Annotated in this window: 51 protein-coding genes and 2 tRNA genes (1 of these 53 running past the window's edge); 27 read left to right on the top strand and 26 right to left on the bottom strand. The window is 32.9% G+C overall.

All coding sequences use genetic code 11. The annotated features are described in order from the left end of the window. The 4 genes in view from ybeY to C3729_RS04220 are tightly spaced (at most 35 nt apart) and all read right to left on the bottom strand, a layout consistent with a single transcriptional unit that may run on beyond the window. Positions 1 to 30, bottom strand: partial view of an rRNA maturation RNase YbeY gene (gene ybeY, locus C3729_RS04235; RefSeq protein ID WP_104793013.1) — the 5' end (the start) only. Its footprint begins 381 nt before the window's first position; the window shows 30 of its 411 coding nt (coding positions 1-30); its start codon is at positions 28 to 30; the stop codon falls past the left edge of the window. 12 nt (positions 31 to 42) lie between these two features. Further along, positions 43 to 2199, bottom strand: a complete 2157-nt coding sequence (locus tag C3729_RS04230) for a patatin-like phospholipase family protein (protein ID WP_104793012.1) — start codon at positions 2197 to 2199, stop codon at positions 43 to 45. 35 nt (positions 2200 to 2234) lie between these two features. Next, positions 2235 to 4682, bottom strand: coding sequence for a bifunctional UDP-N-acetylmuramoyl-tripeptide:D-alanyl-D-alanine ligase/alanine racemase (locus tag C3729_RS04225; protein ID WP_104793011.1), 2448 nt, complete (start codon positions 4680 to 4682; stop codon positions 2235 to 2237). Further along, positions 4682 to 5266: a thymidine kinase gene (locus tag C3729_RS04220; RefSeq protein WP_104793010.1), complete on the bottom strand. Its 585-nt coding sequence runs from the start codon at positions 5264 to 5266 to the stop codon at positions 4682 to 4684. Before C3729_RS04220 ends, C3729_RS04225 begins: the two co-directional genes overlap by 1 nt. 59 nt (positions 5267 to 5325) lie before the next feature. On the opposite strand from C3729_RS04220, the gene C3729_RS04215 reads away from it, so the two are divergent. The 8 genes from C3729_RS04215 (at position 5326) to C3729_RS04180 (ending at position 11589) form a co-directional block, all read left to right on the top strand. Continuing rightward, entirely contained in the window at positions 5326 to 6333 is a 1008-nt protein-coding gene (locus C3729_RS04215) for a hypothetical protein (protein WP_133159938.1), read from the top strand. A 79-nt stretch (positions 6334 to 6412) separates the two neighbouring features. Continuing rightward, positions 6413 to 7780 carry a UDP-N-acetylmuramate--L-alanine ligase gene (locus C3729_RS04210; RefSeq protein ID WP_104793008.1) on the top strand — a complete coding sequence of 456 codons (1368 nt, stop codon included), beginning with the start codon at positions 6413 to 6415 and terminating at the stop codon, positions 7778 to 7780. 9 nt (positions 7781 to 7789) lie between these two features. Next, the gene (locus tag C3729_RS04205) at positions 7790 to 8344 is read left to right on the top strand and encodes a type II secretion system protein GspG (protein WP_104793007.1); all 555 of its coding nucleotides are present in this window, start codon (positions 7790 to 7792) and stop codon (positions 8342 to 8344) included. A 1-nt stretch (position 8345) separates the two neighbouring features. Further along, entirely contained in the window at positions 8346 to 9020 is a 675-nt protein-coding gene (gene rsmI / locus C3729_RS04200; RefSeq protein ID WP_104793006.1) for a 16S rRNA (cytidine(1402)-2'-O)-methyltransferase, read from the top strand. Between the two features lie 92 nt (positions 9021 to 9112). Then, the gene (locus C3729_RS04195; protein ID WP_104793005.1) at positions 9113 to 9691 is read left to right on the top strand and encodes a YdeI/OmpD-associated family protein; all 579 of its coding nucleotides are present in this window, start codon (positions 9113 to 9115) and stop codon (positions 9689 to 9691) included. 3 nt (positions 9692 to 9694) lie between these two features. After that, the gene (locus C3729_RS04190; protein WP_104793004.1) at positions 9695 to 10084 is read left to right on the top strand and encodes a DUF1398 domain-containing protein; all 390 of its coding nucleotides are present in this window, start codon (positions 9695 to 9697) and stop codon (positions 10082 to 10084) included. 75 nt (positions 10085 to 10159) lie between these two features. Further along, positions 10160 to 10903, top strand: coding sequence for a 3-oxoacyl-[acyl-carrier-protein] reductase (fabG, locus tag C3729_RS04185; RefSeq protein ID WP_104793003.1), 744 nt, complete (start codon positions 10160 to 10162; stop codon positions 10901 to 10903). Positions 10904 to 11010: 107 nt separating this feature from the next. Next, entirely contained in the window at positions 11011 to 11589 is a 579-nt protein-coding gene (locus tag C3729_RS04180) for a 5'-methylthioadenosine/S-adenosylhomocysteine nucleosidase (protein WP_104793002.1), read from the top strand. 227 nt (positions 11590 to 11816) lie between these two features. On the opposite strand, the gene C3729_RS04175 is transcribed toward C3729_RS04180, so the two are convergent. The 6 genes from C3729_RS04175 to surE all read right to left on the bottom strand — a co-directional run bounded on the left by C3729_RS04175 (position 11817) and on the right by surE (position 16658). Further along, positions 11817 to 12860 (bottom strand): GMP reductase, encoded by a 1044-nt coding sequence (locus tag C3729_RS04175; protein ID WP_104793001.1) that lies wholly within the window; start codon positions 12858 to 12860, stop codon positions 11817 to 11819. A gap of 687 nt (positions 12861 to 13547) precedes the next feature. Beyond that, positions 13548 to 13697, bottom strand: a complete 150-nt coding sequence (locus tag C3729_RS13205) for a hypothetical protein (protein ID WP_165785709.1) — start codon at positions 13695 to 13697, stop codon at positions 13548 to 13550. Between the two features lie 65 nt (positions 13698 to 13762). Continuing rightward, positions 13763 to 13984, bottom strand: a complete 222-nt coding sequence (locus C3729_RS04170) for a hypothetical protein (protein ID WP_133159937.1) — start codon at positions 13982 to 13984, stop codon at positions 13763 to 13765. A 540-nt stretch (positions 13985 to 14524) separates the two neighbouring features. Continuing rightward, complete coding sequence (locus C3729_RS04160) at positions 14525 to 15010, bottom strand: PIN domain-containing protein (protein ID WP_104792998.1); 486 nt, start codon at positions 15008 to 15010, stop codon at positions 14525 to 14527. Continuing rightward, positions 15000 to 15782, bottom strand: coding sequence for a hypothetical protein (locus C3729_RS04155; RefSeq protein ID WP_104792997.1), 783 nt, complete (start codon positions 15780 to 15782; stop codon positions 15000 to 15002). The genes C3729_RS04160 and C3729_RS04155 overlap by 11 nt, the downstream gene beginning before the upstream one ends. 108 nt (positions 15783 to 15890) lie before the next feature. Next, on the bottom strand, positions 15891 to 16658 hold the full coding sequence (gene surE, locus C3729_RS04150; protein ID WP_104792996.1) for a 5'/3'-nucleotidase SurE: 768 nt from the start codon (positions 16656 to 16658) through the stop codon (positions 15891 to 15893). Between the two features lie 580 nt (positions 16659 to 17238). On the opposite strand from surE, the gene C3729_RS04145 reads away from it, so the two are divergent. Continuing rightward, positions 17239 to 19359 (top strand): carboxy terminal-processing peptidase, encoded by a 2121-nt coding sequence (locus C3729_RS04145; RefSeq protein WP_104792995.1) that lies wholly within the window; start codon positions 17239 to 17241, stop codon positions 19357 to 19359. Between the two features lie 52 nt (positions 19360 to 19411). On the opposite strand, the gene C3729_RS04140 is transcribed toward C3729_RS04145, so the two are convergent. Then, on the bottom strand, positions 19412 to 19924 hold the full coding sequence (locus C3729_RS04140; protein WP_260204423.1) for a methylated-DNA--[protein]-cysteine S-methyltransferase: 513 nt from the start codon (positions 19922 to 19924) through the stop codon (positions 19412 to 19414). Between the two features lie 206 nt (positions 19925 to 20130). Between C3729_RS04140 and C3729_RS04135 the strand changes: the two genes are divergently transcribed. After that, positions 20131 to 20385 carry a ferrous iron transport protein A gene (locus C3729_RS04135; protein WP_069799908.1) on the top strand — a complete coding sequence of 85 codons (255 nt, stop codon included), beginning with the start codon at positions 20131 to 20133 and terminating at the stop codon, positions 20383 to 20385. A gap of 32 nt (positions 20386 to 20417) precedes the next feature. Continuing rightward, complete coding sequence (gene feoB, locus C3729_RS04130) at positions 20418 to 22460, top strand: ferrous iron transport protein B (protein WP_104792994.1); 2043 nt, start codon at positions 20418 to 20420, stop codon at positions 22458 to 22460. A gap of 31 nt (positions 22461 to 22491) precedes the next feature. Here the strand turns inward: feoB and C3729_RS04125 are convergent, their stop codons facing one another. From C3729_RS04125 to C3729_RS04075, 11 genes are all read right to left on the bottom strand, one after another. Next, on the bottom strand, positions 22492 to 22992 hold the full coding sequence (locus C3729_RS04125; RefSeq protein WP_069799912.1) for a ferritin: 501 nt from the start codon (positions 22990 to 22992) through the stop codon (positions 22492 to 22494). A 645-nt stretch (positions 22993 to 23637) separates the two neighbouring features. Continuing rightward, positions 23638 to 25350 (bottom strand): M14 family metallopeptidase, encoded by a 1713-nt coding sequence (locus C3729_RS04120; RefSeq protein WP_104792993.1) that lies wholly within the window; start codon positions 25348 to 25350, stop codon positions 23638 to 23640. 59 nt (positions 25351 to 25409) lie between these two features. Beyond that, positions 25410 to 26900: a hypothetical protein gene (locus C3729_RS04115; protein ID WP_104792992.1), complete on the bottom strand. Its 1491-nt coding sequence runs from the start codon at positions 26898 to 26900 to the stop codon at positions 25410 to 25412. A gap of 104 nt (positions 26901 to 27004) precedes the next feature. Beyond that, positions 27005 to 28801, bottom strand: a complete 1797-nt coding sequence (gene lepA / locus C3729_RS04110; protein WP_104792991.1) for a translation elongation factor 4 — start codon at positions 28799 to 28801, stop codon at positions 27005 to 27007. A gap of 96 nt (positions 28802 to 28897) precedes the next feature. After that, positions 28898 to 29410: a hypothetical protein gene (locus tag C3729_RS04105; protein WP_133159936.1), complete on the bottom strand. Its 513-nt coding sequence runs from the start codon at positions 29408 to 29410 to the stop codon at positions 28898 to 28900. Positions 29411 to 29417: 7 nt separating this feature from the next. Then, positions 29418 to 29921 (bottom strand): hypothetical protein, encoded by a 504-nt coding sequence (locus C3729_RS04100; RefSeq protein ID WP_104792989.1) that lies wholly within the window; start codon positions 29919 to 29921, stop codon positions 29418 to 29420. A 22-nt stretch (positions 29922 to 29943) separates the two neighbouring features. Next, entirely contained in the window at positions 29944 to 30495 is a 552-nt protein-coding gene (locus C3729_RS04095) for an RNA polymerase sigma factor (RefSeq protein ID WP_069799924.1), read from the bottom strand. Between the two features lie 136 nt (positions 30496 to 30631). After that, complete coding sequence (locus C3729_RS04090) at positions 30632 to 31273, bottom strand: 50S ribosomal protein L25/general stress protein Ctc (protein WP_069799926.1); 642 nt, start codon at positions 31271 to 31273, stop codon at positions 30632 to 30634. A 55-nt stretch (positions 31274 to 31328) separates the two neighbouring features. After that, the gene (locus C3729_RS04085; protein WP_104792988.1) at positions 31329 to 32267 is read right to left on the bottom strand and encodes a ribose-phosphate pyrophosphokinase; all 939 of its coding nucleotides are present in this window, start codon (positions 32265 to 32267) and stop codon (positions 31329 to 31331) included. Positions 32268 to 32355: 88 nt separating this feature from the next. Then, on the bottom strand, positions 32356 to 33837 hold the full coding sequence (locus C3729_RS04080) for an SGNH/GDSL hydrolase family protein (RefSeq protein WP_104792987.1): 1482 nt from the start codon (positions 33835 to 33837) through the stop codon (positions 32356 to 32358). Positions 33838 to 33848: 11 nt separating this feature from the next. Beyond that, entirely contained in the window at positions 33849 to 35090 is a 1242-nt protein-coding gene (locus tag C3729_RS04075; protein ID WP_104792986.1) for an OmpP1/FadL family transporter, read from the bottom strand. Positions 35091 to 35497: 407 nt separating this feature from the next. On the opposite strand from C3729_RS04075, the gene C3729_RS04070 reads away from it, so the two are divergent. The 5 genes from C3729_RS04070 to C3729_RS04045 all read left to right on the top strand — a co-directional run bounded on the left by C3729_RS04070 (position 35498) and on the right by C3729_RS04045 (position 42673). Next, positions 35498 to 36757 carry a stage 0 sporulation family protein gene (locus C3729_RS04070; protein ID WP_104792985.1) on the top strand — a complete coding sequence of 420 codons (1260 nt, stop codon included), beginning with the start codon at positions 35498 to 35500 and terminating at the stop codon, positions 36755 to 36757. Further along, positions 36750 to 37217, top strand: coding sequence for a gliding motility lipoprotein GldH (locus C3729_RS04065; protein WP_104792984.1), 468 nt, complete (start codon positions 36750 to 36752; stop codon positions 37215 to 37217). The genes C3729_RS04070 and C3729_RS04065 overlap by 8 nt, the downstream gene beginning before the upstream one ends. Before the next feature lie 7 nt (positions 37218 to 37224). Further along, positions 37225 to 39588, top strand: coding sequence for a penicillin-binding protein 1A (locus tag C3729_RS04060; protein ID WP_104792983.1), 2364 nt, complete (start codon positions 37225 to 37227; stop codon positions 39586 to 39588). Between the two features lie 65 nt (positions 39589 to 39653). Then, a complete protein-coding gene (locus C3729_RS04055; protein WP_104792982.1) occupies positions 39654 to 41198 on the top strand; it encodes a protein adenylyltransferase SelO in 1545 nt (514 codons plus the stop codon). A 209-nt stretch (positions 41199 to 41407) separates the two neighbouring features. Then, complete coding sequence (locus tag C3729_RS04045; RefSeq protein ID WP_104792980.1) at positions 41408 to 42673, top strand: DUF6080 domain-containing protein; 1266 nt, start codon at positions 41408 to 41410, stop codon at positions 42671 to 42673. A gap of 29 nt (positions 42674 to 42702) precedes the next feature. Here the strand turns inward: C3729_RS04045 and C3729_RS04040 are convergent, their stop codons facing one another. Together C3729_RS04040 and glmM are read right to left on the bottom strand one after the other, a co-directional pair. Beyond that, positions 42703 to 44073, bottom strand: coding sequence for a tetratricopeptide repeat protein (locus tag C3729_RS04040; protein ID WP_104792979.1), 1371 nt, complete (start codon positions 44071 to 44073; stop codon positions 42703 to 42705). Positions 44074 to 44257: 184 nt separating this feature from the next. Beyond that, positions 44258 to 45640 carry a phosphoglucosamine mutase gene (glmM, locus tag C3729_RS04035; protein WP_104792978.1) on the bottom strand — a complete coding sequence of 461 codons (1383 nt, stop codon included), beginning with the start codon at positions 45638 to 45640 and terminating at the stop codon, positions 44258 to 44260. Between the two features lie 217 nt (positions 45641 to 45857). Between glmM and C3729_RS04030 the strand changes: the two genes are divergently transcribed. The 11 genes from C3729_RS04030 to C3729_RS03980 all read left to right on the top strand — a co-directional run bounded on the left by C3729_RS04030 (position 45858) and on the right by C3729_RS03980 (position 54818). Continuing rightward, positions 45858 to 48551, top strand: coding sequence for a TonB-dependent receptor (locus C3729_RS04030; protein WP_104792977.1), 2694 nt, complete (start codon positions 45858 to 45860; stop codon positions 48549 to 48551). Between the two features lie 155 nt (positions 48552 to 48706). Continuing rightward, entirely contained in the window at positions 48707 to 49165 is a 459-nt protein-coding gene (locus C3729_RS04025; RefSeq protein WP_104792976.1) for a hypothetical protein, read from the top strand. Between the two features lie 160 nt (positions 49166 to 49325). Further along, a complete protein-coding gene (locus tag C3729_RS04020; protein ID WP_069797457.1) occupies positions 49326 to 50009 on the top strand; it encodes a MotA/TolQ/ExbB proton channel family protein in 684 nt (227 codons plus the stop codon). A 33-nt stretch (positions 50010 to 50042) separates the two neighbouring features. After that, positions 50043 to 50438 carry an ExbD/TolR family protein gene (locus C3729_RS04015; protein WP_104792975.1) on the top strand — a complete coding sequence of 132 codons (396 nt, stop codon included), beginning with the start codon at positions 50043 to 50045 and terminating at the stop codon, positions 50436 to 50438. 55 nt (positions 50439 to 50493) lie between these two features. Beyond that, positions 50494 to 51363 carry a ferric siderophore ABC transporter substrate-binding protein gene (locus tag C3729_RS04010; RefSeq protein ID WP_104792974.1) on the top strand — a complete coding sequence of 290 codons (870 nt, stop codon included), beginning with the start codon at positions 50494 to 50496 and terminating at the stop codon, positions 51361 to 51363. A 199-nt stretch (positions 51364 to 51562) separates the two neighbouring features. After that, a complete protein-coding gene (locus tag C3729_RS04005) occupies positions 51563 to 52801 on the top strand; it encodes a bifunctional folylpolyglutamate synthase/dihydrofolate synthase (protein ID WP_260204421.1) in 1239 nt (412 codons plus the stop codon). A 53-nt stretch (positions 52802 to 52854) separates the two neighbouring features. Beyond that, a tRNA-Val gene (locus tag C3729_RS04000) sits at positions 52855 to 52929 on the top strand. Between the two features lie 32 nt (positions 52930 to 52961). Further along, positions 52962 to 53036: transfer RNA gene (locus C3729_RS03995), tRNA-Val, on the top strand. A 122-nt stretch (positions 53037 to 53158) separates the two neighbouring features. After that, positions 53159 to 53779 carry a hypothetical protein gene (locus C3729_RS03990; protein WP_104792973.1) on the top strand — a complete coding sequence of 207 codons (621 nt, stop codon included), beginning with the start codon at positions 53159 to 53161 and terminating at the stop codon, positions 53777 to 53779. 5 nt (positions 53780 to 53784) lie between these two features. Beyond that, positions 53785 to 54387 (top strand): hypothetical protein, encoded by a 603-nt coding sequence (locus tag C3729_RS03985; RefSeq protein WP_104792972.1) that lies wholly within the window; start codon positions 53785 to 53787, stop codon positions 54385 to 54387. Beyond that, entirely contained in the window at positions 54387 to 54818 is a 432-nt protein-coding gene (locus C3729_RS03980) for a nucleoside deaminase (RefSeq protein WP_104792971.1), read from the top strand. Before C3729_RS03985 ends, C3729_RS03980 begins: the two co-directional genes overlap by 1 nt. A 142-nt stretch (positions 54819 to 54960) precedes the next feature. Here the strand turns inward: C3729_RS03980 and C3729_RS03975 are convergent, their stop codons facing one another. After that, complete coding sequence (locus C3729_RS03975) at positions 54961 to 55719, bottom strand: type III pantothenate kinase (protein ID WP_104792970.1); 759 nt, start codon at positions 55717 to 55719, stop codon at positions 54961 to 54963. Between the two features lie 75 nt (positions 55720 to 55794). After that, the gene (locus C3729_RS03970) at positions 55795 to 57636 is read right to left on the bottom strand and encodes a M1 family metallopeptidase (protein ID WP_104792969.1); all 1842 of its coding nucleotides are present in this window, start codon (positions 57634 to 57636) and stop codon (positions 55795 to 55797) included. Positions 57637 to 57671 lie beyond the last annotated feature (35 nt).

Raw genomic sequence — 57671 nt, 5'->3', positions numbered from 1 at the left:
GTCTATATTTTCGTAAAAAAAATGTATCATTAATTTATATTTTTAGAACCAGTGACCAAGAACAACAGAGAAAATTCCAGGTTTAGATTTAAATGCGTGACTGTAATTAAGTTTTACCTGACCAAAAGGTGAGTCGTATCCTAGTGTAATTGCGGCTGAATTATATTTCAAATCAAGAAATTTAGAATCATCAAAGTTTTCAAAAATATTGGCTGAATTAATTCCTGCAATCACATAAAAATTTCTGTAAAAATTAAACTGAAAGTTATTGGAAACCGTAAAAATATTATTTCCTTTTTCTTCGCCAAGGTTATACCCGTTAAATCTTACAAAATTAACGATTCTTTGTTCAAAAACTCCACCTAAATGATATTGGTAAAAATCATTAACAGGATTGATAGAAATTCCATAAAAAGTAGACAAGCGGTAGGTTAACCATTTGGTGATAGGAAAATTTCCTCTTAAATCTGCTTTGATTTGGAAAGCTCTTTTATTCTGTTCGTCATCAAAAATATTGTAAATTTTGGCTTCTATATTGGTATAAAATCCTCTTTTTGGGAAAGATTTACTGTCTTGATTATCCGCTCTCATAAACATGAAAGGGTTGAAATAATTCCCGAATTTTTCATCATTAGTGATAATTTCTGTAGTAGAAAAATTATCATGACTTAAACCTAGACCAAAAGCAAATTTATCTTTCCAAATGGATTGTATAAACGCTTCATTTCTGTACCAATTCCATTTATTAACAGCAGTTCCTTCCGCATTTTCTAAGTCAAAACTCATTCCAGAAGCATAGAAGCCAAATCCTGGAATATAACCGTTATCAATGAAATAATTGATGTAGTATCTAGGTTTATCCCCGAAAACACCATCTATAGAGATGTTAGAGTTCTTAAAAACGAGTCTTTTAATGGTAATATTAGCCAATAATCCAGATTTGAAAATCTCATCATAATGCAGACCGAATTTTAAGAAAAACCTTGTGTCATCTTCGCTAACATTAAGTTTAAGAATGTTCTTATTATCGCGTTGTATTATATCGTAATTAATGATTTTATAATTGTTAGTAGCGTAGAGCTTGTCTACCATTTTATTAATCTTTCCATAGGTTTGTACAGAAGGAATAAGAAGGCTCATTTTTCCTTGTACGTAATATTTGCTGTAAATTTTATTATTTTCTAATTCTAATGCATCAATTTTATAGATATTAGAATAAATAGGATTGATAGGAATTCTAAGATATTCGTAGACTTTTTTAGGAAGTTTATCAAAAACTTCTACATATTTCATCGCTTCTGTGTAGCCAGATTTTAGAATTTTGGCTTTATCATCAAAACTGGTAACTCCTAAACCTTCAAGATTAGGCTTGATATTTACATCTGTAAATTTTAATTGATTCTTAGTCTCTTCTACAATTCCAAAATCAATGATTTGATTCAAAATATCTACAATACTGTTAATTTTATCTCTTTTATTAAGTCCTTGATTTAAATCTACACCGATTACAATGTCTATTCCTTTTTTCTTAAGAAATTCTGAAGGATAATTCACCGTCATTGCTCCGTCTACATAAATACTATCGCCTATTTTCACAGGATCCATCAATGAAGGAAACGCAGAACTTGCCAAAATAGATTCTGAGAGATCTCCGTTTTCAAAAATTTTAATTTTTCCAGATTCTAAATTGGTCGCTACACACATGAATGGAATCGGTAACTTACTGAAATCGTTTATGTTAGATACATTTTTGAATAATTCTTTGAGCAAGTATAGATTCTTTTGCCCAGAAGAAATAGAAGTGGGAAGTGTAGCTTTTCCATTTTTTATGGGAACTTTTAGTAGATATTTATCAACGGATTTATTGAAAAAAGTACTTTCGGCGCGGTTATTTTGATTAGAAATCAAATTATAAAAATCGGTGTCTAAAATAATTTTTTCAATATCTTTTCCGGTGTAACCAGAAGCGTATAAACCGCCTACAATCGCTCCCATACTAGTTCCAGAGATGTAATCTACTTTTACACCTAGAGAATCAAGCACTTTTAGAACGCCTACATGTGCAAATCCTTTTGCTCCGCCACCAGAAAGCGACAATCCAATTTTAGGATTTTTGGGAATTTTTAGATTTTCTTTCACTTGAGCATTTGCATGTAAAGTGAATAAAATCAATAATATATAAAATATTAATTTTTTCATTGGTGAGTAATATTTGGGTGTTTTGGTGTGGTGTTTTAATCTTTTATGTAGATTCTTTTGACTCTTCTAGAAATAGAAGTAAGCACTTCATAAGGAATGGTTTGGCAATATCCAGAGAATTCTTCCAAAGTAGGATTACCGTTAAAAATAATCACTTCATCTCCTTCTTTAGCTTTAATATTCTGTAAATCAACCATTAACATATCCATGCAAATATTTCCTACGATGGATACTTTTTGGTTTTGAATGCCTACAAATCCTTTTTTATTACCAATTAATCTTGGAATTCCGTCTGCATAACCTACAGGAATAGTAGCAATTCTGGTGTCTTTTTCTGCTTTGTACTTTCTGTTGTAACCTATTGAATCTCCTTGTTTTACCTCAGAAATTTGTGAAATTACGGTTTTAAAAGTTACAGCACTTTGTAATTGTTTTTTCACTTTTGGATTGGCAGAAATTCCTACCATTCCAATTCCAATTCTTACCATTTCAAACTGATAATCAGAATAATAGGTAATTCCAGCAGTATTTAAAATATGTCTGATGGGTTGATAACCCAAAGCTTCAGAAATTTTAGAAGAAACTCTTTGGAACGTGTGAATTTGCTCCATCGTGTAATCATCTTCTTCGGGAGCGTCTGCAGAAGAAAGATGGCTAAAAATACTGGCAACTTTTACATTGTATTTTTTAAGATTTTCTACCAATTCATCTATTTCATGTTCCTTAAAACCAAGACGATGCATCCCAGTTTCTACCTTGATATGAATAGGATATTTCTGCTGAATTCCCTTTAATTGCAATTGATTAGCAAAAAGTTCTAATACTCTTAAACTGTAAATTTCTGGCTCGAGATTATAATCTATGATTACATCATAACTGCCTTGTTCAGGATTCATGACCAAAATGGGTGTAGTGATTCCATTTTTTCTAAGGTCTACGCCTTCATCCGCGTATGCAACTCCCAGATAATCAATATGATGATGTTGTAAAAATTCGGCAATTTCATAACCGCCAAGACCATAAGAATAGGCTTTTACCATCGCACACATTTTGGTTTCTGGTTTTAGCAATGATTTATGAACATTGATATTATGCAGAATAGCGTTGAGATTTATTTCTAAAACAGTATCGTGTTTTTGAAGTTCTAAATGAGATTTTATTTTCTCAAATTCAAAAATTCTTGCTCCTTTCAGTAGAATTAATTGATTTTCAAGGGAATTGAGCTGTTGACTTTCTAATAATTCTCTTGTGGTAGAAAAAGTATATGTTTTAGCATTAAATTTTTCTTGAAATCTAGAAATTTGATTGCCAACTAAAAATATCTGTTTGAAATTTTGCTGATTCGTAATTTCTGCGACTTTATGATACAGCGAAACATCGTCATTTTTTACATCAAAAATATCCGAAAGAACTAAGGTTTTTTCTTCTCTATTATACTGATTAATAAACTGATAAGCAATAATGAGCGAGTCTAAATCTAAGTTAAAAGAGTCATTGATAATCAAATTATTACGAACTCCATTTACACTTTCTAAGCGCATTTCTACCGCTTTCAGATTGTTGATTTTTTCAACTATTTTTTCGTTGGTAAAACCAAATTCTTTTAAAATACAAATTACAGCCAAAGCATTGGTCAATGTAGCTTCGTCTCTTTGGTTCGCAGGAAAACTGAATTTTTCTGAGAAATATTGAACTAAAATTTCTTGATTTCTATCTTTATAATCACAGACAATTTTTACATCATTATGAGCTTTTAGACCAAAGCTAATCAGTTTTTTATCAGAATATTGTGTTTTTATTTCTTTACAAACTTGCTCATTATCACCATTATAGATAATAATTTCTGAATTTTTGAAAAGAATCAGTTTTTCTTTAATCAGTTGAAGTTCATTTTCGAAATTAGAAGAGTGCGCCGTTCCAATGTGAGTCAAAATTCCAATTTTAGGAGAAAAAATTTCCTCTAAAGTCTTCATTTCTTGTGGTTTAGAAATCCCCACTTCGAAAATTCCTACTTGATGTTTTTCCGAAGTTTGCAATAGAGAAATAGGTAAACCAATCTGTGAGTTGAAACTTTTTGGGGATTTCACCGTTGGAAATTCATTCCATAAACATTGGTATAACCATTCTTTCACGATGGTTTTTCCGTTACTTCCCGTAATTCCTATGGTTTTAATAGGTTGATTTTCAATATGATAATGTGCTAAATCTTGTAAAAATTTTACAGAATTTTCTACAATAATCCATGTAATTCCGTCGTATTCTGAATAAAAATTTTCCGAAATAATGACTTTAATTCCTTTTTCTATCGCTTGCGAAATGTATTTCTCACCAGAATTTTTGTGAGTATTGATGGCGATAAATGCGGTTTTGAGGGTAGAATAAATATTTCTGCTGTCAAAAGCAATATGATGAATTTGCAGATTTTTATCCCCAATGATTTGAGATTGAGTAATTTCTGCTATTTCTTTTGTGGTGTAATTCATTATTTTTTATTCAAAACTTCGTCTATAAAAATTCTTCTGCTTACGGCTTCGTAACTATCGGTTTCCCCAAGTTGTACCAAGTCTTTGCTGTTAGAAGTTCTCATAGAATAGTTGGCCAAGTTTCCTGTGGTTTTACAAATCGCGTGTACTTTTGTCACGTATTCTGCGGTTGCCATTAAAAAAGGCATCGGTCCGAAAGGTCTTCCTAAGAAATCCATATCTAGACCGGCAATTACTACTCGTATTCCGTTATTAGCCAATTGATTAGCTACTTCTACAATTCCATCATCAAAAAACTGTGCTTCATCTATTCCTACCACATCACAAGTAGAACCCAATAGTAAAATTTCGTTTGAACTTTCTACAGGAGTACTTCTAATTTTGTTGTGATTGTGAGAAACAACTTCTTCCTCATCATAGCGAGTATCTATCTTCGGTTTGAAAATTTCTACTTTTTGTCCAGCCATTTCAGCTCTGCGCAATCTGCGAATCAGTTCTTCGGTTTTTCCCGAAAACATTGAGCCACAAATTACTTCCATCCATCCACTTTGTTTTGAGTGGTTTATTGTATTTTCTAAAAACATTGTCTAAATTAGCAGATATAAATAAGTTTCAAATTTACGCAAAAATTAAAAGATTTGCCATGCAAAAATTACAAGAAACACAAGAAAGATTATTCGCTGAAATTAAAGAATTGATTTCAAAGATTTCATCTTTTTCAAATGAAGAAGATTTTATAGCAGAAGTAGGAGTTTTCACAGAACTTCAGGAAAAGGTTATTTCTTTTAAAAATTATTCAGAGATGCTTTCTGTTATTCGTGCCGAAGAAAATGTAGAACAAGATGTTGAAAGACAGGTAATAAACTTTGAAATTGATACTAAAAAATTAGATGATTTCAGTCAACCAGTTGTAGATATTGAAGAAGAACTAGAAGAGGAACCTTTAGTTGAAGAAAATGCAGTGGCAGAAAAACTTGACGAAGAATATTTTATTGAAAAAGAACAGAATATCAATGAATTAGCTGAAAATATAGAAAAAGAAAAAGAGCAAGAAATTTCTGAGATTACTTTGGTTAAAGAAGAAATGGAGAAAAAAGATGAAGAAGAAAGGCTTCATGAAGAAAGAAGAAAAATTATAGATATTCCTGCTCCTGTTCATCATCACGAAGAAAAATCTGAGCCAACTTCTGAAGAAAAAACCGTGAACCAAGAAGAATCTCATCACGAAACCAAAGAACATCATGAGAAGAAATTTAAATTGGCGCATATTAAAGGACTGAAAGCTACTGTTCAAAGCCTTTTTGATGATGATCCTTTAGAACATATTCAAGAAAAAATAGACGTTACTCATCTTCCAGAAGAGAAAAAAGCACCAAGTTTACTGAAAACTAATCTTCCTACAGATTATATGGAAGCAGAAAAAACACTTCCAGATTTTAAGTTAGACATTAATGACAGAATTGCTTTTACAAAAGTTCTTTTTAACGGAAGTCAGGTAGAACTGAATCAAGTGGTGAATCGTCTGAATTCTTATGCTACTCTAGAACAAGCAAAAGAATATCTCAGCGAAGTTTATTATGAAAAAGGCTGGGAAAAAGTAGATGAATATGCACAGAGATTGTGGAGCTTAGTAGAAAATAAATTTATGTAAAATTGGTTGTCTGTTGGCGGTTGTTAGTTGATAGAAGAATTCCAACAACCATCAACCATTAACCATCAACTAAAAAATAATGAATATTTCAGATTTTAAAAATCCTTTTTTCATAGGAGTTGCAGGAGTTGGGATGAGTGCAATTGCTCAATACTTGCAAGGAATTGGCAAAAATGTATCGGGAAGCGATAGATATTTTCATCCTGATGAATACAATAAAACTAAGGAACAACTTGAAAATGAAGGAATAAAGTGTTTTCTACAAGACGGAAGCGGAATTACTGCTGAAACCGATTTGGTAGTAGTTTCTACTGCGATTGAAGACACCGTTTACGAAGTTAAAAAAGCCAAAGAATTAGGAATTCCGATTATTAAAAGAAGTCAACTTCTCGCTATGATTGCGAAAAGTAAAAAAACGGTTGCAGTTGCGGGAACTTCTGGAAAATCAACCACTTCGGCAATGCTTTTTCAAATTTTGTTGGATGCAGGTTTAGAACCGTCTATTATTTCTGGAGCGGGTTTAACGAGCATTATCAAACAAGGAAAAATTGGCAATGCTTACGTTGGGAAAGGAGATTGGCTCATTATAGAAGCTGATGAAAGCGATGGTTCGGTTGTTCAATACGAACCAGAAATTGGACTTTTACTTAACGTAGATAAAGACCATCAAGAAATTGATGAATTGATAGAACTTTTTACCATTTTTAAAAATAATACGAATAGCTTATTTATTGTAAATCAATCGAATGCATTAGCAAAAAATTTGTCGGCGAATATAAATAACGATTTCGGTTTTGAAACTGAGGCAGGTTTTACAGCTAAAAACTTCAAACAAGAAGGTTTTAAATTAAGCTTTAAAATTGACAATCAAGAGTTTACAATGAACGCAATCGGACAGCACACTGTAGAAAATGCTACGGCTGCAGTTGCGGTAGCCAATCAAATTGGGGTTGATTTAAAAACTTGTGCCGAAAGTTTATCAAAATATGAAGGAATTTATCGTCGTCATCAGATTTTAGGACAAAAAAATGGAGTTTGGGTGATTGATGATTATGCTCACAATCCTGCAAAATGTGCAGCAAGTATTAAGGCTTGTCAACCTTTGGCAGAAAAAGTGGTGGCTTGGTTTCAACCGCATGGTTATGGACCGACAAGATTTTTGAGACAAGATTTTGTAGAAGAAATCTCGAATACACTTCGTGAAAATGATGAAATCTGGATGAGCGAAATTTTTTACGCAGGCGGAACCGCTGTGAAAGATATTTCTGCGAATGATTTAATTGAAGACATAAAAGCGAAAGGCAAAAAAGCTTTTTTTGTAGAAGATAGAAATCAGTTTTTAGAAAAGGTAAAGCCTTCATTATCAGAAAATTCGGTTTTATTGTTGATGGGAGCGAGAGATCCTAGCTTGGAGGAATTTTGTAAAGATTTGTATGAGAAATTGTAAAATTTTGATATGTTAGAATTTGAAAATGCAAATCCAAATCCAAAGAATGTTTCAAAAGAAATGAATAAACCTCCTTATTTGTTAGGTTTATTAGGTTTTATTCCTTTAGTTGGTTTTTTTGTTGGAATTGGTTTAACTCTTTATGGATTAATTAAATACAAAGACAAAAAGCTAATTATTATCGGAGTTTTATGCATGGTTTTTACCGTTTTCGTGTATTCTTTCATGTATTTCGGAATTGAAAAGTCTAGTAAAGTAAGAGAAAGTTGGGCAGAATTATCACAATATCAAGTTAATGAATTAGTTAAAGATATTGAATATTTTAAGTTAGAAAATGGAAAATATCCAGATAGTTTAAAACAGCTTCAAAATGGAGATACTATTGTTAATATTCAGGATCCCATAAAAGGCTTAAATTCAAGTGAAAAAGATATCTTTATTTATGAAAATTTGGGAGATAAATATTCACTTTATTCTGTTGGGTTAGATGGAGTTGCTAAAACAAAAGATGATATTTTTCCGAATGTGAAAAATGATAGTAAAGTAGGCTGGATAAAAAAATAAAATGAGCGGAATCCTATATTTTGTTCCAACACCGATTGGAAACCTAGAAGACATGACTTTCAGAGCGATAAAAGTGCTGAAAGAAGTAGATTATATCCTTTGTGAAGACACCAGAACTTCGGGAATTTTATTAAAGCACTACGAAATTTCTAAACCTCTAAAATCGTATCATCTTCATAATGAACACGCTGCAACCGAAAAAGTAATTGCAGATTTAAAATCTGGACAAAGCATTGCCATTATTACCGATGCAGGAACTCCTGGAATTTCAGATCCTGGATATTTGCTTGGGAAAGCTTGTGCGGATGAAGATTTGGAGATGATTTGTTTGCCGGGAGCAACTGCTTTTGTTCCGGCTTTGGTGGTTTCGGGTTTACCGAATCACGATTTTTATTTCGCAGGGTTTTTACCTCAAAAAAAAGGCAGACAAACCAAACTAAAACAACTTGCTGAAGAGAAAAAAACCATCGTTTTATACGAAAGTCCGCATAAAATTAATACGACTTTAGAACAGATTAAAGAATTTTTCGGAGAAAATACCAAAGTAAGTTTAAGCCGAGAAATCTCTAAAAAATTCGAGGAAACCAAGCGCGGAACCATTGATGAACTCATTGCTTTTTCAAAAAGTAAAACACTGAAAGGCGAAATTGTTTTAATTGTGAATAACACCATTTAATTCTCGCTGATTAGGCTGATTGTACAAATGAAATTGATTTTAAATTTAAAAATCTGCTTAATTTGCTAAATCTGCGAGAGAATATTATTAAAATGAAACCCACCGTAGAAGAACTTATTGCCAAAAATAAAAACTGGAAAGAAGAACTTGCAAAACTTCGTTCCATTGTTTTGGATTGTGGTTTAGCGGAGGAGGTAAAATGGTATCAACCGTGTTATTCTTTTAATGGAAGCAATCTCATTATTTTGGGGAGTTTCAAAGACTTTTGTACGTTGAGTTTTTTCAAAGGAGTTTTGCTGAAAGACGAACATAAAATCTTAGAATTTGCAGGTCAAAACACACAATCAGCAAAAATCGTAAAGTTTACTAATCTACATCAAATCATTGGATTAGAATCTATTTTGAAAGACTACATCAAAGAAATGATTGCCCTCGAAAAATCTGGAGCAAAAGTTACTTTCAAAACAATAGAAGAACAAAAATTACCCGAAGAATTAGAAGAAATTTTTAGCCAAGATAAAGATTTTGAAAAGGCGTTTAAATCTTTAACTCCAGGAAGACAACGCGCATATTTACTGCATTTTTCTTCAGCAAAACAATCGAGAACTAGAATTTCAAGAATAGAAAAACTAAAACCAAAAATATTTGAAGGAAAAGGTTTAAATGATTAAAAAATGTTTACAGTACAACAAATAGAATTAGCTCACGAAAAAGTAAAAACTGGTGCGGATTTTCCTAAATATATCCAAGACATTAAAGAATTGGGAGTGATTGCTTTTGAAACTTTTGTAAAAGATAGCCATACTCAATATTTTGGAGAGAATAATTTTAGCATAAATTCTCATCCTCAATATGAGGAATTATACATTGCAGAAATTACAGATGCACATAAATTTATGGCACAACTAAAATTGCATCAACAAGGAAAAACGGATTATTTTACCTTCTGTAAAGATTGTGCAGAAGCGGGAATTGAGAAGTGGAAAGTAGATTTAAATCAGATGACTTGTACTTACTATGATCAATCTGACCATGAAATTTTAGTGGAGGAAATTCCAAATTAATTATCTTTGACAAATTATTTATGAATTAAGCGAAAGCGAAATCCATAGCACAAATTAAAAAAATAAACAATTGTTATGAAACTACTTGAAGGAAAGGTGGCTCTTATCACAGGAGGAACTCGCGGAATCGGAAAAGGAATTGTAGAAGTTTTTGCAGCACAAGGTGCGAAAGTGGCTTTTACTTATGCAGGTTCTGTAGAAAAAGCACAAGAATTAGAAAAATCATTAAGTTCTGTTACCCAAATCAAAGGTTATCAATCAGATGCTTCAGACCACGAAGCAGCTCAGAAATTGGTAGATGATGTAATGACAGAATTTGGAAAAATCGATATTTTAATCAATAACGCTGGAATTACCAGAGATAATTTGATGCTCAGAATGTCAAAAGAAGATTGGGATACGATTATCAAAGTAAATCTAGATTCTGTTTTCAACTTGACAAAAGCCGTGATTAAACCCATGATGAAGGCAAGAAGCGGTTCTATTATTAACATGACTTCTGTAGTTGGGGTAAAAGGAAACGCAGGACAAGCGAATTATGCGGCTTCTAAAGCTGGAGTAATTGGTTTTACAAAATCTGTAGCTTTGGAATTGGGTTCTAGAAATATCAGATGTAATGCAATTGCGCCAGGATTTATAGAAACTGAAATGACGGCTGTTTTAGACGAGAAAACCGTACAAGGTTGGAGAGATGCTATTCCTTTAAAACGTGGCGGAACTCCAGAAGATGTAGCAAATGCATGTGTATTCTTCGGAAGCGAAATGTCTGCCTATGTTACCGGTCAAGTCATGAATGTAGATGGCGGAATGCTTACTTAAAATATTGAAAATCAATAAATAAACATAAAAAGGCTTCTTCGGAAGTCTTTTCATTTTTAAAAACGATAGGATAGATGATATTCTTTGCGTTTAAAAAAATAAGTAAAATGAAAGAAATAAATATCAACGGAACCATTTACCAAAATCCACTTCTGGTTTTTGCTTTAGAAGTAGAAGCGCAAGAAGAGTTTAATGATTTTCAGAAAATTTTTACTGGAGTAGGGAAGATTAATGCAGCGTATCATCTTTTTAAAGGCATAGAAAAGTATAATCCCGATATTATCATTAATCTGGGAACTGCAGGAAGCACGGCTTTTAATAAGGGAAATGTGGTGTGTTGTACCCAATTTATCCAAAGAGATATGGATGTGATGGCACTCGGTTTTCAAAAATTCGAAACGCCTTTTGCAAATGGAGAAATTATTCTAGAACACGGCATCTCTTTACAAGATTTTCCGAGTGGAATTTGCGGAAGCGGAGACCAGTTCGAAATGGAACACAATAATACTGAATACAACGTGATAGAAATGGAAGCTTTTGCTTTGGCTAAAGTGTGCAAAGAAGAAAAATTACCATTTTTGTGTCTTAAATATATTTCTGATGGAGCAGATGGAAACGCAGTAGATGATTGGAGTACAGAAGTAAAAAAAGCCGCACAAAAACTCAGAGAAACCCTTCTAAAATAGAAAATCCTCGAGTAATTCGAGGATTAAGCCATTATAATTCAAAGAATTATATTTTATTGGAGCACTTGTGTTTTCGGGTGCAAATATAAAAATAATATTTTTTATCTCCAAAAAAATTGTTTAGAAATCGCTTGATTTACAGTAGTTTAGATAATGGTTGCCATTTCAATTAGCTATTACAAATAAAATAATTGCATTAACATAAATAAAAAGTTTTTTTATCTAAGCTATTCGTTTCCAAATACTTCGTTATGCTGTTCTTGTACTCTGATAAAGGTCGTTCTTTTCGATAATTCCTTGAGTTGAGAAGCGCCAACATACGTACAAGTAGAGCGTACTCCGCCTAAAATATCTTTCACGGTTTCGGCAACTGGCCCTTTGTATTTTACCTTTACAGTTTTCCCTTCAGAAGCACGATATTCTGCAACGCCACCACTGTGTTTTTCCATAGCGGTTTTAGAACTCATTCCGTAGAACAATCTGAATTTTTTACCGTTTTCTTCTACCATTTCACCGCCACTTTCGTCGTGACCAGCAAACATTCCGCCTAGCATTACAAAATCTGCGCCTCCACCAAAAGCTTTGGCTACATCTCCCGGAACTTTGCAACCACCATCACCAATGATATGTCCACCCAAACCATGCGCTGCATCTGCACATTCTATAATCGCCGAAAGTTGAGGATAACCCACTCCTGTTTTTACTCGGGTAGTACACACAGAACCAGGGCCAATTCCTACTTTTATAATATCAGCACCGGCTAAAATGAGTTCTTCTACCATTTCGCCAGTCACTACATTTCCTGCGATAATGGTTTTATCTGGAAAATCTGCGCGAACTTTTTTCACAAAATTCACAAAATGTTCCGAATAACCATTGGCTACATCGATGCAGATGAAATCTATTTTCGGGAATTTGCTGATGATTTCTTTAATTTTTTCTTCGTCACTGCTTCCTGTTCCAGAGCTGATGGCGATATATTGGTAAATGCTTTCTGGAGAATTTTCTAGAAATGCCGACCATTCTTCTAGCGTGTAATGCTTATGAATAGCGGTAATGATTTTTTCTTTTGCCAATTCTAAAGCCATTTCAAAAGTTCCTACCGTATCCATATTAGCAGCGATAATGGGAACACCTCGCCAAGTTTTTTTAGAATTTCTAAAGATAAATTCTCTTTCTAGACTTACTTGTGAACGAGATTTAAGAGTAGAACGTTTTGGGCGAAACATCACGTCTTTGAAGCCCAATTTTATATCATATTCTATGCGCATTTGGTAAAATTATTTTGTTAAAAATAAGGAATTTTTACATTTATTGAGAAGAAAAATAGAACTAATTTATATTTCAAAATGATTTAGAAAATAGAGTAATTCTCTTTAGTTTCATTCGGGTTAAAGTTGACTCAAGTTTTACGTTTGTTCCTGGTTTATTCGTAATTTAGGGTACTTTTCCGAGGCTGATTCGAAGGAAACACGAACAAACCACGAACAAACCCCAAGCAAAACTCTTATTTGACTCCAAGAAAACTCAAAGAATTTCCCATAAAAAAAACCGCAAAAAGCGGATTTTAGGGTTTATATTTTTATTGTAGTCACGGATTACAAATCCGAGACATCGGGTTTTATATAGGTCTAATATAGTGTAATATTATCATTATATATTCTTAATAATTATAAAATAGTAGACAATTTACTTACTATAATATAAATTCCAATAGTAAATAAAAAGATACGATAGTTTTTGTCATAAAGTGATAACTTTTTTTTCTTTTTGTAGTAAGAAATTGTCTCTTTTGCTAACGAATATAAACCTAGCAAGCAAATAAAAATTACTAATAAATTAAATATCGTTTCCATAATTATTTATTTAACCCCACATACAATATGAAAAGTCTGCAACTGCAATTACTGCACCAACATATCCTAGAAACCTTGTTGCAACTTTTCCAACAGCAGCTATTAACATTCTTTTTGTTGCAAATTTGCCATACCAACCATCATATAAAGATGTATACCTGTTGCCTCAAGAAAGCATTCACCAACAGAGCGACTTACATTTAAATTAGAAGAATAACCATCATAAGTAGGGATACCTAATTTTTGTTCCATCTCAATTACAATATTAGCAGCATTAATATAATTGGGGCTGGCAGCAGACCATTCATCAGAAAAATCTAATTGGTGAGAAAGTAAATAGTTTTTGGCAGATTCGATAGATTCTGAAAGTTCATTTTTAGCTTCGGCTTCTTCAAGACTATTAGCAGCATAAACATTTCTCCATCCGCCAACAAAACATCATCATATGGGTCACCAACATATTCTCCTGTTAAATAATAAGTAAATTCATCTGCGGGCATTAATTGTTCAAATGAGTTTCCATCTATACGATAGGTCATACTATTTTTTAAGCTTAACTTCTTTCTTACTTTCTCTAAATATTTCAAATACTTATCTTAATATAAAGATTTGTCTTTTCCTTTAAAAATTTTGTAATTTGTCTTGGATACCGTTAAAGAACTCGTATCAGTAATTGAAACAGAGTCTCTTGAACAAGATACAAGTAATAAAATAAATGCTTACAATAGTAAATTTTTCATAAATTTTATTTTTAATGTTTATTATTACAAATATAAAATGTCATTTTTAATTATGCAAATATTCAAAAAAAATAAAAAATTATTTTGTTTTATATAGAATCGTTGATAATATTGTAATTGAGGCGTAGTCAGTCAAATCAAATTTTACGAGATTCGAAGGAAACACGAACAAACCACGAGTAAACACGAAGGAAAACTCCTATTTCACTCCTAGAAAACTCAAAGAATTGCCCATAAAAAAATCCGCTTTTTGCGGATTTTAGAGTTTATATTTTTATTGTAGTCACGGATTACAAATCCGAGAGATTGGGTTATAAATTTGTGAAATGCTTTTATTTTTTATCTCAAATCTAAAAATCCAAAATATTCATTTGGAGGAATTTTTAAATCAATAAATTTAAATTTCAATTTGTGATTTTCATCTTCCAACAATTTATAAATTTTGTTACTTTCAGAATCGGAAGATAAATAGAAAGAAATTGTATTTTCAACATCAGCTTGTGAAAATAATTTAGAATCATTTGGTATAAGATTTCTTTCTTTTAATTTGAGTTTCCCTTTTTTTGTGAAAACTACACTTGCTATTTCCCCAGTTTTTACTGAATGATTCAAATTAAATGGAAGAATTGCCAAATTTCTCAAGGGTAATTCTGTGATTGAGCCACCAACACAATACTCGGCAACTGAAATTGTAGAAATATACATTTTAATTTCTTCACGTAGAAAATATTTGTAATATTCTAGAGCGTTTTCGAATAATGGATCATCATCGTTCAGAAAGCGTATAAAAAAACTTGTATCTAATAGAACACCATTAACTTTCATAACTTCCTCTTATTTGTCTTAACCATTCATCTGCATTTATATTTGAAAGCCAAGATTTTTTTGCTTTGGTTCTTAAGCTTTTCAAATAATTTTCATCATATATAGGGCTATAATCTATTAATTCTATAAAATCTAAATTAGAAAAGTCAATATCTCCATTTTCCGAATGTTGTTTCCCTTTTGCTCGGATTCCTAAATGCTTATATAAAATATTTTCTTCTTGATGCTCAAGAAATGTAATAGGCGTCTGTATTCTTACGGTTCCATATTCATCAGTAAGCAAATGAATGTTCGCTTTATCTTTTCCACCAGCATTTGTAATTTTTCCGTAAAAATAAAATTCTGCTTCAGACCAAATTACTTCGCTTCTTCTGTAGTCAGAATTTTTATCTATTCTTATTGAATTAGTTCCTTTGACAGATGTGTTAATTTCAAAAATAAAATCCTTTTTTTTGGCTAATTCTTGTAAGTTTTCGATTGCTCTTGCTGTTCCTAAATCTAAATAATCAATTGAATTTGTTGTTGTAATAAGACCTAAGATTGCATTAAAACTAACTATATATTGTATCCCTGTTTTAAAAATGTTTCTAACGGAACCTTCTTGAATGTCGTATGAAATTAATGGTCTATTTTTTTTGTCGCCATTATATAAAAGGTCGTCAACATTTTCAAGAATAGAAATAATTTCCCTGATATCAAAGTTATCAGGATTTATATCAACATTTCCAATTTTACCAGAAACTCTTATTTCTATTTGACCATTTTTTTCCACTTGACAAAAATAAACAAATTTTCACACATTGGACTGAACGATTTCATTTTTATAAAATGTAAACCAATTATCAAATATACAAAAGTTTTTGCTTTAAAAACTTTTATCTTACCCATTCAAAACCTCTCCCAATTCCTGTAAATATTCGTGGGCAGTTAAATCAAATTTCACGGGAACTACAGAGATGTAACCATCGGCAAGTGCGTTTTCATCGGCATCTTTTCCTTCGTCTTGGTTGTTAAAATAACCTGTGAGCCAATAGTATTTTTTACCATGAGGATTTACACGTTCGTCAAAGCTTTCTTCCCATTTTGCATTGGCTTGTCTGCAAACTTTGATGCCTTTTATTTCTTCTTTTTTCAGTTTCGGAATGTTCACATTCAGCACAATTCCTTTTGGCAATGGATTTTCTAAAACTTTTTTCACAATATTTTGGATATAGTCTTTGCATTGTGAGAAATCTGCATCCCACGCAAAATCCAGCAGAGAAAATCCTATAGACTGTAAACCTTCTACACCTGCTTCTACTGCGGCAGACATGGTACCAGAATAAATGACATTAATCGAAGAATTGGCACCGTGATTAATTCCCGAAACCACTAAATCTGGTTTTCTGGTCAAGACTTTATCTAGGGCAAATTTTACGCAATCTACAGGAGTTCCGCTCAGTGAATAATCACGCTGAGGTCCTTCTAAATTTATTTCTTCGAAAGTAAGGGTAGAATTGATGGTAATGGCATGTCCTTTTCCAGATTGAGGTGAATTAGGCGCAACTACAACTACTTCGCCTATTTCGTTCATAAAATTCACCAAATTTCTAATTCCTGGAGCGGTAATTCCGTCATCATTGGTTACCAATATCAAAGGTTTTTTCATATAAATTTTAATTTTAGACAAATTTAATTAAAAAATTAGCGCTATTTTTGAATAAGGCATTAAATTTGGTGCTTATTTTGTTATAAATTTACCAGTAAAAAATTTATTTCTTAACACATGAGTTGATTAAAAAAAACAGGATAAAGAAACATAAGAGCACATTAGTTTTTGAAAATCTTTATGTGACTTATGTGTTAAGGAAAAAAATATTTTATTTAAAACACATAAGTTGATTAAAAAAACAGGATAAAGAAACATGAGAACACAATAGTTTTTGAAAATCTTTGATTTTCTTCTTATTTGTTCTATTGTATATTTTCAATTTTAAATCTTTATGTGACTTATGTGTTAAAGAAAAAAATGCTTGAAAAAATAAAACACATGAGTTGATTAAAAAACAGGACAAAGAAACATGAGAGCACATTAGTTTTTGAAAATCTTTGATTTTCTTCTTATTTGTTCTATTGTATATTTTCAATGTTAAATCTTTATGTGACTTATGTGTTAAAAAAATGCTCATTAAATCATTGTAACAAACTTTATCAATATATAACTTATACCCAATAATACTTTTAACAATATGTTCAAAAATTTCAAACTCAATAAATTATTATTTTTCGCACCGTTAATCACGCTCATGTTCTGTTTTAATGCACCGCAGAATGATGAAGAGAAGATGCAAACGATTATGATAAGTGTAAAAAATACGCTTTCTTATCTGCATTATTCGCCTAAACCGATTAATGATGCGTATTCTGCTGATGTTTATGATAAATATATGGAAATGATAGACCCAGGAAAAAGATTTTTCTTGCAGTCAGAAGTAGATGAATTCAGCAAACACAGAACCAAGTTAGACGATTATCTGAACAGAGGTGACTTAACTTTTTATAAGTTGACGGTTGATAAATTGTACGACAGAACCGCAGAAATCGAAAAATATTCTCAGGAAATCTTGAGCAAACCGATTAATTTTGAAGAAAATGATGAATTAATTCTGGAGCCAAAACTGAAGAAATATCCTCAGAATCAAGAAGAATTAAAAAACGAGTGGAAAAAATTCATCAAGTACAATATTCTTCAAGAAATAGAAACACTGAATGCAAAAGAAGAAACGCAACGTGAGAAAAAAGACAGTGTAAACCGTCTGAAACTGAAAGATACCATCAAGTTAGAAATTCTTACACCAGCGCAGAAACAAGTAAAAGCTACGGAAGAAGTAAAAGATTTAATGACTTCTATGTTTAAGAGATTCCAAAAACGTAAAAAAATGGATTGGTTCTCGGTTTACATGAACGCTTACACAGAAGTTTTTGATCCGCATACCAATTATTTTTCACCTCAAGACAAAGAAGATTTTGATGTGAATTTCGTAGGAAAAGTCATTGGAATTGGGGCAACGATTCAAGAAAGCAAAGGAAAAATAAAAATCGGAACATTGGTAGTTGGCGCTCCAGCTTGGAAATCGAAACAGATTTCAGAAGGAGACGAAATTCTAAAAGTTCAGTCTAAAAAAGGAGAAGAGCCAATTAATGTAACAGGAATGTTGGTAGATGAAGCGGTGCGTTTTATCCGTGGCGAAAAAGGAACAGAAGTAGTTCTTACGCTCAAGAAAAAAGACGGAACCATCAAAGAAGTGAAAATGATTCGTGAAGAAGTAGCGATAGAAGACACTTTTGCGAGAAGTATCATCATCAATGGAGCGAATGGTAAAAAATATGGATTCATCAATTTGCCAAGTTTCAATGCAGATTTTGAAGATGCTAAAGGAAGAAATGCTTCAGACGACATAAAAGCAGAACTCATTAAACTAAAAGCACAAAATGTAGAAGGAATTATCCTTGATTTAAGAAATAACGGAGGTGGTTCTCTTACCGAAGTGGTAGATATTATGGGACTTTTCATGAATAACGGACCAGTTGTTCAGGTAAAAGACGGAAACGGTAGAGTTCAGGTGATGAGAAACAAACAAAATGACCCAATTTGGACTGGGCCTTTGGTAATCATGCAAAACGAACTTTCGGCTTCGGCTTCTGAAATTTTAGCAGGTGCGATGAAAGATTACGGAAGAGCAGTGATTGTTGGTTCGCCTAATTCGTTTGGAAAAGGTACGGTGCAAACTTTCGTAGAACTGAATAGATTTTTAAACAGTACGGATGATTTTGGTTCACTGAAATTAACCATTCAGAAATTTTATAGAATCAACGGAAAATCTACCCAGTTAAAAGGAGTTGAGTCTGACATCCCGATGAAAGATGTGTTCTCTTATGAAGAAATCGGTGAAAGATTTGACAATTATGCTTTACCTTGGGATCAAGTTAACTCAAGCAGTTTTACGGTGAGTAATCCAATAAATGTTGCAAATTTGGCTAAAAACAGTCAGTCAAGAATGGCTCAAAATAAATTTTATCAATTATTGCTAGAATCTGCACAGTGGAGAGAAAAATTAGACAAAGAAGAAAAGATTTCTCTTAATCTAAAAGATTTTGAAGCGGTGATGAAAACTAGAAAAGCACAGATTGATAAATTCAAACCATTGATTAAATACAATAACGGATTAAACTTCGCGCTTCATGCAGACGAAGTTGCCAGAGGAAAAACCGATGAGGTTTTCGCTAAAAAATCTGAAAACTGGATGAAAAATTTGAAAAGAGATATTTACCTACAAGAAACCGTAAATATTATCTCTGAACTAAAATAAACATCTTTGATGTATTTATAACTCCTCCAAACTTTTGGAGGAGTTTTTTTATTTAGAACTTTAATTCAATTCCTTCAAGTTTTAAAAGGGTGGCTTTTCTATCGACACCACCTGCATAACCCGTTAATGAAAGGTTTTTGCCAATTACTCGGTGACAAGGAACCACTAAGCATAATTTATTTCTAGAATTGGCATTGGCAACTGCTCTTACCGATTTTGGGCGATTCATTGCATCGGCTTGAGATTGATAACTTCTGTACTCTCCAAAACTGATGTTCTGCAATTCTTCCCAAACTTTTTTCTGAAAATCTGTACCAGTAAATTCTACAGGAACGGTAAATTTTGTCAATTTTCCTTTGAAATATTGGCTCAACTCCTTTTCCAGAAGTTTTAAAATTCTGTTATTAGATGTTTTGATGACGCCATAACCTTGCGAAATTTCTTCCATGTGCTTTTCAAAATATTTAGAATCTTCAAAATCGAGAAGAAGCAAGGCATTTTGATTGGCAAAAGCCACCATTTTACCTAGAGGAGTTTCGTATGATTTGGTGTACAGCATATTCATAATGAATGAGTTTTCAACAAATTTAGGAAGAATTTTTACGAAAAGAAGGTTTAATTTTTAAAATACTTTTTCATTTCATCAATTTGAGAATCGTTTTTCGTGAGAATATGTTTTTAATCAGCAATTCTTTTGAAAAAAACTATTGAAGTCTTATTTAGAATTAAAATAAATAAAGTATATTTGCTCCTCAATTAATTATAGAAATCTTGCAGACAAATATTTCAAATAAATTGTGCTGTTTTCCTCGAAATAAAAAGGGGAAAATCAAAGGTTATGATAACGAAAACTTGCAGATGCCCAATAAGATTATCGAAATGGGATTATTGCCAGAAACATCATTCGTCATCTTACATCAAGCGCCTTTTAGCGGTCCTCTTTACATAGAATACGGAGAAGAAAAAACGAGAGTTGCCCTTCGTGAAGAAGAAGCGAGATTTATTTTCGTAGAACCAGAAAATTAAACCAAAATTTCTACTGAAATTTGGAAAATTATATGCCGAACTCAGCAAAAAAACAAAAACATATTCTTTTGGTAGGAAATCCTAATGTAGGAAAATCTACCATCTTCAATTTGCTTTGTAACAAAAACCAAAAAACCGGCAATTACGCTGGCGTTACCGTTGCTTCACACGAAGGAACTTACCTATACAAAGACGAAGAAGTAGAAATTGTAGATTTGCCAGGTTCTTACAGCATTTATCCCACTTCTGAAGACGAAGCTATTTTCACCAAATATTTGATTGAAGAACAAGAAAAATACAGCGGTGTAATTTACATTGCAGATGCGCTGAATCTCAAAAGAAGTTTACTGCTTTATCAGCAAATCAAAGATTTGGGAATTCCTGTTTTGATGGTGATTAACCAAGTAGATTTGGCGGAGAAAAGAGGTTTACACATCGATTCTAAAAAACTGAGCGAACTTCTAGGTCAAAATATTCTAGAAACCAATGCCAAAAAAAATATCGGTATTGAAGAAATAAGAGAATCTATTTTTAAAGTTGAATTTTCAGTTTCGGATAAGCCTTATTTTGATATTCCTTCAGAAAATTTAGGATTGGTTTTCAAGATTTCAAGACAAATCGAAGAGAATAATTTCTATAAAGTGTGGACGCTCATTGCTGCAGATACTTATCTCGGCAAATTAGAAAGTGTAAAAACACAACTGAATCAAGAAGACAGAAAATGTATGGTTCCGAAACGTTTACAAGTGCAGGAAACCATCAGAAGATACCAACAAATTGACGGAATTATCACCCAAACCATTTCTAAAAAACCTCAGTTCAAGGAACTACTCACCGAAAAATTAGACAAAGTTTTAGTACATCCTGTTTTAGGATATTTGGTTTTTGGGATTATTTTACTCACCATTTTCCAAAGTGTATTTTTCATTGCAGAATATCCTATGAATTGGATTGATGCTGCTTTTGCTTGGTTGTCTGAAACTTCCAGAACTTGGCTTCCAGAAGGTCCTTTGAATTCGTTAATTTCAGACGGAATTATTCCAGGAATTGGCGGAATTGTGATTTTTGCCCCACAAATCGGGATTCTTTTATATTTCTTGTATTTATTAGAAGATTCTGGTTACATGGCAAGAGTTATTTTCTTGATGGACAGATTCTTACGACCTTTTGGATTAAACGGAAAAAGTATTGTTCCGCTCGTTTCGGGAACAGCTTGTGCCATTCCTGCAATTATGAGTACCAGAAACATCGAAAACGTAAAAGAGCGACTCATCACGATTCTCATTACGCCTTTTATGACGTGTTCTGCAAGACTTCCGGTTTACAGTATTATTATTGCGCTTATTTTTACTGATGGAACTTTCTTTGGTGTAAAATATAAAGCGATTGCGCTTCTGGGAATGTATTTCTTAGGATTTGCGACTTCGCTTATAGCTGCATTTATTTTAAAATATTTCATTAAAAATAAAGGAAAAACCTTCTTGGTAATGGATTTGCCAACGTATAAAATGCCGCTTTGGAAATATGATTTCAAATTGGTTTTAGGTAAAGTTTGGGAATTTATTACAGGCGCTGGAAAAATTATTTTGGCAGTAAGTGTAATTCTTTGGTTTTTAAGTTATTTCGGACCGAAAGATGATTTCCATATTTTAGAACATCATTCAGATGTAAAGTTAGAAAATTCTTATTTGGCTAAAATCGGGAAGCAAATGGAACCTGTGATTTCACCATTGGGTTATGATTGGAAAATGGGAGTAGGAATTCTTACCAGTTTTGCAGCGAGAGAAGTGTTTGTTGGCACAATGTCAACGCTTTACAGTCTTGATGATGATGCTCCAGAAAAATCGGTCATCGAAAAAATGAGAAGTGATGTAAAACCGAATGGCGAAAAAGTCTTCAGTTTTGCAACAGGACTTTCCATTCTTATATTTTACGCTTTTGCGATGCAATGTATCTCTACGATTGCTGTAGTCTACAGAGAAACAAAATCTTGGAAATGGACGGCGATTCAGTTGGTTTTCATGTCTGGTTTAGCTTATCTAGCTTCCATGTTGGTTTACCAATTTTTCAAATAAAAAAAACTGCTTTTAAAAGCAGTTTTTCATTTTATTCAGCTACGAAAACGCGTTTCGCCAATTCTTGATCAAAAAGATACAAAGCAGAAGGATTGTCTTTCACCATTTTAATTTTCGAAATCAATTGAGAAGCATTGGCTTCTTCTTCTACCTGTTCATTCACGAACCATTGTAAGAAAGCAGCAGTAGAGTAATCTCCTGCATCATTAGCAGCTTTTACAATGTCAAAAATACTTTTGGTTACTAATTTTTCGTGCTCTAAAGCTTTTTCAAAAATTTCTAAAGCATCTTTGAAATCATGAGGAGGTTGTTTTACTTCTTGTAGCACAATTTTTCCACCGATATCATTCAAATAATCAAAGAATTTTTCTGAATGCATCAGTTCTTCTTTAGATTGAACTCTGAAATAATTGGCAATTCCGTCTAAATCTTGTTCTAAAAACCAAGCGCTCATAGATAGGTACAATTGCGCCGCATATTGTTCTTTTGCAATTTGCTGATTCAGCAAATCAAATATATAATCTCTGTTCATGATAAATGAATTTATTCAAAGATAAGAAAGAAATGTGATTTAGGTTTATGAAATTTTATCTCTTCCTGGGCATTTTTTACATCTTTTCCCTTTCTTAAATTTCTTGCAACATTTCTTTTTACCACAATATTGCTCGTAGTTTTTGCTCTCCAAAGTTGGAACAACAAGATTGAAATAAGGGTTAGTTCTGAAATCCATGAGACAAAATTAATCTTTATTTAGAATAGTTCAAAATAATTATGTAATTTTGTAATAAGATTTTTGTCATGGAAAGTTTAGTCCTTCAATACGTTATCATTTTTGCAGCTTTATTAGCGGCATCTTATTCTATTTATAAAATTATCAAAAAAACTTTTTCTCCAAAAAAATTTGATAGTAAAAGAACGCATTGCGACAAAGATTGTGGATGTTCTTAATATTTAAAAAAATATGGGTTGTGCTTCTTATTAAAAAAGACTGATAATTAATTGAAACGCAAAGGCGCAAATCAAATTAATTAACAAATACTGAATTAATAAGGCGCAAGAAAATCAGAGATTTTCAATTTTTTAACGAAGTTAAATTTTGCGTCTTAAAAACATAAAATATTAAAAATTAGTGATTTGCGTCTTTGCGTTAAAATCCTAAATATACAAATGACTAAAATTATCGAATTCTATAAATAGGATATTGATTTACAGTACCTTCGTAATATTCTGAATTTTTATATACCCAATCTAATTGTGCTGCTCCATCTTCTGCAAATTTAGCATCCGAAGCTTTTTTCAGTTCAAAAGCGGTTTTTAACGCTTTGTTGGTTTTCAATAATTCGGCGGCAGTATCTTCGAAAACGTAGTCAGAAAAATACTCTTTTTGTCCCAAAATTCCATCAAAAAAGTTCCAGTTGAAGTAAGAGTCTACTGCTTCTGGTTCTAGCGTTTCTAAGAGGAATTTCACGCCAGATTGTGTTGTAGAAACCAAACAATCTCCTTTTCTGAATTTTTTAGTCTTTAATTCTGATGAAACTTGAGTATCAAAATGCAAGTAATGACCTTCATAAGGATTTTTTACGGTTTTAAAATCTACAATTTTATAAGATTCAACTGTGATTAAAGAATCAGATTGTAATTCTTTGAATTTGATTTGATTGCGTTTTAAATTTTCTATGATTTTCCCTTCAGATTTTGGAATCACATAGTAACTTGGGATTACAATTTCTTTGTCAGCTTTGTAAGTGTCAAAGAATTTTACTTTTCTGGTGAAAGGTTTATTTCTGTCGTAGAAAAGTCTTGGTTTCCCTGAAATTTCACTAGGCTTTTTCCCAGCTTCATAACCTTTGAAATCAATATAACTGTATTTGGTACTGTCTAATTTCCAACGAATTGCGTATTTTTTATTTGGCAAATAATTCGTGAATTCTTCCATCATTTTTTTAGAAATTTCTGTGTAATTTTCATCTACAAAATTGATGGAATGTCTCATGTATTCATACGTTGCTTTTACGCGGTCTTTGTAAGGTTTTAGCATGTGCGTTTCTGCCACCGTTCCCGGAATGTTGAAAAGGGTAGTGTAACCCGTTGCATAACGTGGAGAATCCATAAAAGCAGGAAAACCTTCATCTGGAGAATCTCCGTGAATATTGACGTAAGGAACGTTCAAAATTTTAGATTTCTCCATATTTTGAATCAGTTTCGGTTGCATTTCTTGATGAAAATACGTTCCGAGATAGCTTCCTAATCTTTCTTTATTGGTAGAAATATAGGTAAAAGTGTATTGATAATCTGCGCCGTTACTTACATGATTATCAATAAAATAAATCGGTTTTAGCCAATGAAAAATCTCTTGAAAAGCTTTGGCATTTTCTGTATCATTTTTGATAAAATCTCTGTTCAAATCAAAATTTCTGGCATTCCCTCGGAAACCGTGTTCTTCCGGTCCGTTTTGATTAGCTCTTGAAAATTTTCCTCGTCTCTGCATTCCAGAAATATTGTATGCTTCAATTGCTGCAACTTTGGTATTTTGTGGAACTTTTATTTTTCCTAAAGCCAAATCTCGCATTAGCATCATCGTGGCATCAATTCCGTCTGGTTCACCAGGATGAATTCCGTTGTTAATAAAAATTACAGGATTTAGATAAGTAAATTTACTCCTTGTTTTAGAGGTGCTAAAAATCACTACTTTAATTGGTTCTCCGTTGTCATCTTTTCCTTTTTCTACAACAGAAATGCTTTCGAAGTTTTTGTCTAAATCTTCATAAAATTTCACCATTTCTTCGTAGCTGGTGGTTTGGTTTCCGTTGCCTTTTTCGTAAGGTGTTTTGAAATCTTGAGCAAAAGAAAATACGGTTTGAACGAGGAATAGTAGTGTGATTTTTTTCATTGAGAGGAAAATTTAAACGAAGATAAAAAAAATCCACAGAAATTTCTGTGGATGGCTAATTAATTAGTTTCTATTTTCTTGAGCGTAAATTCTGCTTGTTTGTTTAGTTTTTTTGCTTTCCCCCAATAAAATTGTTCTTTTAAAACTATATAGCCAGGTTTAGCAGCCATAAAATATTTGTCTTCATCATTTTTTTGGATTTGCATCTTTCTTGTTACAAAAGATTTGTCATTATCATTGTAAATGATTTCGTTTAGGAAAATCATTTTTTCTTGGTTTACTTCATTTGTAATAAAAATAGAACTAATCCCCGAATTGTCAGAAAGCACTTGGGTATATGCATACTTACTTCCTGCGGAATTGTTTACATTATGTGATTGCATTTTTTCAAGTTTGAAATCGCCATTGAGCTGAATAGAAAATAATTCTGTGTAAGTATTGATGGCCAAAATAGATTCTGGTCTATAGGTTTCTGCTGTTATTACATTATTACCATCTGGACGAATCTCAAAACTTCTTATTAATAAGATACCTTCTTTTTTAATTCTTCCGTTCTCATTTATGTCCACAAATTTTGACATTTCTGTAAACGGGAGATAATTTTTAGAAATAATTTCTCCTGTGGTCTTATTAATTTTATATCGATAAAGGCCTAGTTTATTATCTATAAATGGACTTTTGTTGTTTTTATCTTGATTTTTTTTAAAATACTCTCCAATCAGAAATATATAATCATCTACTATTTTTGCTTCTATGTAATTTAACAAGTAATCATTTTCTTCAATAGGCTTAAAAGAAAGTTGTTCACCCGTTTTTGTATCAAGAATTAACATATTGTCAGAAATACTTCTTTTATTCTTGTAATATTCTAAATATAATAATGTTACTTTTTCATCACTTACCAAAGGAGTGTATTCATAAAAATGATCTTTACTTTCAGTGGCTATTTCTTTGTTTTGCCAAATTTTTTCGCCATTTAAATTTATGAAAATGGCATTTTTATAGTAGCCATAAGATCCTTTTTTCTCTACTTCATTTATAATAAACCCTGAATTTGGAATTCTTGAAATCCTAAAACCATAATTGAGAAATGGAGAATCTTGATTCTTTAACACAAAATCTTTTGGATTGACAATATTATTATTTTGAATTGTTTTTGATTCTGTTGCTAAACCAGTAGCCACATCAAGTATTACAAATGTGTCATTCAAATAAAATCCTTTCCCAAAATTATATTCATCTAAATTTATGATAATTTTACCATTATTATAAAGAGTTCTTCCTATGTGCGGAGTTCCATTTGTAATTTTGTTAAGGGAAAATTTTCCTTCTGAAATTTTTTTAAAATCTGGGTCGAGTACAATAAAACTAAATTTTTGAGTTTTGTCAATTAATTCATCTTTATGAATTTCTATGTATCCAAAAAATTTATCTTTATCCCAAAGTGAATTAAATCCGATTAATTCTCCTGTAGATTTAGGAACTACATATGTTTGAGCGTTAATTCCATGGAAGAAAATTGCAAAAAGCAATATAAAAAAGTGTTTCATATTTATCAATTTTTAGTTTTTATAAAAGTACAAAAAATCCACAGAATTTTCTGTGGATTTTATTTATCTTGATTCTTGTATCTAAAATCTTGAATCTATTTTATTTAATCATTCAATTTCAAAACTGCCATAAATGCAGATTGTGGAACTTCGACTCTACCAATTTGTTTCATCTTTTTCTTTCCTTCTTTCTGCTTTTCTAGGAGTTTACGTTTTCTGGAAATATCACCACCATAACATTTTGCGGTAACGTCTTTTCTCAACGCTTTTACGTTTTCACGAGCGATAACTTTCGCACCAAGAGCTGCTTGAATTGCAATGTCAAATTGTTGACGAGGAATTAATTCTCTCAATTTTTCGCACATTTTTTTACCAATGTAAAACGCGTTGCTATCGTGAATTAACGAAGAAAGTGCATCTACCATATCTCCATTAATTAAAATATCCATTTTCACCAATTTAGAAGCTCTAAAACCAATTGGATGGTAATCAAAAGAAGCATAACCTTTAGAAATTGATTTTAATCTGTCATAAAAATCAAAAACAACTTCTGAAAGCGGCATGTTAAATACCAATTCTACACGGTCTGAAGTCAAATAAGATTGGTTTACAATTTCGCCACGTTTTTCGATACAAAGCGTCATTACAGCACCCACAAAATCTGATTTTGTAATAATGGTAGCTTTGATATAAGGTTCTTCTACACGATCTAGAGCAATAGGATCCATCATTTCTGACGGGTTATTAATCAAAATCGGAACATTCGGTTCTTTTTTAGAATATCCGTAGTAAGAAACGTTAGGAACCGTAGTAATTACGTTCATATTAAACTCTCTGTCGAGACGTTCTTGTACAATTTCCATGTGAAGCATTCCTAAGAAACCACAACGGAAACCGAAACCAAGTGCTGCAGAACTTTCTGGCTCGAAAACCAAAGAAGCATCATTCAATCTTAACTTTTCTAGAGAAAATCTTAATTCTTCAAAATCTTCTGATTCTATAGGATAAATTCCCGCGAAAACCATTGGTTTTACATCTTCGAAACCATCAATTGCTTCGGTTGCAGGATTTGCCATAGAAGTAATGGTATCACCTACTTTTACTTCTCTAGCATCTTTAATCCCAGAAATAATATAGCCTACATCTCCGCATTTGATTTCAGATTTTGGAGCTTGTTTTAGTTTTAGCGTTCCTACTTCATCTGCTTCATAGACTTTATCCGTCGCCATGAATTTTACTTTCTCACCTTTAGAAATTTTACCGTTTACGACTTTAAAGTAAGCTTCAATTCCACGGAAAGGATTGTAAACTGAGTCAAAAATCAATGCTTGAAGCGGTGCATTTTCGTCACCTTTTGGGGCAGGAATTCTTTCTACAATTTGTTCAAGCAATTCATGAACGCCAGCTCCAGTTTTCCCAGAAACACGCAATACATCTTCTGGTTTACAACCCAAAAGATTTACGATTTCATCGGTAACTTCTTCAGGATTAGCAGAAGGTAAGTCTATTTTATTCAAGATTGGAATAATCTCTAAATCGTTTTCTAGCGCTAAATATAAGTTGCTAATTGTCTGTGCTTGAATACTTTGTGCAGCGTCTACAATCAGAAGTGCACCTTCACAAGCAGCGATAGAACGAGATACTTCGTAAGAAAAATCTACGTGTCCCGGTGTATCGATCAGGTTGAGAATATATTTTTCGCCTTTATATTCATAATCCATTTGAATGGCGTGAGATTTTATGGTAATTCCACGCTCTTTTTCCAAATCCATATCGTCAAGAGTTTGCGCTTGCAACTCTCTTTGAGAAACCGTATTGGTATATTCTAAAAGTCTGTCAGCAAGGGTAGATTTCCCGTGGTCGATATGTGCGATTATACAAAAATTTCTAATGTTCTTCATTCTTCTTTTTCAATGATTTGCAAAGATATTGATTTTAAGGTAAAATCCTAAAAATAAAAAACTCCGAATTGACTTTCGGAGTATATTTTAAAGATTTTAAGGATTTGGCATCGGTTCGCGACCTTTTGGTGGTCCCATTTTTTGTCTGCGTTCCATAAATTTTTCGCGCATTCTTCCTTCTTGATTAAAAAGTTTCAGCACTTGTTGAGGTGTTAAAATTTTGAGAAACTTATCGGCATAGACTTTTCTGTTGTTAAGCAGTTGTTGGCCTAAGTCAAAGCTTTGGTTCAGCATTTTCTTGGCTTCTGCATCAGAAAGGTTTTCTTGAGAGAAATCTGCTCTGAATTTATTTTTGATGGTTTTTTGACTTTCTAGATATTCCTTGAGAAGGGATTTAAAAGCTTCTTGTTTTTCGGCAGGAACCTGTAAGTTTTTGATGGCCATCATGGTAGCGGCATCTTCCATCAATTGTTTTCTTTGCTCAGGAGACATTTGTTTAATGTATTCTTTGCGCTGTTCTGGTGTCATGTCTCTGAAACTTGGTTTTTCTTGAGCTTTAAAACTCATAAAGGTTCCAAAAAATAGAAGGATATAGATAAAATTTTTCATAATTGATTTAGTTATAAAGGTCTAAATAGATGTCGTGAGTGGTATTTTTTGATAATTCTGCCAATTCTTCTTGAGTCAATGAATTAAGAAGTTGCTCATAATTTTCAGCAGTGTTTTTAGAATTCACAATCTGTTCTGTAATTTCTGGGTTTGGGGTATGAGCAACTTCACTATTGTTTTCTTTGACAATATTTTGTAATGAATTTTGGGTGTTATTTTGTTCAGGTTTTGGCTGTATAGTTTCTACTTTGGTTATGGATTGCACTGAATCTTGACTTGGTTTAGAAAATTCTGTTTGGTTGGTTTTCCATAAGAAAGTAAAGCCAAAAATTAATGCTAAAGCGGCAGCAATAGAAGTCACCATAGAAAAATTGATTTTAAAAATCTTCGGTTGATGTTCTTTTTTTCTTACTGTTTTATTAAGCACGTTTTCCTGCATTTCCTCGAAGGTGTTTTCGGGAATTTTGTAGGGAATTTTTTTAGCTAATTGTTCTATATTAAAATCTTTCATTTTCTAAAATTTTTAAATTTTCTTATGATTCGTAGTTTTCTCTGATGTAGTTTTCTATTTTTTCTTTGGCGTAGTGGTAATTGGTTTTGCAAGTACTTACGCTCATTTCTAGAATATTACTTATTTCTTCGAAAGGCAATTCGTCATAATATCTAATATTGAAAACTAATTTTTGTTTTTCTGGCAATGTTTGAATGGCTTTCTGCAATAAAACTTGAATTTCTTCTGCGTCATGTTCTGCATTTTGGGCGACTAGGTTTTGCATGTAATACTCTGCATCTTCGTCTGTTTTTTGCATTTTTTTCAATTTTGCCAATTGCTGAAGCGCTTCATTGGTAGCGATTCTGTAGAGCCAAGTGTACAGTTTACTGTCTTGCTTGAATTGCCCAAAATTGTTATATGCCTTAATAAAAGTGTCTTGCAACACATCTTGCGCAAGATCATGTTGCACAATTAACCTTCTGATATGCCAATAAAGCCGACTTTGGTAGGTATCCATCATCGCACGAAGTCCTTTTTCCGAAGAATTGGGCTGTAGCATCAGGCTGATGATTTCGTCGTCTTTACACTTCATAATTTAGTTTTCAATGGTTTGATTGTTCTTTTTAAGGAAAGTTAAATTTAAAAATAAAAAATTACAAAAGTTTATAAAATAAAAAAACCATCCCGATATTCGGAATGGTTTTATATGTAGAAAAAAGATTCTCTAATTATTCTGCTGCAGGAGCTTCTGCTTCTGGAGCTGCATCAGTTGCTACTTCTTCTTCATCTTCATCATCTTCTACCATTGCACCAGCATTTTTCATAGCATTTCTAGACATCTTCACAGCAGCTACTACTGCGTTATCTGGATGTAAGAAAGTGTATTGATCGTTTTTGATGTCTCCTACATATAATTTGTTACCAATTTTAAGTGGAGTAACATCTACTACGATTTCGTCTGGTAAGTTAGCAGGAATAGCTTTCAATCTTAATTTTCTGAAAGATTGTCTTAAAACACCACCCGCTAAAACACCTTTTGCACGACCGGTAATTCTTACAGGAACTTCCATAACCACTGGTTTATCAGCGCTTAATTGATAGAAGTCTGCGTGAAGAATTTTGTCTGTAATTGGGTGAAATTGGATGTCTTGTAAAACAGCATCAATTTTTTGACCATCTAGCTCAATTACTACCGTGTGTGCATCTGGAGTGTAAACCAAGTCTTTGAAAGATTTCTCAGTAGAAGAGAAATTGATTGGTTGCTCACCTCCATAAACAACACAAGGAACTAATTCAGCATCACGTAGAGCTTTGGTAGACTTTTTGCCCACGCTTTCTCTTTTTGTACCTTGAATTGTAATAGATTTCATTTAAAAAATATTTAAGTGTGTTAAATTTTTCAGGCTGCAAATATAGTGAAAAAAATTATATAATAAACTTATCGCTAATTGATTTGTGCTCGTGTACCATTTTCATTACGTCTGCAAAAAGTGCTGCACAAGATAAAACCTTGATTTTAGAAGAGAGCTCAGATTTTACTGGAATCGTATCAGTTACAATTACCTCGCTAATCTGTGAGTTTTCTATATTTTCATAAGCTTTACCAGAAAGAACGGGGTGAGTTGCCATAGCTCTTACTGATTTTGCTCCGTTTTTCATTAGAATTTCTGCTGCTTTGCAAAGTGTTCCTGCCGTGTCTATCATGTCATCAATGAGGATCACGTTTCTGTCTTTTACATCACCAATCAAGAACATTTCTTCTACTACATTTGCTTTTTTTCTTTCTTTATAAGCAATTACTACTTCTGCACTTAGGTATCCTGCGTAATTTTTCGCTCTTTTTGCGCCACCCATGTCTGGTGAAGCAATGGTAAGATTGTCTAAGTTTAAAGACTTAATATGATCTACAAAGATGGTAGAAGCATAAAGATGGTCTACAGGAATTTCGAAGAAACCTTGAATTTGGTCTGCGTGTAAATCAATAGTCATGATTCTTGTAGCGCCTGCTGCAGTTAAAAGATTAGCTACTAATTTTGCTCCGATTGGTGCTCTAGGCTTATCTTTTCTGTCTTGTCTAGCCAATCCAAAATATGGAATCACTACGGTAATACTCTTTGCTGATGCTCTTTTTGCTGCATCAATCATTAAAAGAAGTTCTAGAAGATTGTCTGCTGGTGGAAAGGTAGAGCCAATAAGAAAAACTCTTCCTCCTCTTACAGATTGATCTAATACGGGTTCGAATTCTCCGTCACTAAATTCTTGGAAATTAATTTTCCCTAATTCTTGCCCATAATGATTAGCGATTTTTTCTGCTAAATCTCGACTTGTTCTGGTGCAAAACAAATAGGTTGCTTGATCAGCCATTTTTACTTTTTTTGGTTTTGCAAATTTAAAAAAAATAAAACCACCTGAAAAATATCAGGTGGTTTTTATAAAAATTATTTTTTTATTCTTATTTTGGGAATGTTACTCCAGAATAAGCATTGATGTCTACATAAGGAAGAGTAGAAAAGTATGTGTTGTTAATTGCCGCAATAAAAGTATTAGCAATAATTGCATATCCTCTTCCATTAGGATGGACTCCGTCTAGAGAAAATGCTCCTCCAGTAATGAATGATGCAGTATATCTTACACCATTATATTGAATACCTGAAGTTGTTGCAAGTTCTTTCATTTTTGTATTTGTGTCTACTAATGCAAGCCCATTCGTTGTTGCTAAACTAGTAATAGCACTATTGTAAGCATCTGTAGCTGTAATAACTCTTCCAGCTTCTTTTTCTGTTAATACATATTTATCGGCAAGTGGAGTAGCTGTTCCTCCTTTGATATTTGTATCTCTAATTACAGATAGTGCAGGAAGAAGTATGTAATCTTTTGAAGTTGTCTGTCTAAGAGAAGGCAGGTTATAAGCAGATAAGTTTGTGAGGTCTTTATCTACGATAACAGCTCCATTTACTCCATTTTCAGAAAACTTAATAAGTCTAGCATTGTATTCCGCAGTAGTTATTGCTCCAAGGTTTTTAAGCGTAAGTAAGCCTCCATTGTAAGTTGCATAAGCTGCGTTTAATTGTGACACTTGTGTAGTTGTTAGTCCAGCAATAGGAGTTGCAGGTACAGTTGTGAAGTAAGGTATTGAAGTAACATACGGAATGTTTGCAATAGCGCCTTTAGATGTAGTATTTGCTGTTTTTAAACTTGTAATGACTGTCTTAATAACATTAGCTACAACGTTAGGGTCAGAGATATCATTAGAGCCATAAGTTGATGGGTCTAAATTTCCCTTTTGGTCTACTCCAGAACCTCCTGAAGTTGCATAAGAAAGAACGTCATTATTACCAATCCATAATGTATAGAAACTTGGTTTTTGAGCTGCAGCATCAGCTAAAACGGTTGTAGTAGCTGATGTAGCGAATCTTACAAAGTAAGGATTAGCTTTTCCTGTAGCTAAATTAGCAGCGCTGCCATATCCTGAAGATATAAGATGAAAAGATTTAGCTCCAGGAACTCCCATATTGTTAAAATATTTTCCTGCTCCTCCGATTATATCAAGATTTGCGCCTGGCGCAGAAGGCGCAGGAGAAAGTGCAGTATTTAATGTTAGTTTTCCATAAAAATCTGTTCCTCCCGAAGCGGTAAATAAATCTGTAAAACCTCCAGCATTATTTGGCATAAGAGGTTGATTGAAGGTTTGAGTGCCTCCAGCAAGAGCCATTTGTTTTGCAAGCATAGAAGGGAATGATTCTTTTTGACCATCTAAATATAGTGCTCCATCTCTGTAGCCAGAAGTTAAAGAATTTCCTATAGATACATATGTCTTAAAATCTGCATTACCTGTAGAGACTGTCACGTTATTTACGTCTCTTTCGAAGTCTGTATTACAACTTATTAAAGTTAAAGTTGAAATTGCGAAAGCTGATATTATTATTTTTTTCATAATTTTTTAAATTAAAATGCATTGTAAGAGAAACCTAAGCCTAAATATGTTGCCTTAGCTTTTGCTTGGCCAAATAAATTCAGATTGTAGTTATTTACTTTTCTAGCTTCTGGGAATGATAATGCAGCAGCTAAATCCACTCCTAATTTACCAAATTTATACCCTAAACCTGCAGTTAAAACATTTGCATTAAATGAAGGGGTTTCTGGGATAAATTTTTGGTCGGTATACGGTGATTCATCATAATAATATCCAAGCCTACCCGCTAAATTATTGGTAAGCATATATTGTGTTCCTATTCTAAATGTTTTGGCATTATGAAAGTTTTTAGGGGATACTAAGATGGTTTTGTCTGTCTGATTTCCAACCTGCGCATTCTCAAAGTCTAGTGTTAATTTGTTGTATTTCTCCCATCCATGATAATTGAAATCAGCTGAAACTAACCATTTTGGTGTGATTTTATAAGTAAGACCAATAGTATATTCGTCAACAAGTGGTAATTCCGCAGTAAATGCATCTTGTCCATCTGCTCCAACATTTAATTGCGGAGAAGTTAAGATTGAAGAAGACACCCCACTAAATGTAGCAACTCCATTTTCAGCTTTCATAGTAACCTGAGAGCGATAAGCGATACTTACATCTAATTTATCATCTGGTTTAAAGTAAAATCCTAGGCCAAATCCAGAACCCGTAGCTTTTTCATCATTAATATTAAGAGTTCCTCCTAAGTTTGTTACTGATTTGTCCCAATCTACTAAACCTTTAGCATAGATATAACTTGCACCAATAGATACCCAATCATTTAGTTTAAATGAAATCATTGGCTGAAAAAAGAAACTTTTCAGCTCCATTTTTTGGACAATTTCCTTGCCTGCCCAATCATTTGCCCACTTTACAGTACTTCCGAATGGTGTAGTTACACTTAAGCCTACAGAAACATTATTTGTAACTTTATATGCAATTGCTGCATAAAGTGGAGTTCCCACAGGATTTTCTGTTTTGTAAGACTGTAAAGTTTCTAGACTTTGGTATTCTACTTCAGAAATAGCACCAAAACCACCCACTGCAACACTCAATTTGCTCGGAATAAAAGAGATACCTGCAGGGTTAAAAAAAGCTACACTCGCATCTTCTGTATGCGCGCTAGTGTGAGCCATTGCAAGCTGTTTTACACCTTGTAATGATACTCTAAAACCTCCTGCGTAAGAAAATACGCCAGCTAAAAGAGCTGTAGTTATTAAAATTCTTTTCATGTTAATTAATAATTATTGCGCCAAATATAGAATTTATTTATATATAAATGTTAAAATTATATTAAAAAAATTAAACAAAAATTAAATTTATTTTATTGTTTATGATTTTTTTTTTGAATTAAAAAAAATAAATATATGTAAATCAATAACTTAATAAACTTTTTAAAGTAAATTTTTAAACGTTTGTTTAATTAAAACAATGTTAAACAATAATTATGTATTGCATGTAAAGCTAGAAAAATAAAATGTGAATAATTTAATAGTATTATATAATTTCTATTAATTTTATATCAAAATTTAATTTTAATGTGAAAATATGATAATTTAGAGTTCCTGATGATAGACTTATTGTTTTATGTCATATTGTTTAAAAATTATACTAAATTTGCAAGAATTAAAATATTATTATGAGTTGTGGATGTAATTCATCCGGAGATTCTAAACATTCTTGTGCTACTAAGAGCGCTACGGGTTGCGAAAATGTCAATACCTGTGGGAATAGTTATAAATTAAGCGTCTTTGATTGGCTATCTACAATACAAGCACCTAAACAGAATAAGTGCAATTTTGTAGAAGTTAGATTTAAGAACGATAGAAAATGCTATTTCAATAATGTAAACCAGTTGCCGCTTCATATTGGTAGCGTAGTTACAGTAGAATCTAATCCGGGTCACGATATAGGAGTAGTAAGTTTAACAGGAGAACTTGTTAAAATTCAGATGAAAAAGAAACATTTTTCAGAAGATGCTGCCCTCAAAATTTATAGAGTCGCTACACAAAAAGATGTAGAGATTTGGCAAGATGCCAGAAAAAAAGAAGACCAAACGAAGATTCAGGCAAGAAAAATTGCTAAAAATCTAGGTTTGGAAATGAAAATCACCGATGTAGAATATCAAGGTGATGGCTCGAAAGCTACTTTTTATTATACAGCAGAAGGGAGAGTAGATTTCCGTCAATTGATTAAAGAATACGCTTCATCTTTCAAAACAAAGATTGATATGAAGCAAATAGGCTATAGACAAGAATCTGCCAAAGTAGGTGGAATAGGTTCTTGTGGTAGAGAATTATGCTGTTCGACTTGGCTTACAGACTTCCGTTCAGTAAATACCAATGCGGCAAGATATCAGCAGTTAAGTATCAATCCGCTGAAATTAGCAGGACAATGTGGTAAATTAAAATGCTGCCTTAACTTTGAATTAGACAGTTATGTAGATGCATTATCAGATTTTCCTTCTTCTAATACTATTCTAGAAACCGAAAAAGGAAGAGCTTTTTGCATTAAAATAGACGTTTTCAAAAAGAAAATGTGGTTTGCCTATGTAGATAATTCTATGGCTTGGTATGATTTAGACGTTGCTGAGGTTAAAAAAATGATGAAAATCAATAGCAAAGGTCAAAAATCTATCCCATTAGAAGAATTGAAAACCTTCACAGGAGCAGATAAAGTGGAAACTGTAGATTTAATTCAGGAGAATAATCTGGATAGGTTTGAGAAAAAGAAACCGAACAAGCATAGAAATAAAAATACAGGAAATAATAGAGCAGAGCAGGTAACCAAAGAGCCAGAAGCTCAAAAGGATAATAATAAACCTGAAAAAACCAATGCTCCTAAAAAGTTTAATAAAAACAAAAAAAGATTTCCTCCAAAAAGAAATAATAATGATTAAATATTTTCAGATATTTTTCGTTTCTATAATGCTTATTTCATGTTCCTATAATAATGAAGTGGTTTCTATGAATGAAGTAAACGGAACTTGGGATAAGAAAAAGGAACTGCTGTTTACTATGAATATAGAAGACACCAGCACTCCTAAAAATATTATATTTGTTGTAAGAAATAATAACGATTATCCTTATAGTAATCTGTTTTTAATTACTTACCTCAAAGCTGAAAATGAGAAAAATTTTAAAATAGATACGCTTAACTACATCATGGCAAAACCTAATGGAGAATGGTTAGGAAAAGGTTTTGGCGAGACTAAAGAAATATTGTTTCAATATAAAAACCAATATAAATTCCCGAAAAAAGGAAAATATATTATTGGTGTAAAACAAGGAATGAGAACCAATAGTCTGGTAGGGATTGAAGATTTGGGCGTAAAATTAGAAAATTCAACACAACCATAATCATTATATGGAAAACACTGTAAAACAAGGCAGCACACTTAATTTTCCGTTGCCACCCAAAAAGCAAAAAAACTTCGGTTATAAAAAATGGGTCAAATTCATTTGGCTTGGCTTAGGAGGAATAATTCTAGGAACAGCATTTTTGTTTTTTGCTGTATCTCAAGGATTTTTGGGAGATATGCCAGATGTAAAAGAATTAGAAAATCCAGATATTTACGTGGCTTCAGAGATTATTTCTTCTGATGGCGTTACCTTAGGGAAATTCGAGAAAGAAAAAACCATTCCGGTTACCTATAAAGATTTGCCGCCGCATTTAGTATATGCATTAATGGCAAAAGAAGATGAACGTTTCCGTGAGCACTCAGGAATTGATTTGCAAGCTTTTGCAAGAGCGGTAGCATTCCGTGGTAAAAGAGGTGGTGGTTCTACTATTTCTCAGCAGTTGGCAAAACTATTGTTTACGAAAAAACCCGCAACAAATTCTTTAATGAGAGGCATTCAAAAATTAAAAGAATGGTCAGTTGCGGTAAGTTTGGAGAAAAGATATACCAAAGAAGAAATCATCACGATGTATTTTAACAAAATGGATTTTAATTATAATTCCAAGGGTATTGAATTAGCTTCACGCATTTATTTTAATAAATCTACTAAAGACTTAACTCTTTCAGAAGCCGCAACTTTTGTAGCAATGCTAGAGGCTCCAATTAGAAATAATCCCATTAGAAATCCTGAACGAGCTAAGGAAAGAAGAAATGTGGTTTTAGAGCAAATGCTTAAAACCAACTATATAGACCAAGCTACTTATGACAAAGTAGTAGCGGAACCCATCGTAGTAGATTTCCATCCTGTAGAATCTGTAGACGAAGGATATTCTGCTTATTATAAGCATTATTTGAGAAAAGAAATTAATAGCTATTTAGAAGAATACGAGAAAGAGACTGGTAAAGATGTAAATATTTACAGAGATGGTCTTAAAATCTTTGTAACCTTAGATTCTAAAATGCAGAAATATGCAGAAGAAGCCATTAAGGAACACATGACCAGTCTTCAGAAAAGTTTTGATGATGAACAACGCAGAAATCCTAATAGACCTTTCTATTTCTTGAAGAAAAAGCAAATAGATGATATTATGCTAGCTGCAATGAAAAGAACAGGCAGATATAAACAATTGGCTGCAGAAGGGGTTTCAGAAGATTCTATTATGATGGATTTCAAAACGCCTACCAAAACCACCATCTTTACTTGGGAAGGAGAAAAAGAAACCGAAATGTCTCCGTATGATTCTATCAGATACCATAAGCAAATTGCACAAGCTGGCTTAATGTCTATGGAACCTGCAACGGGTGATATCAAAGCTTGGGTAGGAGGAATCGATTGGAAGCATTTTCAATATGACCACGTAAAACAAGGAAAAAGACAAGTTGGTTCTACATTTAAACCGTTTGTATATGCTACAGCAATCATGAATTTAGGAATGACTCCTTGTTCTACCGTTTCTAATGCTACTTATACCAAAGGAGATTGGGTAGTAGAAGGTAATGGTGGTAATCTTACTTTGAGAGACGCTTTAGCACATTCTAAAAACCCTGTTGCTGTAAGATTAATAGAATCTGTAAGTCCTAAAAAAGTAATCCAATTGGCTAGAGATTTAGGAGTAACAGAAGAAATGCCAAATGAATATGCAATCGCTCTAGGTTCTTCTGATATTACCATTTACGAAATGTTGGGAGCTTATAGTTCTTTTGCAAATTATGGAAATTACATTAAACCAGAAATGGTTTGGCGTATAGAAGATGCTAATGGTAGAGTAATTAAAGAAGTGAAAAACGAAACCAAAGAAGTCATGAACGAAATGTACGCTTATACCATGATAGACTTGATGAAAGGTGTTGCAAGATTTGGTACAGCTTCTGGTCAGTTAAGAAGAATGGGAATTCCTGATACTGTAGAAATAGCTGGTAAAACTGGTACTACTCAGAACAACTCAGATGGTTGGTTCATGGGAATTACGCCTAATCTAGCAACTGGAGTTTGGGTAGGTTGGGAAGACAGAGCAACGCACTTCTGGAGTACAGGTGAAGGTCAAGGTGCGAGAATGGCATTGCCAATTTGGGGAATTTTTATGAAGAAAATTTGGGCAGATAGAGAACTCGGGATTACACAAGATGATAAATTTGCCAAACCTTCTAATTGGACGGGAGATTGTGCAGATTTACAAGGACTTGGAGGTTATGGAGACGATGGAGGATTACAAACCATAGACCAAATCAAAAATCCTAAACCGAAAGACAATCAGCCTAAAAATAATAAGCCGAAAGATGAGAATCTCAACGAAAATCTTAATAAAGACGAAGTAGATTTCAATCAATAAAAATGATAAACCGTTTCAATCTTATTTGAAGCGGTTTTTTCTTGAAAATCATTTAGTTTTGCAAAATGAATTTAGATAAAATTACACAGAGATATTTTGACCTTTTTCCAGGAGATTTTTCAGGAAATCCTGTACAAAGACAAACGCCCAATTTCTTTTTTGCACTTACCGATATTTATGGATTCAAAAAAGCGCAGTTATTGCACTTTAACGAAAATTTAGCCGAAGAAATAGGCTTTGGAAAAATTGAAAACCAAGAGGATACAGATTTTTTAAACGCTACCAAACTTCCAGAAAATGTGAAAACTTTTTCTACCGCTTATGCAGGTCATCAGTTCGGACAATGGGCTGGTCAATTAGGTGATGGAAGAGCTATTTATGCAGGAGAAATTGAAAATAAAGAAGGAGAATCAACAGAAATTCAATGGAAAGGAGCAGGAGCAACTCCTTACTCTCGTCATGCAGATGGAAGAGCCGTTTTGCGTTCATCAATCAGAGAATATCTCATGAGTGAAGCCATGTTTCACTTAGGAATTCCTACTACAAGAGCGCTTTCTCTTTCGCTTTCTGGCGAAAAAGTGGCACGAGATATCATGTACAACGGAAATGTAGATTTCGAACAAGGTGCGGTAATTATTAGAACTTCGGAAACGTTTCTTCGTTTTGGGCATTTTGAGTTGTTAGCAGCAAGAAATGAACTCGATACTTTACAAAAATTAGCAGATTTTACCATCGAAAATTACTTTACTGAAATTGATAAAAATTCACTCGAAAAATATCTGGAATTTTTCAAAATAGTGGGCGAAAAAACCGCCGATATGATTGTAGAATGGATTAGAGTAGGATTTACACATGGCGTAATGAATACCGATAATATGAGCATTATTGGTAATACGATAGATTACGGCCCATTCTCATTTTTAGATGAATACAATTTGAATTTTACTTCAAATACAACCGATTTACCAGGAAGAAGATACGCTTTCGGTAAACAAGCGCACATTGCTCATTGGAATTTAATGCAATTAGCGAACGCACTTTTCCCTTTAATTAAAGATGAAGCTGCGCTAGAAAAAATCTTAATTGATTACAGCGAAATGTTTTGGAAAAAGCATGATGAAATGATGGCGAAGAAATTCGGGTTCGAAAAATTAGAAAGATATGATGCAGATTTCTTTACTTCTTGGCAAAAATTGATGGAAGAAATTTCTACAGATTACACACTGTTTTTCAGTCTGTTAGAAAGTCTTGAAGAAGGTTCAGATATTATAGAACATTTCAAAAATTCTTTCTATCAAAACTTGAATAAAGAGCAAGAAACTTTGGTGATTGAATTTGTAGAAAATTACAGACAAAGACTATCTTACAATCAAATTTCAAAAGAAGATAGCCGAAAAATCATGCAAAAAGCCAATCCGAAATTTGTCTTGAGAAACTATTTGCTGTACGATTGCATTGCAGAAATGGAAGAAGGTAAAACAGAATTGTTTGACAAACTTTGGAACGCTCTTCAAAATCCTTACGAAGAAATCTACCCAGAATTTTCGGTAAAAAGACCAGAAAAATATGAAGGAGTAGTGGGTTGCAGTTCCCTTTCTTGTTCTTCATAAGAATCTAAACACAAAAGAGACAAAAGAATGGTTTGAAAACAAGAATTTCAAAAGTAAAAAAAAGATTTTTTTTAGTTTTTTTACTTTTGGATGGCTTAAAACGAATTTTATCTTTTTTCGCTCTTGTCGTAAAAATATTTTTAGAAAAAAATTTCTGTGAAAATCTGTGTAATCTGTGAGAAACCAATACTTTTGCAAAAATTTTATCCTTGAAAAAATTCAAAGACACTTTAAAACTCATTTTTCCAAGCAATGGGATTGAATGGATTTTGTTCATCATTTTCCTCACTTCTTACGGAATTTTAGGAAGCTATATCGCTCTGAATTACAGAATTATATTTGATGATAGAATTCCTTGGGACGCTTATTTCAGTTTTGATAATCGCTCGATTGTAATGACAGGTGGTGGTTTCGAGAGACATCCGCTTTCTAATTATTTCTTCGATTTTATCAGAGAATTTGCGCTTTGGATTTCAGAGGGTAAAAAGAATGAAATTTTCCGTTTGGTTTTGGCTTGGTGCAGTAATTTTGCCGTAAGTTTGGCTTTGGTTCAGTTGTTTAAATATTTAAGAAATATTGTTAGAATTCCACTGAAAATCAATGTGTTAATTACGTTTTTCTTTGCTTTTTTCACCACTCCAATTCTGCTTTCGTTTACGCCAGAAACTTATACTTATACTTTGCTTTTTTTGGTAGCTTTTAATTATTATGCAGCGGCAAAACTCAAAAAAGAAAAGAAAATTTCTCTATTTCCGCTCACTTTTGCTTCGGTTTTGGTAGGCGGTTTAACGATTACGAATATTGTAAAAGTCTACATTCCTATCCTTTTTGAAAAAGGTCTATTCAAGAATTTTAAAAACTTTTTCAATGCCGCGATTAGAGTTGTGATTTCAGCAGCGGTTTTCGTTTTGTTGTTTTTGTACCGATTAGATTGGGATTACATGAGGATTTTTACCAAAACGGGTGAACAATACGAAAAATTTTCAAAACCGAAAGTAACGCCACTTTGGGACATGATTTCGTCTTGGTTTTTCGGAGGAAATGTGATTTTTTCAAATTTTGTGGTGAGAGATTATCACAATAAAAAGGGTTTCCATTACAATGCCCTATTTATGGATGTTTTCACATCTGTAGCTCCGTATATTTTTGTTGGCGCAGTTCTAGTTCTTGTTTTTTGGAGTTATTTTAAAAATTTCAAAAACAAATTCGTTCAGATTTTAATGCTTTCATTTTTTGTAGATATCATTATTCATTGCGTATTGAAGTTTGGTTTGCATACTTCTTACATTTACGGTGGACATTTCATTTTTATAGTTCCGATGATGTTGGGTTGGTTGTTTTTCGGGTATAAAAACTCTCCAAAAATGCTTTCTTTTCTGACGGTTTTTGTAGGAATTTTATTCGTTTTCTTAATTGCGAATAATGTGTATAGAATGGAAGAGTTCTTTTGGTTTTTAGAACAGAATTATAAATAAAAAAAATCCCGAGAAATTCTCGGGATTTGCTATTTATTTTTACTCTTTTCTTTAGAAATTTGCTCCTTAATAAAAGGGTATTTTTCTTGCATGTCGCTCGAAAGACTTTCGTCTAACTCTAGGGCTTTTTGCAATGCTTTTTGTCCGTTTTCTTCATCATTTAAGTGAAGATAAGAATTGCTGAGCTGATAATACAATTCTGCTCTCTGGTGAATTTTGGTAGCTTGTTCTAAAACAGTAATTGCGTCTTCATATTCACCAATAAGCATGATTACTTCACTATATGCATACCAATTGTAAAATCTTTTTGGCTCAACATCTACTAATTTTTTAAGACAAGAAAGCGATTCTTCGAATCTGCCAGAATCTATGTAAAGAAAAGCTAATTTCTTCTGAAATTCTAAGTTGTTTTCATTCAATGCAACAGCTTCTTTAGCAAAATGTAAGGCTTCTTTCATACTTCCCATTTCCAAATAAAGGTCACTCTGCTCCATCATCGAAAGATAAAACTGCGGATCTTCTCTTAAAGATTTCTGAAAAGCACGAAGCGCTTCCATATTTTTTTTGGACGCTTTGTAGCACAATCCAATTTTGTAAAAAGTAAAAGCTTTGGTATATTCTAATTCCAGCTGTTCTTCGTAAACCTCAATCGCTTTTTCCCATTGTTCCATCGCTTCATAACACGCTGCTTTATTGGCATAAACTCCAGCTGCATCAGAATTAATCGCGAGTAAATAATCGAAAGACTGAATTGCTTTTTCGTAGTTTTTTCGGTTAAAATAGAATTGTCCCATCTCAAACCAAGCGGTTTCTGAAAAAGGAAACTGATTGATATAATTTTGTAAAAATTCTTCTGCTTCAGCATGACGAGTCATTTCGCCATAACACATCATCGCACTTTCTAGTGCATATTCATCTTGAGGATCGTGTTTTAATGCTAATTTGTAATTTTTCAATGCATTAAAAGGGTCTTGAAGATTGTAATATTCATCTGCAATGAAATTATGCAAGAAACTTTCTTCCTCTTCTAGTTCTAATGCTTTTTCGCAAAATTCTATTGATTTTCTGGGATTTCCGTTGTTAGAATAGTATTTGGCACAACAAACCAAAAAGTCGGTGCTTTCTGAACATGAAGGTTTCAACTCTTCAATTAATTGACGAGCTTGAACGTATTTTTCGAGTTCTAAAAAGACTTCTAATTGCTTAACTTTTAGTTCGATAGAATTAGGGTGAAGATTTAAGCCATAATTCACAGCCATTTCTGCAAAATTGATGTCTCCCATTTCTAAATAAAAAATAACAATATCTTCTACTTCTTCTGTGTCAAAGTAGAACTGTTCGTTATTTTCTATCATGTCTTCGAACTTTTTAGCAAGCTCATTTTCAAAAAATTCTTCCAAATTATTTTATAGATATTAGATTTTAGATTCAAGATTTTAGACTTTTATTGGTCTGAATTCTTGTTTCAGAAATCGAATTTTAATATTTTAAATTGATTTTCAATGCTTTATTTGATGTGTCAGGTATTTGGGTTTCAAAGAAAATTTTTAAAACTTCCATCTTCTGACTTCCATCATCCAGCAATTAAATCAAACTTTTAATTTTTGCTATCATTTTGTCTGCCAGTTCATCTGCTTCTTGCTGAGAAAAGGCTTCTGTATAAATTCTAATAATAGGTTCTGTGTTTGATTTTCTGAGGTGAACCCAATTTTCTGGAAAATCAATTTTCACACCGTCTATCGTAGAAATTTCTTCGTTTCTATATTCTTCCTGCATTTTCACCAATAGCGCATCTACATCTATTTCTGGAGTAAGTTCTATCTTCTTTTTACCCATGTAATACGCTGGATATGTAGCTCTTAACTCAGAAACAGTTTTGTTTTCTTTAGCCAAATGTGTTAAAAATAATGCAACGCCAACTAAAGAATCTCTTCCGTAATGCAAATCTGGATAAATAATTCCGCCATTTCCTTCTCCACCAATGACTGCATTTTTTTCTTTCATTAAAGTCACCACATTTACTTCTCCTACAGCACTTGCAAAATATTCAGAATCTAGATTTCTTGCTACATCTCTTAAAGCTCGGCTCGAAGAAAGGTTAGAAACGGCAACTCCTTTCTTATGTCTCAGCAAATAGTCTGCCACAGCTACCAAAGTGTATTCTTCGCCGAACATTTCGCCATTTTCGTCAATTAATGCCAATCTGTCAACATCTGGGTCCACTACAATTCCTACATCTGCACCTTCTTTTTTGATTAAATCGCAAATGTCTGTTAAATGCTCTTTCAAAGGTTCTGGATTGTGCGGAAACTGTCCGTTTGGTTCGCAGTATAACTTCACGACTTCGCAACCTAATTTTTCTAAAAGTGGCGGAAGCGAAATTCCACCGGTAGAATTTACCGCATCAAGAACGACTTTGAATTTTTTAGCTTTTACAGCTTCTACATCTACCATTGGTAAATCTAGAATCTTCTGAATATGAATGTCAAAAGCGTCTGTTCTGATTTCGTATTTTCCTAAATCGTCTACTTCGGCAAAGTTGAAATCTTCTTTTTCGGCGATTTCTAGCATTTCTGCACCATCTTTTCCACTGATAAATTCTCCTTTTTCGTTGAGCAATTTCAGCGCGTTCCATTGTTTTGGGTTGTGAGAAGCGGTTAAGATAATTCCGCCATCAGCATTGAGTTCTGGAACCATCACTTCCACAGTTGGCGTAGTAGAAAGTCCTAAATCTACTACATGAATTCCTAAACCTTGTAAAGTAGCGGTAACCAATGAATTAACCATTGCGCCAGAAATTCTGGCATCACGACCAATCACTAAGGTTAAATCTTTTTTATTTTTATTTTTTTGAAGCCAAGTTCCGAAAGCTGCAGTAAATTTTACCACATCTACAGGTGTAAGATTATCATCTACTTTACCACCGATGGTTCCACGGATTCCTGAGATACTTTTGATTAAAGACATATGATGTTAAGATAAATTTTTATTTGAAAATTAAATTTCTGCAAAATTACTGAATTTAGCAACAGGAATATGTTTCTTGTGGAAAAATAAACCATTTTCAATATACTTAAATATCAACAAACGTTAGTTTTAACATTTATCCGAAATGATTATCTAAAATTTTTTGTAACACAATATCCTTTTCTTTTACTAATACTTTAGTGATAAACTTTTAAACATGAAAAAAATACTTTCATTTACCTTTATTTTATTATTTTCAATTGTAATTTTTGCTCAGAAAACCATTTCTGGTACCGTAAAAAATGATGATGGAAAACCGCTTGCAAGTGCAAGTGTAACCATAGAAGAAATAGGCAAAAATGCCATTTTAGAATATGCAATTACCGATGCCAAAGGAAATTATAAAGTAACTTTTACGAGTAATGACGAAAAAATTCTTGTAAAAGTAAAAGCTTTTAACCACCAAACCATCACCGAAAATTATAATAACGCAACTCAGACTTTGAATTTTGTGCTTCAAGAAAAAGCCACAGAAATTAAGGAAGTAAAACTGAAAACTAAACTCATTACCAAACGTGGCGATACCATTTCTTATGATTTAAAATCTTTCGAAAGCAAAGCAGATAGAAGTTTAGCGGATGTTTTGAAAAAAATTCCTGGGATTGAAGTTAATAAAGATGGTTCTATTCTCTATCAAGGTGAACCGATTAACAAATTCTATGTAAACGGAAAAGATTTAATGGAAGGAAGTTACGGTGTAATCAATAATTCTCTCCCAAAAGATGCTGTGCAAAAAGTAGAAGTGCTTGAAAATCATCAACCTGTAAAAATTCTTCAGGATAAACTTTCTTCAGAAAATGCGGCGATTAATGTGCAGCTCAAAAAATCTATTACCATGACAGGAAGAGGAGAAACTTCTCTTGGTGTGGCGCCATCTCTTTGGAATGTAAAACTCTCTCCGATGCTTTTTACTCAAAAATACCAATGGGTTTTGAATTACAAGACCAATAATATGGGAGAAGAAGTAGAAAAAGAGAATAATATTCTGGCTTTTGGAAATAGATTTGAAGGAATGAGAAGAAATTTTTCTGAAAATTCTTGGCTTTCTGTGGAATCTTCATCTCCGCCTCAAAATGTGCCTGTAAAAAGATATTTATTTAATAATGTACATTATTTATCTGCTAATGTTTTGACCAATCTTTCGAAGCAATGGGAGTTAAAAGCCAATGCAAGTTATGCCAATAATGCAATTGATAAAGAGAGTGTTACTAAAGTGTATACCGCTGATAATACTTTGAGAAATGTTAATTTTGCGAGAAGCAATCATTATACTAATCAAGCAAAAGGTGAAATTATTTTCTCTAAAAACGCCAACAAAAGTTTCTTTAAAAATACCACTACTTATAACGGACTTTGGAACGGAGACGCTTCAAGTGTGAGCAATAATAATAATTTTGCTAATCAAAAAGTTAAAACACCGTCTAATAGTTTTCAAAACTCATTAAGTGCCATTATTCCTTGGAAAGAAAGACTGGTAAATGCAATGTCTTTCATCAGCTATAGAGATGATAAGCAAGATTTATTCATCAATCCAGCGAAATATGTAGAGATTTTAGATAATGTAGATGGTGGAAATAATAGTGATGTGGTGCATCAATTACTTAATTTGAAAACTTTCGAAGCGGTACATTCTGCATCAATTGGTTTGTCTAAAAAGAATTGGACTTTTACCCCAGAAGTTGGTCTTAATTATACCAATAACAAACTTCTTTCAGATGTAAACGGTGTTACAGGAAACACCATTCAGGATTATCAGTTTAAAGGAGTTGCTTTGGAAAATGATATTGATTTTAAAAATCTAAAACCTTATGCACAAATGATGGTAAATTACAAGAGAGAAGGTTTAGATGTGAATTTAAGTTTCCCTGTGAATTTTAATAATATTTCTGCAACTGGAACCAATAATTTGGATAAAACTTTGAATAAAATCACCTATGATCCAAGGTTTTTCATGAGATATGATTTAACCTCATTCTGGAAATTTTCAACTTTCGCAGGAATTACCAATTCATTTGGAAGCATCAATGACCTTTATAATGGTTTTATTCTTTTGTCTGCAAAAAATTTGTCTGCAAAAAATACTGATATTCAGCAAACAAAGTCAAATTTTGTGGGTTCAAGGTTAGAATACAGAAATCCATTGAATAACATTTTCTTTAATGTGAGCTATAACTTTAATGATAGAACAAGTAATATCACTTATCTTAATAAATTAAATGTTGATAGCCAGCAGTTTATATTAGAAGGTTATAATTTAGAAAACAATAGTAAAACCAATTCTGCGAGAACAGAACTCGGAAAATATTTTCCTAAGTTAAAAACCAATGCTTCCGTAGGATATAATTATTCATTGAGTAATTATCAGCAATTACCAGCCAATTCTACACCCACTGAATCTAGTTTTATAGATGTAGAACGTAGAAATCAAGGGGTAAATGTTAAATTTAATAACAATTATTTCTCTTGGTTAAGTTTAGATTATAATGCAAGCTGGAATTTTAGTAAAACGCAATCTCCAGATGATGCAAAATTCAATAATCAAACAGATTCATTTAACCATGCACTTTCTGCATATGTTTATCCTTTCAAAAATCACACATTAGGATTCACTTGGGACGAATTGCACTCTAGTAACAAAGAAAGAAATGCTAAAAATGCTTTCTTTGACATTTCTTACCAATATTCTATGTCCGAAGAAAAAATAGATTTAGAACTGAAAGTGCTGAATATTACCAATAATAATGTATTCGAGAATGTAGCTTTTGATCCTACTTTAAATCAAACTTCTTACACCACTATAAACATTAGACCGAGACAAGTGGTACTCACGCTGAAGTTTAACTTCAAATAAATTTTTCAAAATAACGAACGCAGTAATTTTTTTTTACTGCGTTTTTTATGATTTTTAACGAAAAACCTTTTATGGTTTTATAAATTTTTTATCTTTGTTAAAGACAATCATTTTTTTTTAAACTTAAAAACAAACATTCTTTTTAACACACCATCATGAAAGGGATTTTAAAAATCTATCACCCAGAAGAAACCCTTAAATACCATATCTCTAGCACATATTGCAAGGCGGTTTATCTCAATTCAAAAAATTTTCTGGAAGTAGAAATCATTACAGATGATTCTTTAGACCATGTAGAAGACGATTCTCTACAATATAATTTTCCTCAGCTATCCTTAGACGTATTCGAATTTCCTATTGATTCTAATGAATTAGAAGGGAAAACATTCCGTATAGAAGATACAGAGGAAGAAACTTATACAGAAGTAGACCTTTATGACGACGAAGAAGCCTATCTCTACGAGAATGAACTTAGTTTTTCTAAAGACGAGGACGATGTGCTACAATTATTCTGGCAAGGGAAAATAGATGATTTCTATACCGGTTCTGATGAACCAATTCCTTTTAAATTGAAATGTCATTTCAAAGCAGATGATATCGAAATAGAAGAGTAACTTTCTGCTGTTTTCTTTCCCGTTTAAAACCATCAGAATCTTATTTTATTTTTAAAGTTTTTTTGAAAAGTATTTTTCAAAAAACATTCATTGCTACGAGAAATTCTACAATTTTTCACTAAATTTATCGTTTAGAAATTCGAACTTAACATTTTTCATTATGTTTTTACAAGCCACGACTACTATCATTAACAATAAAGTGACAGAGAAACAAGTATTTTCGCTTTGGGATGTACTTTTCAGCGGAGGAATTATAGGAAATACCATTATGATTGCCATTTTCCTTTTGGGAATTTTAGCATTATATGTTTTTTTCGAAAGATATTTTTTCATCAAAAGAGCTTCTAAAGAAACGCCTAATTTTTTAGAAAATATTAAAGACTGCATTCATGACGGAAGAATACAATCTGCCATAGATTTATGCAGAAGAACAGATTCGCCAGAAGCCAGAATGATAGAAAAAGGCTTAACCAGAATAGGAAGACCCATTTCTGATATTTCAAATGCAATGCAAAACCAAGGACAGTTAGAAGTTTCTAAATTAGAAAAAAACCTGAATATTCTAGCTTCAGCTTCTGGAGCTGCACCTATGTTAGGTTTTTTGGGAACGGTAGTCGGAATGATTATGGCGTTTTTCGAAATTTCTAATGTTACGGGAGCAGTTTCGCCTAAACTTTTGGCATCGGGAATTTATACTGCGATGGCTACTACTGCAGTGGGTTTATTTGTGGGAATCCCAGCATATTTTTTCTATAATATTTTGGTGACCAATGTAGACAGATTGGTTCTGAAAATTCAAACTCACGTGAATGAGTTTTTAGATACGCTAAACAAACCACTTTAATTCTTCTAAAATCTAACCTCAAACTTTTTAAGAATGGAATTGAAAAGAAGAAATAGAGTAAGCGCCGAATTTAGTATGGCTTCGATGACAGATATTATCTTTCTGTTATTGATATTCTTTATGATTACCAGTTCTGCTATCAGTCAAAGCGCAATAGATGTGAATTTGCCAAAAGCTGCAGCTCAAGATCCTAGCGTTACAGACCCTACAACTGTTACAATAAATGCAGATGGGAAGTATTTTGTAAATGATTTAGAAACGCCAAAAGAACAATTAGAACAAAATATTGTAAAATTGGTAGAGGGTTCACCTAATCCTACTTTCACCATTAGAGCAGACGAAAATTGCAAGCATAAAGATGTAGTTTATGCCATGGAAATCGCCGAAAAACACAAATATGTTTTAGCGATTGCTACCATTCAAGAATAGTCAATTGGAATGGACTTAGTCCATTTGTAAAAATAAAATTTAGACCAAACTTATATTGGAAACGATAACTCAACATAAACGAGACGAAAGAATAGACAAGCTAAAAAGTGCAACACTTACTGCGCTGATTTCGGCATTGTTGTTTTTGTTGATTTTTTATTACCAATTCGTGAGAGAAATCCCAAAAGAAGAGAAAGTAACCACTATGCTGATTAATTTCGGCGACAATAGAAGCAGAAACGGAGCAGAAGAACCTGCTAATCAAGAAGGAAGTTTAGCTTCGGCAGATATTTATATCCCTGAAGAATTAAAAACTCCTGAACCACAACCTCAAGAAATTGTAGAAACTCCCAAAGCTGTAGAAAAACCTGCTGAAAAAATCATCACAGGAAAATCTGAAAAAACTATTGCCGTAAAAACAGAGAAAACCGAAAAAAAATCCACGAAATCTTCGGAAACTACAGCATCCAAATCTACCACCTCTAAAACATCAACTACCAGCAATACCACTGCCAAAAATGCTCAAGGTGACGGACAAGGGACCGCCGCAATTGGCAATCTTATCAAAGGAAGAGGAACGAAGACTGGAACGCAAGGAACAGATGGAACCGTTGGAAATTCTGGCGATCCTCTTGGTGGAAAAGGAGATGGTGATAGCAAAATTGGCGTAGACAGAAAACTTATTTCTTATATTCCCGGAACCATGGGAAAAGGTGGAGAACAACCCTCTCATAACTGTACGGCAAACGGAACCATTACCATTTCTTATACGGTAGACAAAGCCGGAAACGTGATTTCAGCGCGCAGAAGCAGTGGGATTTCTGATCCATGTGTCGTTACTGCTGCGGTAATTTGGGTAAAAAAATACGTAAAAGCCGAAAAAGCCTCCACCAATTCTACCGGAACATATAAAATTACTTTTTAGAATTTTTTGGGTGCCAAATTCCTCGTTCCGCTCCCAATCTTTTTTGCGCGGCAGCGAAGCTGCCGCGCAAAAAAGGATTTCCGCTCAACTCGGGGCGCCATTCTGCAACGGAAACACGGGTTTTGCTTAAATCAAATTTTTAAAATTCTAGATTTCCATTTATCTTTGAAAAAATTTTTTTGTGACAAAAAATAATCCAATGTCTTTTACTCTAGAAGCTTACCAAGAAGCATTAGATTGGCTTTATGTACAAATGCCTAATTACCAAATTGACGGTCAAAAAGCTTATAAACCAGGTTTAGAAAATATTACAAAACTTTGTAATTTTTTCGGGAATCCTCAGGAAAAACTGAAGATGATTCATATTGGCGGAACTAATGGAAAAGGTTCTACTAGTAATATGTTGGCTTCAGTTTTACAAGAACAAGGGTACAAAGTTGGTTTGTATAATTCCCCTCATTTAATTGATTTTACGGAGAGAATTAAAATTAATGGAGTCAATTGTGAGAAAGAATTTGTCTTTGATTTTATTCAAAAATTGAGAAATATTCCAGAAGAAATTCTTCCTTCTTTTTTTGAATTTACCACGATTATGTCATTTGAATATTTCTATCAAAAAAAGGTAGATTTTGCCATTATAGAAGTAGGTTTGGGCGGTAGATTAGATTCTACCAATATTATAAAACCTTTGGTTTCTGCTATTACCAATGTAGATTTAGATCACCAGAATATTTTAGGAGAAACTCTGGAAGAAATTGCCACAGAAAAAGCAGGAATTGTAAAGCCTAATATTCCCATTATTTCTGGCGACGAAAGAGATTTGGTTAAAAATATTATTCAACAAAAAGCCATCGAAAATAAGTCAAAGTTTATAGATGCTACCGAAATTTCTACTGATTTAGAAACTGATTTGAAGGGAAATTATCAAAAGAAAAATATAAGAGTGGTTCTGGCTTTGGTAGATGAGTTGAGGAAACAAAACATAAAAATCTCTGAAAAGTCCGTAGAAAATGGCTTGATGAAAGTTCACCAAAACACCAAATTCATTGGAAGATGGTTTCAGTTTTCAGAAAATCCATTGATTATTTGTGATACCGCTCATAATCAAGCTGGTTTAGAAATGGTTTTTGCCCAATTGAATGCCATTGAAAAGTATAAACACATTGTCCTTGGTTTTGTGAATGATAAAAAAATAGATGAGGTATTGAAAATTTTACCCAAAAATGCTCAATATTACTTTGTAAAGCCGTCTATTAGCAGAGGAAGAAGTCCAAAAGAGTATGAAAATTTACTAATTTCCGCAAAAATAGATTTTCAAATTTTTGAAACAGTAGATGCTGGTTTTCAGGCAGCTAAAATAAAATGTAAACCCCAAGAAATGATTTTTGTGGGCGGAAGTAACTTTGTAGTGGGAGAATTTTTAGAAAAAAATTTGTAGAAATCGCAATAAGTTGTATATTTGCACCACTCAAAACGAGAAATCGTGAAAGAGGGTTCTTAGCTCAGTTGGTTCAGAGCATCTGGTTTACACCCAGAGGGTCGGGGGTTCGAATCCCTCAGGACCCACAAAAAAGGAACGAAACCTTTTCAAAAAATTCGGGTTCTTAGCTCAGTTGGTTCAGAGCATCTGGTTTACACCCAGAGGGTCGGGGGTTCGAATCCCTCAGGACCCACAGAAATAGAAATCTCACAGAAATGTGAGATTTTTTTGTTTAAAACTTTTCTCAAAAGTTAAAAATCTATAAAAATTTCGTAATTGTTTTTAATTTGTTATTTTTGTAATAACAAAACACAGATGAAAACTATCCTTTTAACAGCATTCCTCTTAGCAGGAAATATGCTCTTTGGTCAACAAAACGAAGAGTTTAGACTTATCAAGCAACATTTTGATCGTCAAGAAAATCTATTGAAAATTGAGTTTGCCAAAAAGTATAATAATGCTTTTACGGCTGAAGAAAAAGAAACCGTCAAAAAAGATTTTACAGAATTTATGCTCAAATTAGACAGTATTAGAAATACTGCGTATCTTGGTGCATTAATAAGAGTGAAAAATGTAGAAGAACTTGAATATTTAAAAAGTCAATCTTCTTCTAATGCTATGGCTTGTCATACAGAAATAGACGAAGCGCCAGAATTCCCCAACGGAATAGATGCTTTGAGAGAAAAAGTAGCTTCTTTATTTTATTCAAAAGGAATTGAATATTGTAAAAATGAACTCAATACTACCGTGAGTTTTGTGGTAGATGAAAATGGTTCAATTACAGATATAAAAGCAGAAGGCGAAAACATAAGTTTTAATAAACAAGCTGAAATTGCCATGTATCTTATTTCAGAAAAATTTACTAAGCCTGCTCTTCAAAAAGGAAATGCTGTAAAATATGCTTTCAGAATGCCTTTGAGTATTAAATTCGAATAATTTTTATGCTAAAAATCTTTTTCTTTCTTCTTTTTTTCTGTGGGATAAATGCTCAACAAGTAGAATCTTTAAAAACTCTAAAAACAAAGCATGACAGCATAGAAACTCAACTAAAACTAAAGTATCAGGAAGAAATTAAAGGAAAATCTGAGTCTGAAATCAGTAAAATTTATTTCCAAAATCTCCTCAGCAGAAGCAAAAATAACAGAGAACGTTTAGACCATTATTTTTCTGCCGTTCAAACGTTTTTAGAAAATCAAAAACTGATTGACCCAAGTCCAGAAGGAGCCCAACAAGAAATTCCAGATAAAACTGCGAATTATTCTCAAGGTTTTCCCGCTCTATATAAAGAAGTGCATGATTTTATCAAAAATCGATATCAAGATAGATTAGATGATTATTTTTCAAAATCTGCTAAAATCCATTTCATTGTTCAAAATGACCATTCACTTTACATAGAAAAAGTTGAAGGTACGGAGAAAGAATTTAACGATTTAGCTTTGCTGGCTTTTTTACTGACCTCTGGAAAATGGGAAAGTGCTTTTCAAAGAGGAATGAATGTAAAATCTAAATTTGTCTTGCCTGTAAAATTTGTAGTAGAAGAATAATGTTTACACCAGAATATTTTATGAAACAGGCTTTGCAAGAAGCCGAAATTGCCAGAGAAAAAGACGAAGTTCCTATTGGTTGCGTCATTGTTTTCAAAGATAGAATTATTGCGAGAGGTCATAATCTAACGGAGCAATTAAATGACGTAACTGCGCACGCAGAAATGCAGGCAATTACTTCTGCGGCTAATTTTTTGGGTGGAAAATATTTAAAAGATTGTACGATGTATGTTACGCTAGAACCTTGCGTAATGTGTGCGGGAGCTCTAACTTGGTCACAGATTTCAAAAGTTGTCATTGGTGCGAGAGATGAAAAACGAGGTTTCATCAATCAAAATGTGAAACTTCATCCTAAAACAGAAGTTGTTTCAGGAATTTTAGAAAATGAATGCTCAGAAATCGTGAAAAATTTCTTTAAAAATAAAAGATAATTTTTGGGCAGCTTTTCCGCCTTCCGTTCCCGCTTTTTTACTTCACTACGTTTCGTAAAAAGAGCTTCACTCAAGTCGGGCTGCGAGATTTCGTTTAAAAAATACAGTTTTCCTCAAAAGAAAATTCTACAGATTTTTGAAATTATTTGTCTTTCCCTAGGAAATAAAGACCTTTTAGAGTGTGTAATTTATCCGCGATATCTATTTTATTGGTCAAAGGTTGATAAACATGAGAAACACCACCTGTTGCAATCACGAAACATTTATCGTTTACTTCTTCGTTTATACGGTCAATAAAACCTTCTACCATTCCTAGGAATCCATAAACCATCCCCGAAGTCATACAAGAAACCGTATCATGTCCCAGAACAGATTTTGGTTTAGTGAGTTCTATTTCAGGAAGTTGTGCGGTTTGTTTTACCAAAGAATTAAGAGAAGTGATAATTCCTGGAGCGATGATTACGCCCAAAACTTCTCCATCTTCAGCTACACAACTTGCAGTAAGCGCAGTTCCGAAATCTAAAATAATTTTCTTTTTGTTGGGATAGAGAAAATGAGCTGCCACTAAATTGGCAAAAATATCAGTTCCCATTTGATTGGACTTGTGATGAATAGGAGAGTGCGTTTTTCTATCTACCACTATGGCTTCTATCCCGTGAATTTTATACAAAGCACTGCTGATAATGTGTGTAAGCTGAGGTACCACCGAACCAATAATGATTTTATCTACCTTTTCTACATCTACATTGTACGTTTGGTACAGCATAGAAAATTGGGCGAAAAGTTCGTCTCGGGTTCCGTAAGGTTTGGTGTTAATAATCCAAGAAACATCACATTTGCCATCAATAAAATGGCCAAATCTAATATTGGTGTTGCCAATGTTTATTACAATGCTCGTCATTGATTTTTAAAAGAAAAATTAGAGCCGAAAGTTAAGCATTTTCTGCATAAAAAAAGTTGAGAAATTTCTCAACTTTTATTTCACTTCTAAAAAATTATTTTCGGGGTTTACATCTGCCAATCTTTGAGAGAAGTCTATTCCTAAAATTTGTAAATCAGATTTTTTGTAAGGAATGGTCAAAGTGTATTCTTTGGTAGTCCAGTTCCAATAATTTAAGGTTTGGAAATCTCCAAAATAATCTTTGGTTTTAGGAGTTCTCATCATATTCAGCGGAATGTGATAGTTCACCGTTTTTTTGTCTTTTGTAAAAATGCTAAAATCAATTGGCATAGGAACTTCACCGATATTTACGAGCGTAATCGTGGTAGAATCGTCATTGTATTTTACATCTTTTATCGCGTAATCTATGGTTTTGGTCGTGTTAATCCAATAATGATGGAACCATTTCAAATCCATACCAGAAATTTGCTGTGCAATGTGGAGAAAATCTCTATCTGTAGGATGTTTAAGGTTCCAGTCTTGATAATATTTTTTCAAAATTTTAGATAAATTTTCTTCACCCACAATGTAGCCTAATTCTACTAAGAACAATTCGCCTTTGGTGTAAGAAGCTACGGTATAAGCCGTTCCGTTATCGTGATGGTCTGCTAACCAAACTGCTGGTTCTTCTTTGCCAGATTTTACGAATCTTACATAAGACTGAATTGCATTGTAAAAAGGATTTGGCATATCATCTTTAGGGAAAAGTGCATTCATCACGAAATCTTCTGCATAACTGGTAAAACCTTCATCTAACCAAGGTTTTGTACTTTCGTTAGTGGCAAGCATTTGCTGATACCAAGAGTGCGCTCCTTCATGAATCATCAATCCTAATAAACCTTCCAAACTTCTTGCTTCGCCTAGAATCATAGTACACATTCCGTATTCCATTCCGCCATCTCCACCTTGTACAAAACTGTAGGTAGGATAAACGTATCTGCCAAAAGTGGCATTCATCAGTTGGAAATATTTGGTAATGTAGGGTTGAGCTTCGCTCCAAAATTGTGTTTTTTCAGATTTTTGGTAGACAAAATTCACTTTTGGTCCATCTGGAACGATGAAGGTTTCTACGGAATAGTCTTTATCTGCAGCCCAAGCAAAATCTAAAATATTTTTTGCGGTAAAACGCCAAGTTGCCTTGTCGTTTTTATCTGTTTTTATCGTAGGATTTTCTGTGTAGCCTTTTACTTCTGTAGGATTTTCTAAAACGCCACCTGCGCCAATTACGTAATTTTTATCAATCTTTATGGTTACATCAAAATTAGAAAAAGGAGCGTGAAATTCTCTACCGATGTAATCAAAAGTTGCCCAACCATCATAATCATATTCTGCTAGTTTTGGGAACCATTGCGTCATAGTCATGTCTACACCTTCTCTGTTATTTCTTCCGCTTCTACGGATTTGTTTAGGAACTACAGAATCCCAATCCATCGTAAAAGTAGTGGTAGAGTTTGGTTTTATTTTTTCGTTGAGGTAAACCTTCATAATGGTTTCTTGAACTTCAAATTTTAGAAGTTTTCCGTTTTGTTTAATCCAGTTTACGGTTTGTGAGCCTTCTTCGTTTTTAGGAATAGTAGCTAATTTAGAATTTCCGAATTCAGTTAATCTTCCGTCTGCATTTTTTCCTTGGTTTTGCACTCTTTGATCCATCAAAGAATTGGGTTTAAAAGCATTCCAATACAAGTGAAAGTACACTACTGAAAGTTCATCAGGAGAATTATTGGTATATTTTATTTCTTGGTTACCGTGATAAGAGTAATTAGCAGCATCTACATCGATTTCCATTTTATAAGAAGCTTCTTGTTGGTAGTAAGCTTGTTGTTGTGCTGTAATTAATCCTACGATTAAAGAAAATATAGCAACGAGTCTATTCTTCATATCATAAATTTTTTCAAATATAAATCAAATTTTAG

It is taken from the genome of Cloacibacterium normanense (assembly GCF_002943105.1).
Lineage (GTDB): Bacteria > Bacteroidota > Bacteroidia > Flavobacteriales > Weeksellaceae > Cloacibacterium.
The sequence above is the reverse complement of the archived record's forward strand: the minus strand, read 5'-3'. Positions and strand labels throughout refer to the sequence as shown.

Bases quoted from the DNA above. Each gene is read 5' to 3' on its own strand.
- C3729_RS04230 (WP_104793012.1), bottom strand. From the start codon at position 2,199: ATGAAAAAATTAATATTTTATATATTATTGATTTTATTCACTTTACAT.
- C3729_RS04225 (WP_104793011.1), bottom strand. From the start codon at position 4,682: ATGAATTACACCACAAAAGAAATAGCAGAAATTACTCAATCTCAAATC.
- C3729_RS04220 (WP_104793010.1), bottom strand. From the start codon at position 5,266: ATGTTTTTAGAAAATACAATAAACCACTCAAAACAAAGTGGATGGATG.
- C3729_RS04215 (WP_133159938.1), top strand. From the start codon at position 5,326: ATGCAAAAATTACAAGAAACACAAGAAAGATTATTCGCTGAAATTAAA.
- C3729_RS04210 (WP_104793008.1), top strand. From the start codon at position 6,413: ATGAATATTTCAGATTTTAAAAATCCTTTTTTCATAGGAGTTGCAGGA.
- C3729_RS04205 (WP_104793007.1), top strand. From the start codon at position 7,790: ATGTTAGAATTTGAAAATGCAAATCCAAATCCAAAGAATGTTTCAAAA.
- rsmI (WP_104793006.1), top strand. From the start codon at position 8,346: ATGAGCGGAATCCTATATTTTGTTCCAACACCGATTGGAAACCTAGAA.
- C3729_RS04195 (WP_104793005.1), top strand. From the start codon at position 9,113: ATGAAACCCACCGTAGAAGAACTTATTGCCAAAAATAAAAACTGGAAA.
- C3729_RS04190 (WP_104793004.1), top strand. From the start codon at position 9,695: ATGTTTACAGTACAACAAATAGAATTAGCTCACGAAAAAGTAAAAACT.
- fabG (WP_104793003.1), top strand. From the start codon at position 10,160: ATGAAACTACTTGAAGGAAAGGTGGCTCTTATCACAGGAGGAACTCGC.
- C3729_RS04180 (WP_104793002.1), top strand. From the start codon at position 11,011: ATGAAAGAAATAAATATCAACGGAACCATTTACCAAAATCCACTTCTG.
- C3729_RS04175 (WP_104793001.1), bottom strand. From the start codon at position 12,860: ATGCGCATAGAATATGATATAAAATTGGGCTTCAAAGACGTGATGTTT.
- C3729_RS13205 (WP_165785709.1), bottom strand. From the start codon at position 13,697: ATGGAACAAAAATTAGGTATCCCTACTTATGATGGTTATTCTTCTAAT.
- C3729_RS04170 (WP_133159937.1), bottom strand. From the start codon at position 13,984: ATGACCTATCGTATAGATGGAAACTCATTTGAACAATTAATGCCCGCA.
- C3729_RS04160 (WP_104792998.1), bottom strand. From the start codon at position 15,010: ATGAAAGTTAATGGTGTTCTATTAGATACAAGTTTTTTTATACGCTTT.
- surE (WP_104792996.1), bottom strand. From the start codon at position 16,658: ATGAAAAAACCTTTGATATTGGTAACCAATGATGACGGAATTACCGCT.
- C3729_RS04145 (WP_104792995.1), top strand. From the start codon at position 17,239: ATGTTCAAAAATTTCAAACTCAATAAATTATTATTTTTCGCACCGTTA.
- C3729_RS04140 (WP_260204423.1), bottom strand. From the start codon at position 19,924: ATGAATATGCTGTACACCAAATCATACGAAACTCCTCTAGGTAAAATG.
- feoB (WP_104792994.1), top strand. From the start codon at position 20,418: ATGCCGAACTCAGCAAAAAAACAAAAACATATTCTTTTGGTAGGAAAT.
- C3729_RS04125 (WP_069799912.1), bottom strand. From the start codon at position 22,992: ATGAACAGAGATTATATATTTGATTTGCTGAATCAGCAAATTGCAAAA.
- C3729_RS04120 (WP_104792993.1), bottom strand. From the start codon at position 25,350: ATGAAAAAAATCACACTACTATTCCTCGTTCAAACCGTATTTTCTTTT.
- C3729_RS04115 (WP_104792992.1), bottom strand. From the start codon at position 26,900: ATGAAACACTTTTTTATATTGCTTTTTGCAATTTTCTTCCATGGAATT.
- lepA (WP_104792991.1), bottom strand. From the start codon at position 28,801: ATGAAGAACATTAGAAATTTTTGTATAATCGCACATATCGACCACGGG.
- C3729_RS04105 (WP_133159936.1), bottom strand. From the start codon at position 29,410: ATGAAAAATTTTATCTATATCCTTCTATTTTTTGGAACCTTTATGAGT.
- C3729_RS04100 (WP_104792989.1), bottom strand. From the start codon at position 29,921: ATGAAAGATTTTAATATAGAACAATTAGCTAAAAAAATTCCCTACAAA.
- C3729_RS04095 (WP_069799924.1), bottom strand. From the start codon at position 30,495: ATGAAGTGTAAAGACGACGAAATCATCAGCCTGATGCTACAGCCCAAT.
- C3729_RS04090 (WP_069799926.1), bottom strand. From the start codon at position 31,273: ATGAAATCTATTACAATTCAAGGTACAAAAAGAGAAAGCGTGGGCAAA.
- C3729_RS04085 (WP_104792988.1), bottom strand. From the start codon at position 32,267: ATGGCTGATCAAGCAACCTATTTGTTTTGCACCAGAACAAGTCGAGAT.
- C3729_RS04080 (WP_104792987.1), bottom strand. From the start codon at position 33,837: ATGAAAAAAATAATAATATCAGCTTTCGCAATTTCAACTTTAACTTTA.
- C3729_RS04075 (WP_104792986.1), bottom strand. From the start codon at position 35,090: ATGAAAAGAATTTTAATAACTACAGCTCTTTTAGCTGGCGTATTTTCT.
- C3729_RS04070 (WP_104792985.1), top strand. From the start codon at position 35,498: ATGAGTTGTGGATGTAATTCATCCGGAGATTCTAAACATTCTTGTGCT.
- C3729_RS04065 (WP_104792984.1), top strand. From the start codon at position 36,750: ATGATTAAATATTTTCAGATATTTTTCGTTTCTATAATGCTTATTTCA.
- C3729_RS04060 (WP_104792983.1), top strand. From the start codon at position 37,225: ATGGAAAACACTGTAAAACAAGGCAGCACACTTAATTTTCCGTTGCCA.
- C3729_RS04055 (WP_104792982.1), top strand. From the start codon at position 39,654: ATGAATTTAGATAAAATTACACAGAGATATTTTGACCTTTTTCCAGGA.
- glmM (WP_104792978.1), bottom strand. From the start codon at position 45,640: ATGTCTTTAATCAAAAGTATCTCAGGAATCCGTGGAACCATCGGTGGT.
- C3729_RS04030 (WP_104792977.1), top strand. From the start codon at position 45,858: ATGAAAAAAATACTTTCATTTACCTTTATTTTATTATTTTCAATTGTA.
- C3729_RS04025 (WP_104792976.1), top strand. From the start codon at position 48,707: ATGAAAGGGATTTTAAAAATCTATCACCCAGAAGAAACCCTTAAATAC.
- C3729_RS04020 (WP_069797457.1), top strand. From the start codon at position 49,326: ATGTTTTTACAAGCCACGACTACTATCATTAACAATAAAGTGACAGAG.
- C3729_RS04015 (WP_104792975.1), top strand. From the start codon at position 50,043: ATGGAATTGAAAAGAAGAAATAGAGTAAGCGCCGAATTTAGTATGGCT.
- C3729_RS04005 (WP_260204421.1), top strand. From the start codon at position 51,563: ATGTCTTTTACTCTAGAAGCTTACCAAGAAGCATTAGATTGGCTTTAT.
- C3729_RS03990 (WP_104792973.1), top strand. From the start codon at position 53,159: ATGAAAACTATCCTTTTAACAGCATTCCTCTTAGCAGGAAATATGCTC.
- C3729_RS03985 (WP_104792972.1), top strand. From the start codon at position 53,785: ATGCTAAAAATCTTTTTCTTTCTTCTTTTTTTCTGTGGGATAAATGCT.
- C3729_RS03980 (WP_104792971.1), top strand. From the start codon at position 54,387: ATGTTTACACCAGAATATTTTATGAAACAGGCTTTGCAAGAAGCCGAA.
- C3729_RS03975 (WP_104792970.1), bottom strand. From the start codon at position 55,719: ATGACGAGCATTGTAATAAACATTGGCAACACCAATATTAGATTTGGC.
- C3729_RS03970 (WP_104792969.1), bottom strand. From the start codon at position 57,636: ATGAAGAATAGACTCGTTGCTATATTTTCTTTAATCGTAGGATTAATT.